Annotated in this window: 45 protein-coding genes, 1 tRNA gene and 1 pseudogene (2 of these 47 only partly in view); 20 read left to right on the forward strand and 27 right to left on the reverse strand. The window is 52.8% G+C overall.

Annotation, left to right across the window (positions count from 1 at the left end):
* On the forward strand, positions 1–506 hold the 3' portion of the coding sequence (gene licT, locus R9X49_RS02985) for a BglG family transcription antiterminator LicT (protein WP_319847151.1). 331 nt of this gene lie to the left of the window's left edge; the window shows 506 of its 837 coding nt (coding positions 332–837); its start codon lies beyond the left edge, outside the window; its stop codon occupies positions 504–506.
* Between the two features lie 227 nt (positions 507–733).
* The gene (gene adrA, locus R9X49_RS02990; RefSeq protein ID WP_319847152.1) at positions 734–1795 is read left to right on the forward strand and encodes a diguanylate cyclase AdrA; all 1062 of its coding nucleotides are present in this window, start codon (positions 734–736) and stop codon (positions 1793–1795) included.
* 155 nt (positions 1796–1950) lie between these two features.
* Here adrA and R9X49_RS02995 read toward each other — a convergent pair whose 3' ends face one another.
* The 3 genes from R9X49_RS02995 to R9X49_RS03005 form a co-directional block, all read right to left on the reverse strand.
* On the reverse strand, positions 1951–3054 hold the full coding sequence (locus tag R9X49_RS02995) for an ABC transporter substrate-binding protein (protein ID WP_319847153.1): 1104 nt from the start codon (positions 3052–3054) through the stop codon (positions 1951–1953).
* A 326-nt stretch (positions 3055–3380) separates the two neighbouring features.
* The gene (locus R9X49_RS03000; RefSeq protein ID WP_319847154.1) at positions 3381–3686 is read right to left on the reverse strand and encodes a putative quinol monooxygenase; all 306 of its coding nucleotides are present in this window, start codon (positions 3684–3686) and stop codon (positions 3381–3383) included.
* A gap of 47 nt (positions 3687–3733) precedes the next feature.
* Positions 3734–4591, reverse strand: coding sequence for a MurR/RpiR family transcriptional regulator (locus tag R9X49_RS03005; RefSeq protein WP_180742465.1), 858 nt, complete (start codon positions 4589–4591; stop codon positions 3734–3736).
* A gap of 451 nt (positions 4592–5042) precedes the next feature.
* Between R9X49_RS03005 and R9X49_RS03010 the strand changes: the two genes are divergently transcribed.
* The 10 genes from R9X49_RS03010 to iolB all read left to right on the forward strand — a co-directional run bounded on the left by R9X49_RS03010 (position 5043) and on the right by iolB (position 19249).
* Entirely contained in the window at positions 5043–6554 is a 1512-nt protein-coding gene (locus tag R9X49_RS03010) for a CoA-acylating methylmalonate-semialdehyde dehydrogenase (protein ID WP_319847155.1), read from the forward strand.
* A gap of 430 nt (positions 6555–6984) precedes the next feature.
* Positions 6985–8916, forward strand: a complete 1932-nt coding sequence (gene iolD / locus R9X49_RS03015) for a 3D-(3,5/4)-trihydroxycyclohexane-1,2-dione acylhydrolase (decyclizing) (RefSeq protein ID WP_319847156.1) — start codon at positions 6985–6987, stop codon at positions 8914–8916.
* 710 nt (positions 8917–9626) lie between these two features.
* Positions 9627–10613 (forward strand): inositol 2-dehydrogenase, encoded by a 987-nt coding sequence (gene iolG, locus R9X49_RS03020; RefSeq protein ID WP_225087472.1) that lies wholly within the window; start codon positions 9627–9629, stop codon positions 10611–10613.
* A 74-nt stretch (positions 10614–10687) separates the two neighbouring features.
* The gene (locus R9X49_RS03025) at positions 10688–11626 is read left to right on the forward strand and encodes a substrate-binding domain-containing protein (RefSeq protein ID WP_319847157.1); all 939 of its coding nucleotides are present in this window, start codon (positions 10688–10690) and stop codon (positions 11624–11626) included.
* A gap of 66 nt (positions 11627–11692) precedes the next feature.
* Complete coding sequence (locus R9X49_RS03030) at positions 11693–13240, forward strand: sugar ABC transporter ATP-binding protein (RefSeq protein WP_319847158.1); 1548 nt, start codon at positions 11693–11695, stop codon at positions 13238–13240.
* A gap of 12 nt (positions 13241–13252) precedes the next feature.
* The gene (locus R9X49_RS03035) at positions 13253–14284 is read left to right on the forward strand and encodes an ABC transporter permease (protein WP_319847159.1); all 1032 of its coding nucleotides are present in this window, start codon (positions 13253–13255) and stop codon (positions 14282–14284) included.
* A gap of 40 nt (positions 14285–14324) precedes the next feature.
* On the forward strand, positions 14325–15458 hold the full coding sequence (locus tag R9X49_RS03040) for a Gfo/Idh/MocA family oxidoreductase (RefSeq protein WP_319847160.1): 1134 nt from the start codon (positions 14325–14327) through the stop codon (positions 15456–15458).
* 41 nt (positions 15459–15499) lie between these two features.
* Positions 15500–17404 carry a bifunctional 5-dehydro-2-deoxygluconokinase/5-dehydro-2-deoxyphosphogluconate aldolase gene (locus tag R9X49_RS03045; RefSeq protein ID WP_319847161.1) on the forward strand — a complete coding sequence of 635 codons (1905 nt, stop codon included), beginning with the start codon at positions 15500–15502 and terminating at the stop codon, positions 17402–17404.
* Positions 17405–17438: 34 nt separating this feature from the next.
* On the forward strand, positions 17439–18329 hold the full coding sequence (iolE, locus tag R9X49_RS03050; RefSeq protein ID WP_319847162.1) for a myo-inosose-2 dehydratase: 891 nt from the start codon (positions 17439–17441) through the stop codon (positions 18327–18329).
* 83 nt (positions 18330–18412) lie between these two features.
* Positions 18413–19249: a 5-deoxy-glucuronate isomerase gene (gene iolB / locus R9X49_RS03055; protein WP_319847163.1), complete on the forward strand. Its 837-nt coding sequence runs from the start codon at positions 18413–18415 to the stop codon at positions 19247–19249.
* An 83-nt stretch (positions 19250–19332) separates the two neighbouring features.
* Here iolB and R9X49_RS03060 read toward each other — a convergent pair whose 3' ends face one another.
* From R9X49_RS03060 to R9X49_RS03085, 6 genes are all read right to left on the reverse strand, one after another.
* Positions 19333–20007, reverse strand: a complete 675-nt coding sequence (locus R9X49_RS03060) for an ABC transporter ATP-binding protein (protein ID WP_319847164.1) — start codon at positions 20005–20007, stop codon at positions 19333–19335.
* A 21-nt stretch (positions 20008–20028) separates the two neighbouring features.
* Positions 20029–21726 carry an iron ABC transporter permease gene (locus R9X49_RS03065; protein WP_319847165.1) on the reverse strand — a complete coding sequence of 566 codons (1698 nt, stop codon included), beginning with the start codon at positions 21724–21726 and terminating at the stop codon, positions 20029–20031.
* Complete coding sequence (locus R9X49_RS03070) at positions 21710–22759, reverse strand: Fe(3+) ABC transporter substrate-binding protein (protein WP_319847166.1); 1050 nt, start codon at positions 22757–22759, stop codon at positions 21710–21712. The genes R9X49_RS03065 and R9X49_RS03070 overlap by 17 nt, the downstream gene beginning before the upstream one ends.
* Positions 22760–22992: 233 nt before the next feature.
* Positions 22993–23832 (reverse strand): PRD domain-containing protein, encoded by an 840-nt coding sequence (locus R9X49_RS03075; protein ID WP_319847167.1) that lies wholly within the window; start codon positions 23830–23832, stop codon positions 22993–22995.
* Between the two features lie 68 nt (positions 23833–23900).
* Entirely contained in the window at positions 23901–25364 is a 1464-nt protein-coding gene (locus R9X49_RS03080) for a glycoside hydrolase family 1 protein (RefSeq protein WP_319847168.1), read from the reverse strand.
* Positions 25364–27235 carry a beta-glucoside-specific PTS transporter subunit IIABC gene (locus tag R9X49_RS03085; RefSeq protein ID WP_319847169.1) on the reverse strand — a complete coding sequence of 624 codons (1872 nt, stop codon included), beginning with the start codon at positions 27233–27235 and terminating at the stop codon, positions 25364–25366. Before R9X49_RS03085 ends, R9X49_RS03080 begins: the two co-directional genes overlap by 1 nt.
* Before the next feature lie 566 nt (positions 27236–27801).
* Here R9X49_RS03085 and R9X49_RS03090 point away from each other — a divergent pair.
* Positions 27802–28866: a sensor domain-containing diguanylate cyclase gene (locus tag R9X49_RS03090; RefSeq protein WP_319847170.1), complete on the forward strand. Its 1065-nt coding sequence runs from the start codon at positions 27802–27804 to the stop codon at positions 28864–28866.
* Positions 28867–28895: 29 nt separating this feature from the next.
* On the opposite strand, the gene R9X49_RS03095 is transcribed toward R9X49_RS03090, so the two are convergent.
* From R9X49_RS03095 to R9X49_RS03110, 4 genes are all read right to left on the reverse strand, one after another.
* A complete protein-coding gene (locus R9X49_RS03095; RefSeq protein WP_319847172.1) occupies positions 28896–29702 on the reverse strand; it encodes a hypothetical protein in 807 nt (268 codons plus the stop codon).
* A 108-nt stretch (positions 29703–29810) separates the two neighbouring features.
* Positions 29811–30263, reverse strand: a complete 453-nt coding sequence (locus R9X49_RS03100) for a hypothetical protein (RefSeq protein WP_039473903.1) — start codon at positions 30261–30263, stop codon at positions 29811–29813.
* A 567-nt stretch (positions 30264–30830) separates the two neighbouring features.
* On the reverse strand, positions 30831–31169 hold the full coding sequence (locus R9X49_RS03105; protein WP_319847173.1) for a DUF1869 domain-containing protein: 339 nt from the start codon (positions 31167–31169) through the stop codon (positions 30831–30833).
* Positions 31170–31179: 10 nt separating this feature from the next.
* Positions 31180–31512 carry a DUF1971 domain-containing protein gene (locus tag R9X49_RS03110; protein ID WP_226293354.1) on the reverse strand — a complete coding sequence of 111 codons (333 nt, stop codon included), beginning with the start codon at positions 31510–31512 and terminating at the stop codon, positions 31180–31182.
* A gap of 379 nt (positions 31513–31891) precedes the next feature.
* On the opposite strand from R9X49_RS03110, the gene R9X49_RS03115 reads away from it, so the two are divergent.
* Complete coding sequence (locus R9X49_RS03115; RefSeq protein WP_319847174.1) at positions 31892–32482, forward strand: flavin reductase family protein; 591 nt, start codon at positions 31892–31894, stop codon at positions 32480–32482.
* Positions 32483–32765: 283 nt separating this feature from the next.
* Here the strand turns inward: R9X49_RS03115 and R9X49_RS03120 are convergent, their stop codons facing one another.
* Entirely contained in the window at positions 32766–33686 is a 921-nt protein-coding gene (locus R9X49_RS03120) for a LysR family transcriptional regulator (RefSeq protein WP_319847175.1), read from the reverse strand.
* A gap of 141 nt (positions 33687–33827) precedes the next feature.
* Here R9X49_RS03120 and R9X49_RS03125 point away from each other — a divergent pair, with 141 nt between their 5' ends.
* The 3 genes and pseudogenes from R9X49_RS03125 to R9X49_RS03135 form a co-directional block, all read left to right on the forward strand.
* Complete coding sequence (locus tag R9X49_RS03125) at positions 33828–34217, forward strand: RidA family protein (RefSeq protein WP_319847176.1); 390 nt, start codon at positions 33828–33830, stop codon at positions 34215–34217.
* A gap of 149 nt (positions 34218–34366) precedes the next feature.
* Positions 34367–35326 carry a zinc-binding alcohol dehydrogenase family protein gene (locus R9X49_RS03130; RefSeq protein ID WP_319847177.1) on the forward strand — a complete coding sequence of 320 codons (960 nt, stop codon included), beginning with the start codon at positions 34367–34369 and terminating at the stop codon, positions 35324–35326.
* A gap of 296 nt (positions 35327–35622) precedes the next feature.
* Positions 35623–35883, forward strand: a pseudogene (locus R9X49_RS03135) (integrase core domain-containing protein); the annotation flags it as partial.
* A 188-nt stretch (positions 35884–36071) separates the two neighbouring features.
* On the opposite strand, the gene R9X49_RS03140 reads toward R9X49_RS03135, so the two are convergent.
* From R9X49_RS03140 to R9X49_RS03185, 10 genes are all read right to left on the reverse strand, one after another.
* Positions 36072–36147: transfer RNA gene (locus tag R9X49_RS03140), tRNA-Asn, on the reverse strand.
* 142 nt (positions 36148–36289) lie between these two features.
* Entirely contained in the window at positions 36290–37552 is a 1263-nt protein-coding gene (locus tag R9X49_RS03145; protein WP_319847178.1) for an MFS transporter, read from the reverse strand.
* A gap of 258 nt (positions 37553–37810) precedes the next feature.
* Positions 37811–40942 (reverse strand): beta-galactosidase, encoded by a 3132-nt coding sequence (locus R9X49_RS03150; protein ID WP_319847179.1) that lies wholly within the window; start codon positions 40940–40942, stop codon positions 37811–37813.
* Positions 40943–41255: 313 nt separating this feature from the next.
* On the reverse strand, positions 41256–42332 hold the full coding sequence (locus R9X49_RS03155) for a LacI family DNA-binding transcriptional regulator (RefSeq protein WP_319847180.1): 1077 nt from the start codon (positions 42330–42332) through the stop codon (positions 41256–41258).
* A 202-nt stretch (positions 42333–42534) separates the two neighbouring features.
* On the reverse strand, positions 42535–43593 hold the full coding sequence (fbpC, locus tag R9X49_RS03160; RefSeq protein WP_011093075.1) for a ferric ABC transporter ATP-binding protein: 1059 nt from the start codon (positions 43591–43593) through the stop codon (positions 42535–42537).
* Between the two features lie 5 nt (positions 43594–43598).
* On the reverse strand, positions 43599–45677 hold the full coding sequence (locus R9X49_RS03165; RefSeq protein ID WP_319847181.1) for an iron ABC transporter permease: 2079 nt from the start codon (positions 45675–45677) through the stop codon (positions 43599–43601).
* A 193-nt stretch (positions 45678–45870) separates the two neighbouring features.
* Positions 45871–46905 (reverse strand): ABC transporter substrate-binding protein, encoded by a 1035-nt coding sequence (locus R9X49_RS03170; protein ID WP_039492791.1) that lies wholly within the window; start codon positions 46903–46905, stop codon positions 45871–45873.
* Between the two features lie 231 nt (positions 46906–47136).
* Positions 47137–48477, reverse strand: a complete 1341-nt coding sequence (uhpC, locus tag R9X49_RS03175; RefSeq protein ID WP_319847182.1) for an MFS transporter family glucose-6-phosphate receptor UhpC — start codon at positions 48475–48477, stop codon at positions 47137–47139.
* Between the two features lie 89 nt (positions 48478–48566).
* Entirely contained in the window at positions 48567–50144 is a 1578-nt protein-coding gene (locus R9X49_RS03180) for an MASE1 domain-containing protein (protein WP_319847183.1), read from the reverse strand.
* A gap of 3 nt (positions 50145–50147) precedes the next feature.
* Positions 50148–50777 carry a response regulator transcription factor gene (locus tag R9X49_RS03185; protein ID WP_319848568.1) on the reverse strand — a complete coding sequence of 210 codons (630 nt, stop codon included), beginning with the start codon at positions 50775–50777 and terminating at the stop codon, positions 50148–50150.
* Positions 50778–51020: 243 nt separating this feature from the next.
* Between R9X49_RS03185 and nlpA the strand changes: the two genes are divergently transcribed.
* Positions 51021–51836, forward strand: a complete 816-nt coding sequence (nlpA, locus tag R9X49_RS03190) for a lipoprotein NlpA (protein WP_319847184.1) — start codon at positions 51021–51023, stop codon at positions 51834–51836.
* Between the two features lie 224 nt (positions 51837–52060).
* Positions 52061–53005 (forward strand): pectate lyase, encoded by a 945-nt coding sequence (locus R9X49_RS03195; protein ID WP_319847185.1) that lies wholly within the window; start codon positions 52061–52063, stop codon positions 53003–53005.
* Between the two features lie 164 nt (positions 53006–53169).
* Here the strand turns inward: R9X49_RS03195 and R9X49_RS03200 are convergent, their stop codons facing one another.
* Positions 53170–53886, reverse strand: coding sequence for an aspartate/glutamate racemase family protein (locus tag R9X49_RS03200; protein ID WP_319847186.1), 717 nt, complete (start codon positions 53884–53886; stop codon positions 53170–53172).
* Between the two features lie 239 nt (positions 53887–54125).
* On the opposite strand from R9X49_RS03200, the gene hypT reads away from it, so the two are divergent.
* The gene (gene hypT, locus R9X49_RS03205; protein WP_319847187.1) at positions 54126–55025 is read left to right on the forward strand and encodes a hypochlorite stress DNA-binding transcriptional regulator HypT; all 900 of its coding nucleotides are present in this window, start codon (positions 54126–54128) and stop codon (positions 55023–55025) included.
* An 86-nt stretch (positions 55026–55111) separates the two neighbouring features.
* Here the strand turns inward: hypT and R9X49_RS03210 are convergent, their stop codons facing one another.
* Together R9X49_RS03210 and R9X49_RS03215 are read right to left on the reverse strand one after the other, a co-directional pair.
* A complete protein-coding gene (locus R9X49_RS03210) occupies positions 55112–56419 on the reverse strand; it encodes a dicarboxylate/amino acid:cation symporter (protein WP_319847188.1) in 1308 nt (435 codons plus the stop codon).
* Positions 56420–57079: 660 nt separating this feature from the next.
* On the reverse strand, positions 57080–57671 hold the 3' portion of the coding sequence (locus tag R9X49_RS03215; protein WP_319847189.1) for a GntR family transcriptional regulator. Its footprint extends 302 nt past the window's final position; the window shows 592 of its 894 coding nt (coding positions 303–894); its start codon lies off the right edge, out of view — the gene reads right to left on this strand; it ends in the stop codon at positions 57080–57082.

A 57671-nucleotide genomic window follows, 5' to 3' on the forward strand; every position in this document is an offset into this window, starting at 1 on the left:
GGCAGACGATCAAGAATCTGATGCTATGGGATATTCGCCAGTTCTATCACAGCGAATTTGCCGTTGGGTTGGAGGCGCTGGAGTTGATTCGCGCCAGACTGGATATCGATTTGCCGGAGGATGAAGCGGGATTTATTGCGCTGCATCTGGCAAATGCGACGAATAACAGCGATATGCAGAGCACGATGCAAAGTGCGAGCATCATTAAAGATATTCTGACCATTCTGAAATACGATCTCCACATCACGTTTGACGAACATTCTCTCAATTATCAGCGCTTGGTGACGCATCTGAAGTTCTTCGCCCTGCGCCTGTTAAATCGGGAAACCGTGAGTCACGGTGATGATTCCATCTATCAGGGAATTACCGAGTTGATGCCGCGGGCCTATGCCTGCGCAATGAAAGTGTATGAATATGTGGAAAAAAACTACGGCTGCCAGCTCACCACCGATGAGATCATGTTTCTGACCATTCACATCAACCGTTTGCAACCCTCTCCCTCTTAATCACACAGGTCATGATGACGGGTACGCCTGTGGCAATCATCAATGCGGAAAGACGGCCACGGGTAAGACCACCGCGAGTTAACATTTGTGTTACTCTGTTCTGCCTTTACGGTATCTGTTCGTTATGTAACAAAATAAATTAAAAAACTGCTCACTGTTGCTGACAGGCTTTCAGTCATAATGTTCTTTTTTCTCGCTATTCGTTAGTGAACCGCATGGGGGTCGTTATGTCAGCCTCGCCGCCGACGTTTTTGACGGTAGATGTACGTCGCTCAGGGCTACGCTTTTCCCAGCGAGTCTATATTCCACGCATTGTCGGTACGATACTGTGTTGCCTCTTCATTTCTTCCGTGCTGATAACCAAACCGACACCGGCGCTATTGTGGGTGTTGCTCTTTCTTAACGCCTTTGTCTGGCCTCACATTGCCTACATGCTATCCCTGCGGTCACGCGACCCTATGCGGTGCGAGAAACGTAATTTATTGTTTGATGTGGTGTTTGGCGGCATCTGGATAGGGTTTATGGGGGTAAATCTTCTGCCCAGCGCGGTGATTGTCGCGATGGTCGGGATGAATGGCACGGCTGGGGGCGGGATAAAGCTGTTTGTTCAGGGCATCGTATTACAGTGTGTTGCCTGTGTGCTGGTTCTTGTGTTGTTTGCAGTACCTGTATCGCTGGATACAACACCGATGCAGCTGTATGCCTGTTTGCCGATGTTGTTGATCTACCCAATTTCTCTGGGCTATGTCACCTATACCACCGCGCTGAAACTGGCGGAACACAAACGTATGCTGATGGAAGTCAGTATCCATGACGGGATGACCAGTCTCTATAACCGTCACCACTGGGAACGTTTGCTGAAGCACGAGTATGATAGTTGTCAGCGCTATAAGCGCACGGCGACGTTAGTCCTGTTTGATATCGACCATTTTAAAGCCTTTAACGATAACTTTGGGCATAACGTCGGCGATCAGGCGATATTGCTACTGGCGCGCGAGCTGACATCCGGGTTTCGTGAAACGGATGTGATTGGGCGATTCGGTGGAGACGAGTTTGCCGTTATTTTACCGCAAACGAGTGCGGGAGAGGCGCTGGATGCCGTGAGCCGCATTCGGGAGAGTTTGTCGCTGAAGTTCCTGAATCAGACGCCGCAGCTGGCGGTGTTTGTCAGCGTCGGTATCGCAGAGATTTCGCCGGAAATGGGCCAATATATTGACTGGTTAAAGTCAGCGGATATGGCGCTCTATCGGGCAAAAAATAAAGGTCGCCGCCGAACCGAAGTTGCCTGAATATCCCAGGCTACAGCCTGAGATTTTGTGTATTTACTGCTAATGAAAAAGAAGCCCCTATCGCCATCGGGTGGTGACAGGGGCTTTTTCTTTATTTATAAGAACCCAACTAGATTTATAAGCGCCAACTAGATTTATAAGAACCTAAGTCGCGATTAATGAGGCAGAGCTTCTTTGGGATGCAGCCCCAGATTACCCGGAGACGGCTCACCTTTCACTTCGCCGAGGTACAAACCGATCTGGGCACGGAATGACTCTACCGCCGCACGGTCGCTCATGAAATCGGCAAAAGCCTGCGGGCTGGTGTTCTTATATTCCCAGATAGGCTTATAGCCAGCGGGGGGCGTAACGTCAGTACGCACCGACCACATATACCAGACATTGCTCTGCGTCTCTTTATCCAGTAGCCAGCTTAGATACAGCTTGGCGCTTTCCGGGTGTTTAGCCTGTTTGAAAATGGCTGCACGCTGCGCCCAGGAAACAAACGGATCGTTTTTTGGCAGAACGAAACGCGAATTGGCGTTTTGATCGGGAGCCAGTGCGCCGTCGGTTGAGAAGGTCGCCGCTGACTTACCGCTTTCAACATCGTCTGCGGGAGCCTGCGTACCGCGCACATAAACTGGGTTCTGTTCTTTGAATTTAGCGACATAGTCCCAGCCGTATTTATCCACGACCTGCTTAAACCAGAACAGCACGGCGTCGTCATCATTCGGGTAGGTTAAGACAATGCTGCCTTTCAGGTCGGGACGTAAATAGTCATTGGCTTCTGTTGGCCAGGCATTTTCAGCAATCAGCTTGGTATTGACCACGTTGCTGAATGCATCGACAAATACGCCGGTCCAACTGCCGTCTTTATCTTTAAACGCGGGATACACTTTGTCCCAGCCGATAGGTTTATAGTTCAGCAGCACACCTTCTTTTTTCCAGCGCGGGTAATCCTGCAAAGTCTGGAGCTGTACAACATCCGGTACCAGCGTATTCGTTGCTAGTTGGTTATCAATACGGGCATCGTGGAATTTGCTGTAGTCCACAATGACGTTGAGTTTCATGCCCGGAAAGCGTTTTTCAAACGCCTGTTTGATGCCATCTTGCTGACCCGGTGTGTCACCGCCCGCGTAGACGGTCACGATACCGCCTTCCCGTAACGCATTTTGATAAAGCTCGTTAATCGGGCGTTTATCGGCCTCTACTGCCGCATAGCTGGTCGCTGCCGTCGCCATCAGCGCCGTAAATGCGACCACCTGTTTTAGTTTAAACATCGATTCCTCCTGAATGAGAGCCGTCTCTACCGACGCACTTTTTATCCTTTGTGGTTGTTGGTCAGGATAAGCGTGCATAGGCAGAATCATTGAATGACTATCAAATTATTTAATTTGTTTGATATTCATTACCCTGCTGAGATAACGGTTAATCTGCCTTCTATCAGCGGGTTTGCGTATGTTATCCGGTTGTGAATAATGTTAAATGAGAAAAAATTGAGATTTTAATTCAAAAAAAATGAATTAAAATTTGGCGTGAAAGGCAGCAGAATAACGGGGAATTGCGGCGATATTTAGGCCGCCCTGCGACCTAAAATCGAATGAGTTCAAACGACGGGTAGGGAACTGTCAAACGGATCCATCAGCAGGAAGGTGCACTCGGCACGCTGGTGGCTGTTGATCATGGGAACCAGTCGCTGGAAGTGCTCAGTCTGGCAGTGAATATCCAGCGCGGCTTTATCTGGCCAGGTTTCGATAAAGGTGAAATGCCCCGGATCTTTCTGGTTGATAAAAAGCTCATAGGAGATGCACAGCGGCTCCTGTCGGGTTTTCTCCACTAATTCGCGGTACAGCGGCATGACTGTCTCAATGTACTCCGGCTTAATAAAATCCTGTGCGATGACTTTAAGCATAAAACGGCTCTCCCTCTCTGTGAGTCTTGCTGATTAAACGATGCCAACTAGCCGCGCTGCTGTTTTTCGCTCTGCTCTGCGCCGTTTCCCTGTCGGTAAGCCAGCGATACCATCAGCGATTGCACCAGACACAGCGTGGCGGATTGTGAACGGAACGCATCAACCTGCGCCTCCTTCACCACAAAGCAGACGTCGCTGAGCGTCGCCAGCGGGCTGATCTGGCTGTCGGTAATGACAATTTGCCGCGCGCCGGCCTTTGCGGCCATTTCACTGACCATCACGGTTTCCTGCGAGTAAGGCGAGAAGCTGATGGAAACCACCACATCGCGTGAACTGACACGGCTGAGCTGTTCACGAAACATGCCTCCCAGGCCGTTAACCAGAATGGGGCTGCTTTCCAGATGGCTGAGCGCGTAGGTGAGGTAAGTGGCGACGCTGAACGAGCGCCGTAGCCCGACGATATAGATGGTCTCCGCCTGTGCCAGCAGATCGACGGCTTTTTGCAGATCCTCTTGTGGGGTACGTGCCGCGAGCTGCTGCATCGCCTGCGCGTTTGAACGGGCAAACTCATGCAGAATATCCAACGGCGTTTCTGGCACGGCGTCGGCTTCCATCGCCCGAAATAGCCGCGCTCGGTCGGTATAGCTGGCCGTCTCCTCCACCAGATTCATACGGAACAGCTGTTTCATTTCGTTGAAGCCGCTGAAATCAAAGGCGTTGGCGAAACGAATCAAGGTTGAGGGGGGCACGTCAGCGCGTTCGGCGATCACCGCGACGGTATCAAAAGCGATACTGTTAGTATTATCCAGCACATAGTGCGCCACCTGCTGTAACCGCTTGCTGAGCGAATCATAGCGCTCGCGGATCTGTTCCTGCAATTCTCTCAGGCTGGTTGCCATGGGCATATCGGGTTATCTCCCAAAGACGTATAAGAACCTATCCCATTAGGGCGATTTCATGACTGGCGCCTGAAACGGAACAGAAAATTCATTTCTGGATACGGTTGTTTTATCTGTACGACATTTTCGACGGCACGCCTGTTATCGATACGGCGATTTTCAGAGGCTGCTCGCCTAATACTGGTCACTTAAGCCCGTTATTAGGGGAAACACAGGGGGAGGTTCCCGCAGGGAGGCCTCACCCCTGTGGTAGCCCTGTGTATCTCGATACTTAAACGATCGACGTTAGGCTGCTCGCCTGTCTTTATGGACAACTGTCTTCAAGTTTACATAAAAATTCGCAGCGGATCACAATAATCAACATTTATTTTATTTTTACGTTAAATGGAATATTCATTTCATATACTGTAATCCGATATCAGCCGTTTGTCTCCTCAAAACCCACAAAGGTGTAAACATGGAAACCGTATCTAACTTCATTCAGGGGGCGATTGCCTCCAGCAACAGCCAACGCTACGCCGCGGTGTATAACCCCGCGACGGGCGAGCAGATTCGCCAGGTTGTGATGTCTGATAAGGCGGAAGTCGAGCAGGCGATTGCCAGTGCGGCGGCGGCATTCCCTGCGTGGTCAAAACACTCTCCGCTGCGTCGCGCGCGCGTGCTGTTTCGCTTCAAAGCGCTGCTGGAAGAACGAATGGATACGCTGGCCCGGCTGATTTCACAGGAGCACGGCAAGGTCTATTCCGATGCCGTGGGGGAAGTGACTCGCGGTCTGGAAGTCGTTGAATTTGCGTGCGGTATTCCACATCTGCAAAAAGGCGAACACTCGGCGAATGTCGGCACCGGGGTGGATAGCCATTCACTCATGCAGCCGCTCGGCGTGTGTGTCGGGATTACGCCGTTCAACTTCCCGGCGATGGTGCCAATGTGGATGTTCCCGATTGCGCTGGCGACCGGCAATACCTTTGTGCTTAAGCCGTCGGAAAAAGATCCGTCGCTCTCGCTGCTGCTAGCGCAACTGCTGAAAGAAGCGGGCCTGCCGGACGGCGTATTTAACGTCGTTCAGGGTGACAAAGAAGCGGTGGATGTACTGCTGACCGATCCACGCGTGCAGGCGGTGAGCTTTGTGGGCTCGACGCCGGTGGCGGAATACATTTATCAGACGGCATCGGCGCACGGCAAACGTTGTCAGGCGTTGGGTGGGGCGAAAAACCACTGCATTCTGATGCCGGATGCCGATATGGACATGGCAGTCAGTGCGATTATGGGCGCGGCGTTTGGCGCAGCGGGCGAACGCTGTATGGCGCTGTCGGTGGTGGTGGCCGTTGGTGATGACACGGCGGAAGCACTGAATCAGCGTCTAAATGCACAGATCAACGTGATGCGCGTCGGGCCGGGTCTGGTGGACGGGCAAGAAAATGAGATGGGGCCGGTGATCAGCGCGCCGCACCGGGCGAAGATTGCCGACTATATTCAAAGTGGCGTCGATCAGGGCGCGACGCTGCGTATCGATGGCCGCACGCTGTCTATTCAAGGCCACCAGCAAGGTTACTTTATTGGGCCGACGTTGTTCGATAACGTTACGCCAGAGATGAAGATCTATCAGGAAGAGATTTTTGGCCCGGTGCTGTCCGTGGTGCGCGTGCCGGATTACCAGACGGCGGTAACGCTGATCAACAACCATGAATACGGTAACGGCACCGCTATTTTTACCCGCGATGGTGAAACGGCGCGTCAGTTCTGCGAAGAGGTGCAGGCCGGTATGGTCGGCGTGAACGTACCGATTCCGGTGCCGATGGCGTTCCACAGCTTCGGCGGCTGGAAACGCTCCATTTTTGGGCCGCTTAACGTCCACGGCAACGACGGCGTGCGCTTCTACACCCGCATGAAAACCGTCACCAGCCGCTGGCCTGCCAGCGTCCGTCTGGAACATCACACCAGCAGCTTCGTCATGCCCACACTGGAGTGAGGATTTGACCGCTAACGGGCGATGAATGGAGTGCACTGGTTTTGCTCTTCCGGCGTCAAAAATTATGCTGAGGTAGGGGACACCGCCGAAAGAGCGACAGGGATGTCGCGAAAGCCAGTGCCGCGGAGGACAAAAACGTCAGAGACGTTTTTGAACAGCACTTGTGCTGGCCCGCAGGGCGAGCCCCGTTTATGGGGCGAGTAAGCACGTCACTGGCGGTTCGGATGACGGTGGCGCATATCGAAGGGCCCGCGTAGCGGCATAATTTATCGCCATAAGCCTGGGTTCTCAGGGCGGCGGCGATTGAGCGCCCTGAGTCGGGCGCGTGCTACGACGCAGCATAAAAATGGCTAAATTTTCGCGCACGAAATGCTCGCTGAATATACATAGTTCATTATAGAAATCAGATCCTTATTTAAGGAGTAGATCAATGGATACGTGTCGCATCACCATGGCGCAAGCGCTGGTCAGGTTTCTCAACCAGCAATACATCAGCGTAGACGGTGAAGAATCCCCCTTTGTGCAGGGCGTCATGACCATTTTCGGTCACGGCAATGTGCTGGGCATCGGCCAGGCGCTGGAGCAGGAGGCAAACCGTCTCACCGTGCATCAGGGGTGCAACGAACAGGGAATGGCGCACATTGCCGTCGGGTTTGCTAAACAGCACAAGCGGCGGAAAATCTATGCGGTGACCTCGTCGGTAGGGCCGGGGGCGGCAAACATGGTGACTGCCGCCGCGACCGCCACCGCCAACCGCATTCCAGTGCTGCTGCTGCCCGGCGATCTCTTCGCCTGCCGCCAGCCGGATCCGGTGTTACAGCAGGTTGAGCAATATCACGATCTGTCGATCAGCACCAATGACTGCTTTAAACCGGTGTCCCGCTACTGGGATCGTATTAATCGGCCTGAACAACTGATGAGCGCGCTGATTAACGCCATGCGCGTGCTGACCGATCCGGCCGATACCGGCGCGGTGACGCTGTGTTTACCGCAGGATGTGCAGGCAGAAGTCTGGGATTATCCGGCATCGTTTTTCCGCAAGCGCGTCCATCACCTCGAACGTCGTCCGCCGGATGCGGCACGGCTGGATGAAGCGGCGGCGCTGATTGCGAGCAAGCGTCGTCCGATGCTGATTTGCGGCGGTGGTGTTCGTTATTCCGGCGCGCATGATGCACTGGCGCAATTTGCCGAGCAGTTTGCGATTCCGTTTGGCGAAACGCAGGCGGGCAAGGGCGCGATTGTATCCTCACATCCGCTGAACTGTGGCGGCATCGGTGTGACGGGCGGGCTGGCGGCGAACCGACTGGCGCAAGAGGCGGATCTGGTGATCGGCGTCGGGACACGTTTAACCGATTTTACCACGGGTTCCAAGTCGCTATTTCAGAACCCGAACGTCGAATTTTTACTGCTCAACGTGGCCGAATTTGATGCGCTAAAACTGGATGCACTGCCTTTAATCGCCGACGCGCGCGTTGGGCTGGAAGCGCTGGCCGAACGGCTGGCGACGGCGTCGTATCGCAGCGGCTGGCAGCAGGCCGTTGAACAGGCTCGCACGGAATGGGAACGCGAGCTACAGCGGCTTTTTACCGTGCAGGACAAGGGCGAGCTGGTGCCGGAAGTGGTGGACGGTCTGGAAGACAAGCTGGATGAATATCGCCAGATGCTGAATACCCATCTGACGCAAACGCGCGTGCTGGGCATACTGAATGAAGAGTTGGAAGACAACGCGGTTGTGGTGGGCGCAGCGGGCTCGTTGCCGGGCGATCTACAGCGCGTGTGGCAGGTGAAGACGCCGGACAGCTACCATTTGGAATATGGCTATTCCTGCATGGGATACGAGATTGCGGCGGCGATTGGCGCACGCCTTGCGGCACCGCAACAGCCCGTCTATGCGATGGTCGGTGACGGTTCCTATCTGATGCTCCACACCGAACTGCAAACGGCGGTACAGGAAGGCATCAAAATCACTGTGCTGCTGTTCGACAACGCGGGCTTCGGTTGTATCAACAACCTGCAAATGAGTCAGGGAATGGGCAGCTTCTGTACGGAAAACCGCTACCGCGATACGGAATCGGGGCAACTGCGCGGGGCACTCATTCCGGTAGATTTCGCCAAGAACGCGGAAAGCTACGGCTGTAAAGCGTGGCGGGTACATGATGAAGCCTCGCTCAGGCAGGCGCTGGCGGAATCACGTCAGCATTCGGGCCCTGTGCTGCTCGACATCAAGGTGTTGCCGAAGACCATGACGCACGGCTACGAATCCTGGTGGCGTACCGGCACGGCGCAGGTTGCTGACAACCCAGAGATCGAGTCTGCCGCCAATAGCGTGAAAGCCGCGCTTTCCCGCGCCCGTCAGTATTAGATTATTTCTCTTGGCGGTGGTTTCTGAGTCACACTTTTTATGCCGACTAAGAGATAGTTTCGTGCGCTATGATAACGTTATTTTCATGCTACGTCGTAGCACGCGCCCGACATAGGGGGCTACGCCAGCCCCCTATGAACCCCGGCTTTTGGCGGGAATTATGCCGCTGACGCGGTGCCTTCGTCGGTATCACGCTTAACGGACCGCTTGCGACACGTTCCCTACGTGGCGCAAGCTTTCGCCGCGTCCTGCGGCTCATCCTAAGCCTGCTATCTCCTCAGCATAATTTTTTACGCCGAATAAAGGCAAAAACCGTGATAACTCCCTGTATTTTTGTCTCCGAGAGTGGGGAATGTGGAGGGAGATTAAATTGAAACATTCATTTCATTTTCAAACCACAGTTTCATTTTTCCTCCCGCAGTGCGCCAGTACCTGACCGATTCTCTGGTAGTCATGTATATCCCCACAAACGTTCTCAGGTGATGTGTGATTGGGGTTACAGAAAACAGCGAAGATGTCATGAAAATGTTAACTGACACGCAAAAACATAATTTTCAATTTATACAAAACTGAAATAAATGTTTTATTTTAGCTATCAGGATTTGCGGTAAAAAGCGGGTGATGGGGCTGGGGGAAGAATGCGACTAGCCGTTATCCCGTCACTTTTTCAGTCTGGCATTAAACGCCACTCAGGCAGCAAGGGAGCATCTATGTTCAACATCGCTTTACTGGGCGCAGGCCGCATCGGCCAGGTCCATGCAGTCAACATCGCGGCACACAAAGAGACCAACTTATACGCGGTCGTCGATCCCAACCCAACCAATGCCGCAGCGCTGGCCGAACGCTACCATACCAAAGTGCAAACCGTGGATGAAGTCATGAACGATCCGGCGGTGCATGCCGTTCTGATTGCCTCCGCGACTGACACACACGCCGACTTGATTGAGCTGGCCGCCAAACATGGCAAAGCCATTTTCTGTGAAAAACCGGTGCATCTGGATATTGCCCGCGTTCGCGATTGTCTGACCGTCGTCAAACAGCAGAACGTGCCTTTGTTTGTGGGCTTCAATCGCCGCTACGACCCGCAATTCCGCCGCGTCAAAACGCTGGCTGGCGAGGGGCGCATCGGTAAGCCGGAATCTCTGCTGATTATCTCCCGCGATCCGTCGCCGCCGCCTGCCGAATATGTTCGCGTTTCCGGCGGTATGTTCCGCGACATGACGATTCATGATTTCGATATGGCGCGCTTCATTATGGGCGAAGAGCCGGTGTCGGTCTTTGCGCAAGGGAGCAATCTGGTCGATCCGGCCATTGGCGAGGCGGGCGACATCGATACCGCGTTTATCGTGCTGAAGTTCGCCTCTGGTGCGATGGCGACCATCGTCAACAGCCGCCGCTCCGGCTACGGCTACGATCAGCGCCTTGAGCTGCATGGTGCGAAGGGTGTGCTCAGCGCGGGCAATATCCGCGAAAACGTGGTCGAGCAGTGGACCGACGACGGCTGTCTGGCGGCAAAACCCGAATACTTCTTCCTGCAACGCTATCACGCGGCCTACGCGGCAGAGTGGCAGCACTTCGTCGATGTGCTGAATGGCCGCACCCAGCCGGAATGCTCCGGACTGGACGGTGAGCGTGCGCTGAATCTGGCGGATAAAGCCTTTGAATCCCTGGCTCAAGGCAAGGAGGTCGCCGTGTAACCGTATCGGCACATCGCGTTTTACCTGCTTTCAACCCTACACCCATACTCATAACAGAAGCAGAGAAAAGACATATGAAAAAGATCATCAGCGTTTCCGCAATCGCCATCGCACTGGGTCTGTCTGGTTTTGCTCAGGCCCAAAACGAACAAATCGTTTTCAGCACGCCGAATCTCGCTATGCCGTTTGAAGTTCACATGCAGCGCACCGCCGTCAAAGCCGCCAAAGAACTGGGCGTGAATTTGCAGGTGCTGGATGGGCAGGGTAGCTCACCGAAGCAGACCGCCGATTTAGAAAATGCCATTACTCGCGGAGCGCAGGGCTTCGTGGTGTCACCGAATGACGTCAACGCCGTTTCCAGCGCCGTGACCGAAATTCAGGATGCCAAACTGCCGGTGGTGACGCTGGATCGTTCGGTGAAAACGGAAAAAGCGGTGCCGCACTTTGGGGCGAATAACTACAAAGGCGGTCAGGCGATTGCCGACTATGTCAAAACCAAATTCCCAGATGGCGCAGAGATCATTCTGCTGACCGGCCAGCCGGGCTCTTCTTCTAATATTGAGCGGACGCAGGGGATTCGCGACAGCCTGAAAGCGGGCGGCAGCAAGTACCACATTGTGGCTGACCAGACGGGGAACTGGATGCGTTCCGAAGGGATGCGCATCGTAGAAAGCGTCCTGCCGTCGCTGCCTAAGCGTCCACAGGTCATCCTCTCTGCGAATGACGACATGGCGCTGGGCGCGATTGAAGCATTGCAGGGGCAGGGTTTGAAACCGGGCGAAGTGATGGTAACCGGCTTTGACGCCGTGCCGGAAGCGCTGGCTCGCGTACGCGACGGCTGGCTGGCCGTGACTGCCGATCAGCGTCCGGGCTATGCGGTAACGACTGCATTGACGCAGTTGACCAATAACATCCGCAGTAAAGCGCCTATCACTGGGGCCGACTACCAACCGACCATGATTACCAAAGATAACCTGAACGATGCCGAACGCATTGGCGAAGCGGGTAAATAAGTCGCTCTCTACATAACAGGTATTCAGCAGGCCGCGTCCGCGCGGCCTTGCGGGAGGAAGGTAAACATGACGGAACCCCTACTGAACATTACCAATCTGGCAAAGAGCTTCTCCGGCGTTTGGGCGTTGAGCAACGCGCAACTGACCGTACAGCCGGGAGAGATTCATGCGCTATTGGGAGAAAACGGCGCGGGTAAATCGACGCTATTAAAAGCGCTGGCCGGGGCGCAACCGCAAACCAGCGGCGACATCTGGTTTGGCGGCGAGAAGTTGTTACCGCTCGAATCGCCGGTTGAGCGTCAAAAGCGGGGGATTATCACCATTTATCAGGAATTTAATCTGCTGCCCAATATGAGCGTAGCGGAGAACATGTTCCTGGGGCGCGAGCCGCAGCGCAGCGGCGTGTTCGTGGATGCGCTGGCGGTAAACCGCGAGGCGAAAGCGGTACTGGACTACCTGAAACTGAACATTGCGCCGACAACGCAGGTGGCGCGTTTGAGCGTGGCGCAGCAGCAAATGGTGGAAATCGCCAGAGCGCTGACGCTGAACGCCAAGCTGATTGTGATGGATGAACCGTCGGCGGCGCTGAGCGACAGCGAAGTCGATAGCCTGCACCGCGTGGTGCGTGAGCTTAAAGGGCGTGGCGTGAGCGTGGTGTATGTCACGCACCGACTGCATGAAGTCTTCCAATTGTGCGATCGGTTTACCGTGTTTCAGGACGGCCGCTACACCGGTTCCGGCGACGTCGCCAGCACGAATGTGCAGGAGATTATTCGCCTGATGGTTGGCCGTGACGTGGTATTTAACCGTCGCCCGCCTTCAGAAACGCATCATCAGGATAAGCCGGTACGGCTGGCAGTGAAGGGCTTAAGCCGGGAAAAACCGCCGTTGGATGCGCACGGCATTGCGCTAAAAGACATCAATTTCCAGGTGCATGCGGGCGAAGTGCTCGGTATTGCCGGGCTGGTAGGCGCGGGACGTACGGAAATCGCACGCTGCCTGTTTGGCGCCGATGCGTTCTCTACCGGTGAGTTTGTACTGGATGACGCCCCTTACCATCCGTCTACGCCGCTGCATGCGTTGTCGCAAGGTATCGCGCTGGTGCCGGAAGACCGTAAGAAAGAAGGCGCGGTGCTGGGGTTATCGATCAGGGAAAACATTTCGCTTTCCAACCTCTCGTCGCTCATGCGCTGGCGCTGGTTTGTGAACACCCGCAAGGAAGACGATCTCATTGACGCCTACCGTCAGGCGCTGCACATCAAGATGGTGAACAGCGAGCAGGAGGTACGCAAGCTGTCGGGCGGCAACCAGCAAAAGGTGATTCTTGCTCGCTGTATGGCGTTGAATCCCAAAGTATTGATTGTGGATGAGCCCACGCGCGGCATCGATGTCGGCACCAAGTCCGAAGTGCATCAGGTGCTGTTCGATATGGCGAAACGGGGCGTCGCCGTGATTGTGATTTCCTCTGATCTGCCGGAAATCATGGCAATTTCCGACCGCATTATCACGCTCAGTGAAGGGCGGATTAGCGGGGAAATTCATGGCGATGACGCCACAGAAGAAAAACTGATGACGATGATGGCCATTTGCCACGACGCATTACACGCAGCATAACGGAGGTGACGCATGTCCCAGCAGCCGCTTTCTAAGAGCATTACGCCGTCCAATACGCGTGGACGTTTTGACCCGATTGCCTTTTTTGAACGCTTTGGCGTATTTATTTTCATGATTTTGCTGCTGATTTTCTTTCAGTCGCAGAACAGCAACTTTCTGTCTGAACGCAACATCACCAACATTCTGACCGAAGTCTCCATCTACGGCATCATGGCCGTAGGGATGACGTTCGTCATTCTGACTGCCGGTATCGACCTGTCCGTTGGCTCGATTCTGGCGGTGTGTGCCATCACCGCCGCCTCGGTCATTAAAGGAGACAACTTCACCACCGTCGATCCCGATGCCTGGTACGGCTTGAGCTGGCTGGTTGCGTTGGGCGTCTGTCTGGCGATGGGCACCTTCATCGGTTTCCTGCATGGGTTGGGTGTCACCAAACTGCGTCTGCCGCCGTTCATTGTCACGCTGGGCGGGATGACGATCTGGCGTGGGTTAACGCTGGTGATGAACGACGGCGCACCGATTGCCGGCTTTGACCCCGGCTATCGCTGGTGGGGGCGAGGAGAGATTCTCGGTATTTCGGTGCCGATCTGGATCTTCGCGCTGGTCGCCTTGCTGGGCTATCTGGCGCTGCATAAGACCCGCTGGGGCCGCTTCGTGTACGCCATCGGCGGCAACACTGAAGCCGCGCGTCTGGCTGGGGTGAACGTGCAGCGTGTACTGGTCAGCGTCTACGTCGTGATTGGCTGTCTGGCCGGGCTGGCGGGCTTTATTCTCAGCGCGCGTCTCGGCAGTGCGGAAGCGGTCGCGGGGATCACCTTCGAGCTGCGCGTCATCGCCTCGGTGGTCATCGGCGGCACCTCGCTGATGGGCGGCTACGGCCGGATCAGCGGCACCATTATCGGCTCGATCATCATGGGGATCCTGATTAACGGACTGGTGTTGATGAACGTATCGGCTTACTACCAACAGATTATCACCGGGTTAATTATCGTGCTGGCCGTGGCGTTCGACACGTATGCCAAGAGCCGTCGCGGCGCGATCTGAGCCGCACCCGTACCGATTCTTTTTTTGCACCGAGGTGGATATGAAGGATGTACGCATTGGGTTAATCGGCACCGGCTATATCGGCCGTGCACATGCCATCGCCTACGCGCAGGCGCCGACGGTCTTCCTGCTGAAAGGCAACCTGGTGAAGGCAATGCTGGCAGAAGTATCGCCGGAGCTGGCAGCCCGACGGGCGCAGGAGTTTGGCTTCTTGCGCTCAACAGGGGACTGGCGTGCGCTGGTGGCGGACCCGGACATTGACGTGGTGGATATCTGCGCGCCGAACTTTCTGCATAAGACGATGGCGATGGCGGCCATCCAGCACGGTAAGCACGTTTATTCGGAAAAGCCGCTGGCGCTGAGCGCGCGTGATGCCCGAGAAATGGTCGATGCCGCACAGCGGGCAGGCGTGAAAACGCTGGTGGGTTTCAACTACATGAAGAACCCGACCTCGCAGTTGGCCAAAGAGATTATCGCCAGCGGCGAGATTGGCGAGGTGGTGCATTTTTACGGTACGCACAACGAGGATTATCTGGCCGATCCGAACAAACCCGCGGATTGGCACTGTTTCAAAGAAACCGCCGGGCTGGGGGCGCTGGGGGATCTGGCGGCGCATATTGTCAACATGGCGCAGTATCTGGTGGGGGATATCGCCAGCGTCTGCGGCGATCTGCAAACGGTGATTGCGCAGCGCCCGACAGCATCGGGCAGCAGCGAAGTAGTCCAGGTGGAGAATGAAGATCAGGCGCATGCGATGGTGCGTTTCGCCAGCGGCGCTCGCGGCGTGATTGAAACCTCGCGCATCGCCTGCGGTCGCAAAATGGGGCTGACCTACGTGGTGACCGGTACAAAAGGCACGCTGAGTTACACGCAGGAGCGCATGGCGGAGCTGAAACTCTATCGGCATGACGAACCGGAGAACCGGCAGGGATTCAAAACGCTGCTGACTGGGCCGCAACATCCTGACTATGCGGCCTTCTGCGCCAGCGCCGGACATGGCATTGGATTTAACGATCAGAAAACGGTTGAGGTACGCGATCTGATCGACGGTATTGCGGCTGACGTCCCCATGTGGCCGGACTTTGAAGAAGGCTGGAAAGTCTCGCGAGTTCTGGATGCGATCGTGCTGTCACACGAAACGGCACGCTGGGTGAATGTGGACGACGTGGGCTAATTACGATTTTTTTACGCGACTTTTTTACAGGATTGGCTGCTATGAGTAAGGAAAAGACGTTTGATGTGATTTGCATGGGGCGCGTTGCTGTCGATCTGTACGGGCAGCAAATCGGCGCGCGTCTGGAAGATATGGGTAGCTTTGCCAAGTATCTGGGCGGGTCGTCCGGCAATGTGGCTTACGGCACGGCGCGACAGGGGCTGCGTTCTTCTATGCTGGCGCGGGTGGGCGACGAGCATATGGGACGCTTCCTGCGTGAAGAGCTGAATCAGGTCGGCTGCGACACCAGCCATTTGATTACCGATAAGGAACGTCTGACGGCGTTGGTGCTGTTGGGCATCAAAGATCGCGATACCTTTCCACTGATTTTCTACCGCGATAACTGTGCCGATATGGCAATTTCGCCGGAGGATTTCACCGAAGACTACATCGCCTCATCACGCTGTCTGGCGATCACCGGCACGCATCTCTCGCACCCTAACACGCGTGAAGCGGTGCTGACGGCGCTGCAATACGCGCGGCGCAACGGCGTGAAAACGGCGTTGGATATTGATTATCGTCCGGTGCTGTGGGGGCTGACGTCGCTGGGCGATGGCGAAACCCGTTTTGTTGAAGCGCAGGCGGTCACGGAGCAGTTGCAGCAGGTGCTGTCGCTGTTCGACGTGATTGTCGGCACCGAAGAGGAGTTCCACATTGCGGGCGGCAGCACGGATACCTTGCAGGCGCTACGTACGGTGCGACAGCACACACAGGCGGAGCTGGTATGCAAACGCGGGGCGCTGGGCTGCTCAGTGTTTAGTGATGCCATCCCCGATCATCTGGATAAAGGCATCACGATCAAAGGTGTACGCGTGGATGTGCTGAACGTACTGGGCGCGGGCGATGCGTTTATGTCCGGTCTGCTGCGGGGCTACCTCAACGGCGAAGGCTGGGAGAAAGCCTGTGCGTACGCCAATGCTTGCGGCGCGCTGGTGGTGTCGCGCCACGGCTGTGCGCCAGCGATGCCAAGCAAGATCGAACTGGATAACTATTTAGCCCGCGCGGCAAGCGTGCCGCGTCCCGATTTGGACGAAGAACTTAATCACCTGCACCGCGTTACGACACGTCGTAAACAGTGGCATGAGCTGTGCGTGATCGCATTCGATCATCGCAGCCAACTGGAAGACATGGCGCTGAATTGTGGCTCAGAAATCAGCCGTATTCCGGCGCTGAAGAAACTGATTCTGCGTGCCAGCTATGATGCGGCGCAGCAGGCAGGACTGGAGGGCAAAGCGGGTCTGCTGTGTGACGGCACGTTCGGGCAGGATGCGCTGAATGACATCACCGGAAAAGGCTGGTGGATTGGCCGGCCGATTGAGCTGCCGGGATCGCGCCCGCTAATGATGGAGCACGGCAATATCGGTTCACAGCTGGTGAGCTGGCCGCTGGAGCACGTGGTGAAATGTCTGGTGTTCTTCCACCCGGAAGACGCTCACGCGCTGCGGCGCGAGCAGGAAATGAAGGTGATGGAGGTCTATCAGTCCTGCCGCCAGTCCGGTCATGAACTGCTGCTCGAAGTCATTCTGCCGGTGGGGATGCCGCACAGCGATGCGCTTTATCTGCGTGCGATTCAACGATTCTACAACCTCGGTGTGCGGCCAGACTGGTGGAAACTGCCGCCGCTGTCCTCCGAAGGCTGGGCGCAGCTTACGCCGCTGCTGGCAGAGCGCGATCCCTACTGTCGGGGCGTGGTCATTCTGGGGCTGGATGCGCCGCTGGAAACGCTGCAACAGGGGTTCAGCGCCGCCGTCGGTTTCCCGATTGTGAAAGGCTTTGCCGTCGGTCGCACTCTGTTTGCCCAGCCAGCGCAAAAGTGGCTGCGTAACGAGATCGATGACGCCGAATTGATTGAGCAAGTTAAGCATAACTACCTGCAACTGATCGCCGTCTGGCGGCAGCGCGGTTAACCCATTTCTATATGATCGAATAAAGGGACATAACATGACTGTTCAACTTGGTATTAATCCACTCACCTGGACCAATGACGATTTGCCTTCTCTGGGCGCGGAAACGCCGCTGGAAACCTGCCTGAGTGAAGGCCGGCAGGCAGGCTTCGCCGGTTTTGAATTAGGTAATAAATTCCCACGTCAGGCCAGCGTGCTGGGGCCTATTCTGCAAGCGCACGATCTGCGCTTAGTCTCCGGCTGGTATTCCGGCGAACTGCTCACCCGTTCAGTAGAAGAAGAGATTGAGGCGGTGCAAGGGCATCTGGCGTTGCTGCGTGACCTCGGCGCGACGGTGCTGGTGTTTGCCGAAGTGACGGGCGCGATTCACGGCGACCAACAGAAACCGGTCCATCTGCGCCCGCGTTTCCCGGAAGAGCGCTGGCCGGAATACGGCAAAAAGCTGACCGAGTTTGCGCGCTACACGCAAAGTCAGGGTGTGCAGATTGCCTATCATCACCATATGGGGACGGTGATTGAAAGCGCGCAGGACGTGGATAATCTGATGGAACATACCGGGCCGGAAGTGGGGCTGTTACTGGATACGGGTCACCTGACGTTTGCCGGTGCCGACCCGGTGGCGGTGGCGAAGCGCTGGATTAACCGCATCAATCACGTTCACTGCAAAGATATTCGCGCCGATGTGCTGAAAGACGTGAAAAACCGTAAGACCAGCTTTCTGGATGCGGTACTGAGCGGTGTATTTACCGTGCCGGGTGATGGTTGCGTCGACTATCCGGCGGTATTTAGTATCCTGAAAGCCCATCACTACAGCGGGTGGCTGGTGGTCGAAGCGGAGCAGGATCCGGCTGTCGCGCATCCGCTGACGTATGCGACGCTGGGCTACAATAATTTGCAGCGTTTCGCTCAACAGGCGGAATTGATCTGATTTGTGGCGATATTCCCTGAGTATTCACGCTGCCGGCTAACCAACAGGCAGCGTGAAATTGGGGTAGATATGGAGGCAAAAAGATGTCCCGACTCTTATCACGCCATCGTGCCCCTGACGAACAGGGCCGTACGCAGCACATCACGCCGGAAACGGCGGGCTGGCGATACGTGGGGTTCGATGTATATCAACTGGCACCAGAACAGGTGCTCTCGTTACCTGCCAGCGATAACGAACATTGTCTGGTGCTGGTGAGCGGCAAAGCGACGGTGGTCACGCCGGGCGAGCGCTTCGAGCAAATTGGCGACAGAATGAGCCCGTTTGAGCGCAGAAAGCCTTATGCGGTTTATGTCACGGCGGGAGAGGCGGTGACGGTCACGGCGCACACGGCGCTGGAACTGGCGGTTTGTGCCGCACCGGGATTCGGCACACATCCGACCCGGCTGATCGCCCCGCAGGATATCGACGCCGAGCAGCGTGGCGTCGGTAATAACCAGCGCTATGTGCATAATATTTTGCCGGAGAACAAAGCTGCCGACAGCCTGCTGGTAGTCGAAGTGTACACCGATGAAGGCTGTACCAGCTCTTATCCTAGCCACAAGCACGATGTCGATAATCCGCCGCAGGAAACCTATCTGGAAGAAACCTACTATCATCGTTTGAATCCAGGGCAGGGGTTCTGCCTGCAACGTGTCTATACCGATGACCGTTCATTAGATGAATGCATGGCGGTATACGATAAAGACGTGGTGCAGGTGCCACGTGGCTACCACCCGGTCGCCACCATCGCAGGCTATGACAGCTATTATCTGAATGTGATGGCAGGCCCGACGCGCCAGTGGCGTTTCACCTGGGAAGCAGATCACCAGTGGATCAACAGCCCCGACTATGCGGATAAACACCGACAGGGCAAAGTGTAGTCGCGTTCGTTGTTTGTGATAAGTAAAAGCAGGAAGCTCTGTGTATGCTTCCTGCTTTTACGATAATGTATCCGTCATTAGCGTCATTCCCGCCATTGCAGTTTACCTTCTTTCAAATAGCCAATATGGCTGGCCATTAGCTCGGCTTCCTGTTCACTGTGTGTGACCAGAAGCGCGGTTTGTCCGGCGTCGCGCAGGATGTCGCGCACTTCTTGCCCCAGTCGTTTGCGGCTGTCGGGGTCGAGGCTGGATAGCGGTTCGTCGAGCAGCAGCACGGCTGGCTGCGGGGCCAATGCCCGCGCAAGCGCGATACGCTGCTGTTGCCCGCCGGACATCTCATGCGGGTAGCGCTGTGCCAGCGAGGCAAGATCGACCAGTTCAAGCATGGCGCGGACGCGTGATTGCTGTAGGTCTTTCGACTGTTTTCTCAGGCCAAAGGCGATATTCTGCTCGGCGGTAAGGTGGGGAAACAGCGCGTAGTCCTGAAACACCATTCCGACGTTGCGCTGTTCCGGCGGCAGATGCACGTCTGGGCCAGCCACGCAGTGTCCGCCGACGTGAATCGTTCCCTGAGTCAGGTGCTCAAAACCTGCAATCGCGCGTAAAGCCGTGGTTTTACCGCATCCTGATGCACCCAGCAGGCAGGCCAGTTCACCGGCGGCAACCTGCATGGAAAAACCGTTCAGCACGTGATGAAAATTATGCTTGTGCCCGTAGGCGACGTGGACATTATTCAGAACGAGTGTAGCCTCAGACACCTTGACTCTTCCTCATGATTTTCATTGTTTCTCCACTGGCGTTTTTAACTGACTGCGTGCCAGCAGTACGACGGGAAGCGTGCCGGCCATGACAATCAGCAGTGCGGCAATCGCGCCTTCTTCATAGGTGCCTCTGGCGGCTTCGGCATAGAGAACGGTCGCCAGCGTTTCGAAATTGACCGGCCGCAGCAGTAGCGTGGCGGGGAGTTCTTTCATCGCGTCGGCAAACACCAGCAGCGCACTGGTCACCAGCGCCGGGCGCAGCAGGGGAAGGTGTACGCGGAAAAACGTGACGAATTCACTCTCGCCCAGCAGTCGCGACGCCTGCTCCATCACGGGAGGAATGCGTGTCAGCCCGGCATCAAGTGCACCAATGCCAATCGCCATAAAGCGAATAGCGCAGCAGATCACCAGCAGGATACCGGCGGAAAGCAGCGGCAATCCCTTATAGCCAATCAATCCAGCGAGGAAATTATCCGTCGCCATGCCGGGCGTCAGCAGGCCAATCGCCAGTACCGTACCGGGCACGGCATAGCCCAGCGAGGCGATTCTGAGTAGGGTGCGGCGACGTTCCGGTGAGCGGTCGGTGATGGCAGAATGACGGGCATACCACGCAATAATCAGGCTAACGAACGTCACGACTAGCGTGACGCCAACGGCCAGCAGGAGCGAGTTCTGTAGCGACTGTATCAGCCCGGCGGAGATCGTCACGCTATCGCCCAGCCGTTTGGCGCTTTCCCAGGCCAGAAAGAGGGCCGGGGCGATGAAGCCGAGCAGGATCGGTAATGCGGTCACGCAGGTTGCCAGCCAGGCGCGAACCCCTTTCAACGGCGCGGGCATGATGCCGCGCATTTGTCGGCTGGTGCCATAGCGCTGGTTTTTCCGGCCGTAATATTCCAGCGTCAGTAGCAGGATGACCACCGTCAGCATGGTGCAGGCAATTTGTGCCGCCGCAGGCAAATCCGAACGGGTGACCCAGGTGGTGTAAACCGTCACGGTCAGCGTATTCACCCCAAGGAACTCGGAGGCACCAATATCATTCAGCGTTTCCAGCAAGGCCAGACTGGTGCCAACGGCCAGCGCAGGGCGCGCCATCGGCAGGGCAACATGCAAAAAGGTCCCCGTTGCGCTTAAGCCCAGCGTACGAGCGGCTTCCAGCAAGTGTGCCGGCTGGCTGATAAACATCGCGCGCATGGTCAGATAAACGTACGGATAGAGCACCAGCCCGAGTAGCAGAATCGCGCCCGTCATGGAACGCAGGTCCGGCAGGCGGAACTGACGCGGGCTGTCGTAGCCCAGCACACTGCGAATCGCTTCCTGAATTGGTCCTATAGGATGCAGCAGATCGAGCCAGGCAAACGCGACGATGTAGGTTGGCATCGCCAGCGGCAACAGCAGCGCCCAGCTAACAAACTGCCTGCCGGGGAAATCAAACGCGGTCACCAACCAGGCACAGCCTGCGCCAATCACCATGACCAGCACGCCGACGCCGAGAAGGAGGATCAGCGTATTGAGCGCGGCATCGGGCAGCACGTAGCGCATCAGGTGATCCCAATGGCCGACGCCCGCGCCAGCGGCTAGCCAAAGCAGGGATACCAGCGGGGCCAGTACGCCGAGTGCAATGATAACAGCAGCGATGCGAAGCGGAGAAAAAAAGAGACGCGGTCGCCCGAAGGCGCCGCGCATGGTTGACGAACCGGTCTTATTGATCGAATCCAACTTTATCTACCAACTGACTGGCCTGTTTACGGAATTTAACGATGTCGGTCAGCGGAATGCTATCGACATCCACTTCGCCGATTGTGCTGCCAATGGTGGAATCCAGCGTGACGCCTTTGCGAACCGGATACTCATAGTTTGCCTGTGCGTAGAGCTGCTGAGCCGGCGCGGAAACCAGATATTCCATCAATTTCACCGCCTGATCTTTATGCGGTGCATGGCGGGCAACGGCTGCGCCAGTGATATTGACGTGCGTACCGCCGTTTTCAAATTTAGGCTGAACCACCTTGATGGCATCGCCCCATTTACGGGCGTCGGTGCCTTCTTTGGCATTCTTCATGTGGCCGACATAATAAGAGTTCGCCAGACCCACATCGCAGATGCCGCCGAGGATATCGCGCGCGACGTCGCGGTCACCACCGGTGGCTTTACGCGCCAGATTGTCTTTCACGCCGCGCAGCCAGGTTTCCGTCTTGGCTTCGCCGTGGTGCGCAATCATTGCGGCAACCAGCGCGGTATTGTAAGGGTGTTGACCTGCACGGATACACACTTTGCCTTTCCATTTCGGATCGGCCAGATTTTCGTAAGTAATGCCGGTCAGCGGCAGGGATTTTTCCGCATAGAGCACGCGCGAGCGCATCGACAGGCCGAACCACTGGTTGTCTTTATCGCGCAGCGCCGCAGGAATGACGTCGGTTAGCGTGCTGGACTGAATCGGCTGTGTGACACCGGCTTCTACCAGATCGATCAGGTTACCGGCATCAACGGTCATCAGCAGGTCAGCCGGTGAGTTCTGGCCTTCCGCCTTCACACGTTCCAGCATGCCGTCCTTGATGAACACGGTATTGACTTTAACCGACGTCTCTTTGGTGAACGCATCCAGCAGCGGCTGAATCAGGCCGGGCTCACGCGTGGTATAGAGGGTCAGAGAGTCATCTGCTGCGGCAGCAGGCAGGGCATAGGCAACCATCAGCGATGAAGCCAGCGTCAGCAGGCGCGCTTTTTTGCGCAGAACAGACAGCGTTTTTGACATGTTATTATCTTCTCCAGAGTGAATGTGGGGCTAAATTAATAAAATAAGGAGATATTTTCTGCAGGTGACAAAAACTATATATGATAATCACTCTTGTTTTCAATCTCATTAATCTACGCGATCTGCGATCGTGATGAGGGTCAACATACGGACTCATCGAGACGGTCTGTTGCCTTATTGGTCTGCGAGCGGGTAAAAACAGCGCCGGGTGATTATCTGCTGTGAGGCGAGTGCTATGGCGTCTGGCTTTCGGCCAGCCTGCTGATATGCATGGTCAGCCAGGTGAGCTCTTCTTTTGGCAAGGCCATCTGGTATTTTTCCTGCACGTAATCTCTGATAGCCCAGGATATTGCCATCGCTTCAGGGTAGTGTTTCAGCAGTTCCTGATAGAAATCGTCCGTGCGCCCCAGCGCGATTTTGCGGGCAATCACCCGTTCGGAGAAATACCGTAGATGGGTGATAAAACGGAGATAATCGACGGCGTTGACGTCAATATTCTTGTTTAATTTGTAGCGGACAATTTCCGCCAGACGGTTCACCAACTGAACCTGCTGATGGGCATCGGCGATTTCGGCGCTGCCGGCGGCATTAATGAGGTGAAACGCGATGTTGATGGCCTCGTCATCAGGCAGCGTGACGTTAAAACGCGCCGACACGCGATCTTTTGCCTGCACGCCGATGGCGTACTCTTTTTGGTAATAGCGTTTGACTTCCCAACTGAGCTTATTGATGAAATGGTTGCCCGTTTTGCTACGTTCAACCGCGAAATAGAGATGTTCCGCCAGCGTAAAGAACAGCACCGAATTCAGCTTTTCGGCGTACTGACCTTGCGCCAGCGTGACAATCTCATGGGTGATGTCAAAAAAAGCCGCAGGAATGGTGTCGGTCAATGAAAGAAAATGCCGTGATTTCAGGTTTTCCAGCGGAATGAAAACCTGCTCAACGTGTGTCACATCAATCAATGAACCGGGTCTGGCACCAAACCCGATGCCTTTACCCAACAGGATCATCTCCTGCTGCTCATGATCGACTAACAGCATGCTGTTATTTAACGCTTTTTTCACTTTAATCATGCTGGTTTCCTAATCACGGTGACTTCCCGATCGCGACAAATCTCTGCAACGGCACATATGGCTGCCTGTCAGGTGAGGTCGGCGCCATTCGTCGCAATGACTTTCTGATACCAGTAGAACGAATCCTTTTTCAGGCGCGCCAGAGAGCCGTGGCCTTCGTCATCCTGGTCGACATAGATAAAGCCATAGCGTTTGGACATTTGCGACGTGCCCGCGCTGATGATGTCAATTGTTCCCCAACTGGTGAACCCCATCAGTTCAACGCCTTCGCCAATCGCTTCACGCATTTGCTCGAAATGTGAACGGAAGTAGTCAACGCGGTAAGGATCGTGGATTTTACCGTTCTCGACAACGTCTTTCGCACCCAGACCATTTTCGACAATAAACAGCGGCTTCTGGTAGCGGTCGTAAAGCTCCAGCAGGGAGATTTTCAGCCCGATAGGGTCGATCTGCCATCCCCAGTCCGAAGCAGGCAGGTACGGGTTTTTCACGCCCAGAACGGTATTCCCCGGGATTCTCTCGGCGTCCGGCTGTGTGGATTCGGTGAGCGACATGTAATAGCTGAACGACACAAAATCAACGGTGTACTGCTTGAGAATAGCCAAATCGTCGGGCTGCATGGTGATGTGGATACCACGTCGTTCAAGGTCGCGCTTAATGAGCGGCGGATATTCACCGAACACCTGCACATCGGCATAAAAGTAGTTTTCGAGATTCTTTTTCAGCGCGGCTTCGACATCTTCCGGGCGGCAGGAGTGCGGGTAAGTCGTCAGCTTGGTCAGCATGCAACCGACCTGGCTGCCTGGGATTTTTTCATGGCAGTCGCGGGTGACGAGGGCAGAAGCAACAAACTGGTGGTGCAGCCCCTGATAAATATCTTGTTTAGCCTGCCCCGGCGCGCTTTTCTCTTCGCGAATACCCGCGGTGGTGAATGGGTGGCGATGGATACTGTCGATCTCGTTAAAGGTCAGCCAGTAGCGCACCAGATCCTTATAGCGATCGAAGCAAACATTGCTAAAGCGTACGAAGGCATCCAGCACGTTGCGGTGCACCCAACCATTGTATTTTTCACTCAGCGCCAGCGGCATTTCGTAGTGTGAAAGCGTCACCAGTGGTTCGATGCCGTGCTTGCGCATCTCGCGGAACAGATCGTCGTAAAACTGTAAGCCTGCTTCATTCGGCTCACGGTCTTCTCCAGTTGGAAAGATGCGTGACCAGGCAATGGAGACGCGCAGCACTTTAAAGCCCATTTCTGCAAACAGTGCCAAATCGCCTTGGTAGCGGTGATAGAAATCGATGCCGCGCCGTTTGGGGTAGAACGCATCGTTTTTGCCGTTGAGTGCATCAGCGATGTTTTCGTCCGTCAGCGCCATGTGGGCATGGTAATTCTTCAAATCGAGATTCGGTTTCCAGGTAATGGCGTCCGCGACCGACGGCCCCTTGCCGTCTTCATTCCATGCGCCTTCGGCCTGATTGGCGGCAATCGCGCCGCCCCATAAAAAGTGTTCCGGGAATGCGATGTTTTTATCCATTACACAGACTCCTTTAAGGTCATGATGATGGTGTGGGGATGGATGACGACGTCAGTGGCTTCCGGTATCACGCGAAAGCGCTCGCTGTTGGTGATAACCATCATGACGACGGGATCGTAACCCGCAGCGATGAGGCTATCGAGGTCAAATTCAACAAGGACATCGCCGGTATTAACCCGTTGACCGGCCGTGACCTTTGGCTGAAAGCCCTGACCATTGAGTTTGATGGTATCGATACCGATATGGAAAATCAGTTCGGCACCGCTGTCGGTGAGCATGCTGACGGCATGACCCGTTTCAAACACGTTCTCAATCGTGCCGTTCGCCGGAGCATAGAGCACGCCTTTCTCAGGGATGATGGCAATGCCGTCACCCATAATGCGTTTGGAGAAGATTTCATCGTTTACGCTTTCCAGCGGGATCACTTTTCCTTCAATCGGGCTAGCGAACTGGCATTCAGCGATAGCGTGATGGGCTTCTTCTGCTTCTACCTCAGCGGCGGGTTTTTCTTCCCGCCAGAGGAACAGCGCGGAGAGAAAGGCGATGGCAAAAGAGAGCGCCGCACCGGCAATGGCATAGACGATGTTCCAGCTATTTTCCGGCGAAACAAACATGGAGATACTGGCCAGGCCGGGGCCAACCAGCGCAAAGGCTTCGATCGCCATCCAGCCGATAAACGCGCCGCCGACCAGGCTACCCGCGATCACGCTGTAGAGCGCCTTTTTATTCAGCAGCGTAATCCCGTACAGCGCGGGTTCGGTGATACCAAACAGGGCGGAAATACCGGCGGAAAGCGCCGTCGATTTTAGCGTTTTGTCTTTGCTCTTGAGCGCTATCGCCATACAGGCACCCGATTCGGCGATGTTGTGTGCGAGCGACGCGGGCAGGTAAAGCATCTCCTTACCAAACTGACTCATGGAGGAAACGGCATAAGGCAGCATCGGTTTATGCATCCCCGACGCCACCATGAAGGGCAGCGCAGCGGCGAGTAATCCCGTCGCCACAAAGCCCAGTTTGCTGTACAGCCAGAGGATCACGCTAGCCAGCCCCGCACCGAGTTCATAACCCAACGGGCCAAGAACCAGCAGCGTGACAGGAACGGTGACCAGCAGCGAGAGCATCGGTGACAGAAAAATACGCAGGGCGCTCGGCGAGTAGCGGTTGAAGAGCTTTTCGGTTTGCGCATAGAAAATGACGCACAGAATTGCCGGGAAAACCTGCGAGGCATAAGCGACGTTTTTCAGGTCGAGTGAGAGAAACTCCGCGCCTTCCGCCAGCTGTTTAGACATGGCAGGCAACACCATGACAGAGACGGCGGAAACGGCGACCAGCACATTGACTTTCAGCTTCATTGCGGTGGTGATTCCCACCAGAATCGGCAGGAAATAGAGCGGGGCGGAACCGATGTTATCCAGCACCTTGTAGGTTGAACTGTCTTTGGTGAGCCAGCCGAGCAGGTCCAGCAGCAATAGCAGCGACTTGAGCACGCCGCCGCCGGCAATGGCAGGAACCAGCGGCTGAAAAACGCTGATGATAAAATCGATGACAAAAGCCGTGCGGTTGGTTTTTGCTGGCGCGGCGCGGCCTGTTTCTTTGCGGCCTGCGGCGAGGTTCTGCACCGCTTCGTACACCTGCATCACTTCGCTGCCGATGATCACCTGACACTGTACGTTGACCCGAACGCCCAGCACGCCTGGTACTTTTTCCAGCTCGCGCTGGTTCACCTGACTATTGTCGTAAAGGCTTAGCCGTAACCGCGTAGAGCAGTGCTCAATGTGCTCAATGTTGTTAATCCCACCGACTAATGTGATGATTTTTTCCGCGGTGGTGGCATAGGCTGTCGCGTTATTATCTTCTGCTGTGTGGCTCATACGACGGTTCCCCTGATCCAGAAACGAAAAAAGACCTGAAGCTCCTCCCATGATGTTGAGTGGGAGAGCTTCAGGTCTTGCCTAGAAAACTAGTTACACGCCTGTGCTGCTGTTGTAAGTCCTCGCACGCGGGAAAGTCAAACAGATCGTGCCGCCTTGATGGGTAAGTGTGATGGCAATGGCAGAATGGAAGGCTTAGCCTGACTAGGTCGATGCATTTCAGGCATGTTGAATAAAACATGGCGCTTTTTAGCCGATTATATACTCCAAATAATTCGAGTTTCAGGAAGGCGGCAAGGGAAGGAATCCCGATGAGCTTACTCAGGTAAGTGATTCGGGTGAGTGAGCGTAGCCAACGCACCTGCAACTTGAAGTATTACGGGTATAAACAGCATAGCGAGGTAGACTCGCAGAGTGCAAATGGGCAGGTGAAAGGCGAAAAACGCGTATGATTTCTATAGTATGAAGAGATCGTCTGTTTGCACCAATGATAGGTTGATGTACGCCACATATTAGTTAATTTATTGTTTTTTATTTAAAAATATGCACCGTTGGGATCTATTGCTATGACTGATAATTTGCTTTCTCACCTCTCGAACGCATTACGTTCAGAGGATTCCTTCGAGGGGCTCGTTCGCCAGTTATTGGTCATGCTGGAGCTGGTCACCGATCTGGAATCGACTTACCTGACGCAGGTTGACACCGAAGCAGGCTTTCAAAATATCCTGTTTGCTCACAACACGAAAACGCTCAATATTCCTGAAGGTGTCTCGGTTCCGTGGCATGACACGCTGTGCAAACGTGCGTTGGACGAAGGGCAAAGTTACACGCCTAATGTGGCCGAATGTTGGGGGGATTCGCAGGCAGCGAAAGCGCTGGGTATTATGACCTATGCCAGTACGCCGGTACGGATGGAAGACGGGCAGTTGTATGGCACTCTCTGTGCCGCGAGCTCCGACCATAAGCCGCTGACGACCAAAGGTGAACAAATCCTGAGCTTATTCGCACAGCTTATTGCTCAGCAGGTGCAGAAAGAGTGGCTGGTGCAGCAGTTAACGGCCGCAAACGCCGCGTTACATGAATATTCTTATACCGATTCACTGACCGGATTGCTTAACCGTCGAGGGGTGTTTTACTCGCTGGAAGCGTTGTTTTCTCAGGCAAAAAATGACCACCAGCAGGCGCTCATTGTGTTCATTGACCTCGATGGCTTTAAGAAAATTAACGATCAGTTCGGACATGAAGCCGGTGATATCTTCTTGCAAGACGTTGGTCGACGTTTGCTCATGTGGGGCAACCCAGGTGATGTTGTCGGGCGTCTCGGTGGTGATGAATTTGTTTTTGCCCGCATGGTAAACATTGCGCCGGGAGAGAATGAGCGTGTGATCGCTTCCTTCAGGGATGACATTACGCCTTTGTTACAGGGGAACTATTCTCTCGGTAAGGCCAGTTCGCTCGATACGGTCAGTATTGAATATTTGGGCGCAAGCATAGGGATCGTCACGGCAGATCCTTCCGTCGAGGAGCCCGATGGCGTGACTCGCCGGGCTGATGCTGCAATGTACGCCAATAAAATCACGCGAAAAAAAGATCAAACCCGCGCTTTTGAGGTCATCACAGCACAATCGTAAATGCCTATGCAGAGGTAATCATCTGCTCATCAGGCATCTTTGGTTGCATCCAGAGTGAGCTTGCCATCTTCTAAGTGAAGTTTGGTGGGGGAAAGGAGTTCAAACAGGCGGTTGAACGGATCGGCGTCTTTGCCTGATTCCCCAGTCATAAAGTTGAAGTCCATTTCTATCAGGTACTTCAGACGTGGTACATAGCCTTCCGGTGCCTGCGCTTGTTCGATTAATGGCAGACTCTCATGGTGATCTAACACCATTTTGAAAAATTCGGTTTGTTTAAACTCGCCGCGACTCCACTCCAGTTTGCTTTGCGCCATGGCCATCGTGCGCCACACTTGCTCCTGGTCATAAGCCTCGCTCCAGGCCGCACGCCGCTCATTCACCGTAAAGGTTCCGCTATCGTCATAGGTAATCAGCGCCAGCTGTTCACGAGACAGGCCTTTGAAGGGATTACTTCCTTGACCATTGGCATACGCTGTCGCTTGTTTCGCTCTGGCTAATCGCTCGGGGTCATCACTATCGGGGACTTCCGCATCGTGCGCTTTCTTACTACTGACATAGCCCATGCCGACCAGTTCATCATCCACGCTTCTGGCTCTGGTCGCCAATGTACTGCGGTCGCTTTTAGCATCTCTGGCTTCGGCCCTGACGGCGGCATCGCTGAGCTGTTTTGCCAGCGTTGTAATGCCGCTATTCTTTTTATTTGAATAACCATCAGACGCTGTAGACGCGAACTGTGTGCCCTCGGATACGTTTTCCTGCTTTTTTATCGAGCGACTGTCATTGGTGGACTGCGCATCTGCCACCGTACTTTTTGAAAGGCCATTGAAGTTAATCATTCGTTCTTCTCACTCGTTGTGATTCAGGGATAAGTAACGACTCATGCTGCTTATCCCTATTCATAAAAAATGCCTGAGCGGTTGCTCAGCTATTTTTCAGTACGGGTGTTATCTCATGGTAATTTCTACATCTGAGTCGTGAGTATTGACGTTGGCATAAGTCACTCTCAGGTCACAGCGTGCGCCGTTGCTAGGTGTTGTGCTCTTAGTCCATTGGGGAATTTTATTTCCCAGCACATATTTCACAGTATACGTCATATCAAACTGGCAAACTTTGGCTCCAACTTTGTAACGAACATGCATTGAACCAACGTCACTGATTGGATTGGAGATCGTATATTTGTCTGAATCCCCAGACTTGACGCTTTCTTTTGGCGTCGGTGAAGCGTTCGCCTGCGAGAAAACTTCTGCTGTTGTCGTCGGAGAAAAAACAGCGGCAGGGGCTGAAGATGCACCAAGATTCTTAAAGGTGACATTGAATTTCGGGCCCGCATTAGCAGCAGCTGATGCAAAAAGGGCTGTCATGAACAGTGAGGACAACAGAATATTGCTTGATTTCATTTGAAAAAACTCCATGTATTTTCATCTGCGACTACAGTCTTTTTATTCTTTCTATCCTGCTACGTGGAATACGACGCTGTGTGCTGTAGCCATAAACGCAGGCAGACCACGTGATTTGATAATAAATCGGCATTATATAAAAAATGTTTAAGTATTTATGGTTATTTTAATAACGCTTTATAGACTTTGAACGTATATTTTCTTCTCGTCCTTAATTTACTCACGCTAATAATAATCATGATAACTATTAAGTTACATGTTCTGCTCATCCAGAATGGGATGGTTGTGTTAGACGAACCGCTATAGACAGATTTCATTTACTGAATGAGATAATCAGCTAATACCCATGTGGCTATGCTTTCCTGATTAGTGATCGAGGCGGATAAACAAAGTGGTGAAATCGATGGTTGTGATAAGCCTGCATTACGGCATGAATGGCTATTTTTAATAATCGAAGGATAGGTAGGGTACAGGGGCGCTTTTAAGTCATAAGACATCCAGCGCCTTTTTTTAATGAGTAGGGTAATAAAGGTATATATTAAATAATCCGAGTACGGGTAGTCGATATTACCAGCCGCAGACGTTAGTCTCCTCATCCGCATCGTAACCACGTACGATATTAACCAGCTCTTTTACCGCTTCAGCCGAAATTGTCTTGTCTTTTAATTCTTCGACTGTAGAGAGATCTTTGTCAACGGACACGCCGTTATTATTGTTCGTAACCGTCAGCAGAAAACCTTTTTTATTTTCGCTGATTGAAGGCAGTTCGTTGAGTAATTCCAAAACTGCGCCTGCGGAGAAATCCGGCACATAAAAAGCCATCGGCTTGAGATAAACTTTCTCTGCCTTTTCCTTATTGTCGCGGTTCAATAGTGTTAATGAATACCCTTTATTTTCACTTGTCATTATGTTTACCTCAACCTTCTATCAGAATTTTTGGATCGACATAAAAATCTACGTTAAATAGCGTATCATCAGACAACGCTTCGATTCTGTGCCATTTTTCTGGCGGGAATACGCCAAATTGTCCGGCTTCAATAGTCAGCGTTTCGACGGGCTCAGGACTGGTCTCATCGGCGTAACCATAATAACGAATTGTCCCTTGCATCACGCACAAACGTGGGTAAACGCCTTGTCGTGTCCCTGCATCCAAATGACGCTGCCAGATAGACGCCGGTGCAGTTTCCTTTGTCCAAAAAGGCGTGGTACGGGTGTGAACATAATTCGCTGGTATAACAATTCGTTCCATGTTTAAACCTCATGCTTTACCCAGCCACATGACGGGGTGGGAAGGAAGAACCATATAGTGCATATCATATACCTCTTTTAATGTTTGTGAATTATTTTCTGCTAATTAATTTTTACAATGCCGCAACGCTTTGCGGAAAGACCGTATTATCAGGGATCAACGTTTTTCTCGTCGGTTATTTATCTCACCTGATTAGAGGAGATAAAAACTAACATCAAGGAATAGTTACATTAAGTTATTTTTTGATACTCCCCTTATTAGGGATGTTGGGTCTAAAAAATACCCTTATTGGTACTCAATTAGGGTTATTGTTAAAAATAAATCAAAAGAGTAAAAATGAAAAAATATAACGCCACTTGATGATGAGGTTTTAACTCAAATGAAAAAGAACGTAAAACTCAGTTCATTTTATTATGGTTTCCCGGTTTTCCTTGTTACGACGACGGATAATAGCAACGGAGGTATCAATGTTGCTTCTGTATCATCGTCAATTTCTCTCGGCGATAAAATTATTATCGGTGTCACTAAAGGAAGTAAGACCTGCAGTAATTTATTATCCGGATCTGATGTTGTGATTAATATTCCTGATTATAAACTTTGGGAGAAAGTTGAAGAGCTGGGTAAGTTGACCAGGAGTGATACGCTATCTGAGGGGCAGATAAAATGGGGCGTTCAGGTATGCCACGATAAATTCTCCAAAGTCGGCCTTCACACTGAATCTTCTCGCGATATTGCGCCGCCTCGGGTGATTGAATGCCCTATTCAGGCGGAATGTAAAACCGTCAGCACGACGGACAAAGGGCGCTTTATTCTCGTCGAGCTGGATATTATCAATGTCTGGGTGGATAGTGAGCTATTAGGAGAGGATGATGTTGTTGATTCGTCAAAATGGAAGCCTCTGATCTACAACTTCCGCGAATACGACACCACGGGTGACGCATTAGGCTTTAACTTTAAATACGGCCATTAATATTACGGAGACAACACAGCTGCATTATTTTCAGACGGAACCGTTGTCTCATGCTGTTGATGAATGGGCCTTTCCATGCTGATGTGATCATTCCGCACCCTTACGCAACAGAGTGCAGGTGTTCAAAAGATGCGCGTTTTGGCGGTTATATAGCAAAAATCCCGTTCCTATGACTGGGAGCACTTTTGCCAGTAACTAGCTAAGAAATAAGCTAAACCTGAACCTGAATCCCCTTTCTGTCAATACTACCAGAATGACCGCGAATCAGGGGGCTGGGATGTAGTTACTTATTGTTGGAATTGGGGACATGCTGCTGCATCAATTCAACGATCCAATCAATAAAAACTCGCAGCTTGGCGTTGACATGGCGGTTCGGCGGAAATGCCAGGTGCAGGGGCATTGGATTAATACGCCACTGTTCAAATAGCGGAATCAAGGCGCCACAAGCCTGATGTGCTGCCGCCATATAGACTGGCAGCGCAATCACGCCTAACCCAGCTAACCCAGCTTCGAGGTAAGCATTGCCATCATCCACGGCAAGCACATAGCTGCTCTTGATTTCAATATGTTCACTCTCACCGTGCAGTACCAGAGAATCAATCTTGCCGGTGCGTGAGGACAAGAATCCCACTATGCGATGGTCAGTGTTTTCCAGCTCTCGCGGATGTGCAGGGGCGCCAAGGCGTTCCACATAACTGGGGGCGACGTAGACGCCGATTTGCAAATCGCCGACATGACGTGCGATCAGGGACAGGTCGTTGATTTCGCCACCGCGCAGGACGCAATCCACGTTGTCGCCGATCAGATCCACCACCCGGTCACTCACGCCCATGTCGAACTGGATATCAGGGTAGCGTGCGTGGAAAGCCGGTAGTGCTGGCACGAGCACAAGGCGGGCCAGCGGACTGGGCACATCCACCCGCAGCCGCCCCCTGGGCGTAGTCGCTGCACTGGACAGGCTGTTTTCAGCATCTTCCATGTCCGCTAGCAGGCGGATGACGCGTTCATAGTAGACCGCGCCATCGGGAGTCACACCGAGCTTGCGGGTGGTGCGATGGAGTAACTTGACGCGCAGGCGCGCTTCCAACTGCTGAATGAGTTGCGTCACCGTGGTTTTGCTCATATGCAGCGTTTGGGCAGCCTTTGTGAAGCTACCTGCCTCCACCACGCGAGCAAAGGCGCGCATCGCATCGAAACGATCCATTCCTTCTCCTCTCTTTTTACCGATTGTTTGGATTTTACAAACAATGATGGACAAAGTCGCTTGTTTATCCGCCCGATCTAGCACCTGTAAAGTGTCTTTATGTTCACCGGGCAGATTTCGCCCCATTGCAAAGGTACAAACATGACAGCACGCGAAGCAGTTTTTCCCTTCGGTCGGCAGGCGCTCTATGAGCGCAATCGCTATTCACCAGCCATCAAATCCAACGGGTTCTTGTTCGTTTCGGGGCAGGTTGGTAGCAGAGAGGATGGTTCACCTGAACAGGATCTAAAAGCGCAGGTTAGGCTGGCATTCGATAACCTTAATGCTGTTCTCTCGGTCGCGGGCTGCACGTTCGGTGACGTGGTTGACGTTACCCTCTTTGTCGTCGATCCCGAGTCAAACCTCGACGCTATCTGGAGTATCCTGCCAGAATATTGGGGGGAAGCGCCTTACCCTACGTTGACCGGGATCGGTGTGACGTGGCTTTACGGATTCAAATTTGAGATTAAGGTGATTGCCAGGCTGCCCTAAGCATTACAGGCCTTTCCGCCAGTCGAAAATTCAATAGGGCAGCCCGCGCTGTCTGTTGAGGCAACAGAGAGATTTCTGACGTGCGATATGCCGGAGCGGGGTAGTTTGCCAGACTGGTCTGGATTTACTGGTGAGATAGAGGAAAATTTATGAAAGCAGCGGTTTATGACGTGGAAGGCGCTCCCAGCGTCCTGAAATATGTCGATATCCCTGATCCGGTCACAGGGCCTGACGACATCCTGATTTCTGTCGAGGCTATCTCGATTGAAGGTGGAGATCTGATCAACCGCCGTTCAACTCCGCCGCCTCTTCTTTCATGGATCCTCGGCTACGCGGCCGCGGGCACTGTTGTTGCAGTCGGATCGAACGTCCGTAGCCGTACGATTGGGGACAGAGTCGCTGCTTTTAACATGCAGGGATCACATGCGGAACGTTGGGCTGTGCCCGCAGAACGAACCTGGCTTATACCAGATGGGGTGGATACGGCAGAAGCGGCGGTGTTACCGATTTCTTTTGGAACCGCATATCATTGCCTCTTCACTCGAGGCATGCTCCGGCGCGGAGAAACTGTCCTTATTCAGGCAGCCGCTGGTGGCGTGGGGCTCGCGGCCGTTCAGCTTGCTTCACAAGTAGGCGCGACGGTCATCGCCGTGGCAAGTGGAACGCAGCGAAGAAGCCGGTTGCTTGAACTTGGTGCCGATCATGTCGTGGATCGTGCAGAGAATAACGTCGTGGACAGTGTCCGGCAGTACACCCATGGCGCCGGTGTTGACCTCGTCATCGATCCGGTGGGGACGACGTTGCCCGCTTCGCTTTCTGCGCTCGCTCCGGAAGGACGTCTCGTCTTCGTCGGTAATGCGGGCGGTGGTAGCCTGACTGTCGACTTGTGGCCGCCAATGCAGTCTAACCAGACACTCATGGGGGTATTCATGGGACCCCTTTTTGAAAGGCCCGAAGTTCGGGCAAGTGTGGACGACATGTTGCAGGCTGTAGCAGCAGGGCGCATCAGAGTTGTCATTGACCGCATCTTCCCCCTGGCCAATGCTGCCGCTGCGCACGAATTCGCCGAGACAGCGAAACCGCTTGGCCGCATCGTGATGAAGCCATGAGGCGCGTTTGACCAGTATGGGTGCGCTGGGCTAATTACTTGGTTCTGGTGTCAAGGCTAAGTTCAGATGCCAGGGGTAGGGCAAAGCTGAAATGTCCGCTCTGAGCCAAAAGCGATCATAATTTTCCATACCAACCACACTGTAACAGGCGAGACTCCGTACCCATTGCATAGAGTTTCGCCCGTCACCGCTCTCCCAACTCCGATTTGTTTCTCTGATAACTATACAGTTTCTTTCTCCCACGCATTCAAGACACTCAGCACGGAACGTTGTCTTATCGCTCATTCTATCCCCTAGTAGAACGGCATTTAATCCAGCCGGGTAAGCCAACATAGAACGGATTTATTGAGAGTTTTAACGGTCACTTTCGCGATGAATGCCTGAATGAGCACTGGTTCAGCGATATTGCCCACGCCAGAGAAATCATTAATGCCTGGCGGCAGGACTATAACGAGTGTCGGCCACATTCAGCACTGAATTATCAGACACCATCAGAGTTTGCAGCACGGTGGCGAAATGGGAAATTAGGCAGTAACAGAACAGATATTACTCACTGACAATGGTATCTAATACTGGGGTCACACCATTATCGAACCAAAAAAAACCTAAATCTGACCACCACATTCTCCCGATGATTAGTGAAAACGAAATGTACATCGGGAACGATTTTCAGGTGGAACATATTGAATACAGAGATAAAAGCAAAAATCCCGCTTAAGTTTCCTTAAGCGGGATTTTCTAAATATGGCTCCTCTGACTGGACTCGAACCAGTGACATACGGATTAACAGTCCGCCGTTCTACCGACTGAACTACAGAGGAATCGTGTGAACGGGGCGCATAATAACGGCGTGTGCCGCGCATGTCAAAGGCGTAAACCACAAAATTGCACTGTTCGGTGAGAGAATGTGCAATCTGCCGATATTTTTGGCAAATACCGGCATTTTATCGCGTCCAGCCATCGCTAGAGGGTATTCAGCGGCGCTTTCTGTTTATCAGAAAACGCATACAGCGGCCCTTTTCCTGACAGTGTAAATAGGGATATCGCTGTAAAGGAGAGGGCGATGCCGCCTAAAATCAGGTAAGTGCCATGAAAACCAATACTGTCATACATATTGCCAGCAAAGATGGACATGAAAATGATTGATATCTGTTTAAAGAAACAGAAGCACACCAGATAAATCGTCGCGGAAAAGCGGACTTCAAAGACCGTGGTGATGTATTTGAAGCAGCCTACAATCAGGAACGGCACTTCAAACATGTGCAGCGTTTTCAGCACAATCACTTCCAGTACGGAACTGGCAAAGGCGGATCCAATGATACGTACGGACATAATCGTCCCGGCGATGAGCAGGGCGTTTTTACCGCCGATACGGTTTACTATCAGCGGCGCAAAAAACATGATGGTGGCATTAAGCAATTCACCCAGCGTAGTGACGTAGCCAAATACTCTTGTGCCTTCCTGCCGAGTCTCGAAAAATGAGGTGAAGAAGTTGGCAAACTGCTGATCGAACACATCATAGGTACACGATACGCCGACGACATAGAGGGTCAGGAACCAGATCTTGCGTTCTTTTAATAGTTCGGCCGCCATTTTCAGGCTAAAGGGTTTCTGATTGGAGCCAACTTGATCGGCAACGATAGCGCTGGAAGAGACCTCCGGTTTCGCCAACAGCAGCAAGATGGCGAGGATGACGGCGCAAGCTGAGCCAAGCCAGAAAACAAACTGGTTATTGATGGTAAACATAATCCCGACGATAGACGCGCAGAGCGCCCAACCGAGGCAGCCGAACAGGCGTGCACGGCCAAATTCAAACTGGCTGCGGCGGCTGACTTTCTCGATATAGGCTTCAATGGCTGGTGCGCCGCCGTTGTTGATAAAGCCCAGATAAATTCCGCCGACGATAGAACCTAATACGATATTGTATTTTAGCAACGGGCCAAAAACATAAATAAAGAACGGGGCAAAAAACACGAGCATGATGGTAATAATCCACAGCAGGTGTTTTCTCAATCCTAATTTATCGGATAGCAAGCCAAATATAGGCTGAAATAGCAGGGCAAAAAAGGAAATGCAGGCGAAGATAATTCCCGTATCACTTTTACTTATTTGGTTGATATCGTGAAGCCAAATAGGGAAGAACGGAAAGTAAGCCCCCATGATGAAGAAGTAGAAAAAGAAAAACAGGCCGAATATCCAGAAATTCTTATTATGTAGGTAGTACATGGTGCTTTCTCCGATAGGCATTATACCCGCAACATTTATTTTGACGGCGATATATACTTGCTGGATATAAACAGGGTAGAAAGAGGCGGTATACCCGTCATACTTCAAGCTGCATGTGTGTTGGCTACGTTTAGTTACCCGGATCACTTATCTGAGTAAGCTCATCGGGATGCCTTCTCTTGCCGTCTGCCTGCAACTCGAATTATTTAGGGTAGATACCTGAGCTCTTTCGTTGTTTTTTAATACTGCTTTTTCATATCAATACGGTTGGTGATGTTGAAGAGCGACGCGATAGTGATAATGTGTCGCCGTGAGTAAATCATCGCGATGAACGCTAGGGCTCCAGGAATCATCGCCGCCAATTCCCATATGGAAGCCATCCAGATTGAGCCAAACGCCTTTTTCCTTTTCTAATAAATGATGGTGAGTACACGTCATTAACTGCGTTAACCCATAGCGGCTTAACCCGAAGTGGAAATTTCCAGTGATTGTCCATTTGCCGTACGTCAGCGTGCGAGTGTCGCAGCGCAGCCCGTTTTCTGACGGGAAAATGTAGGGCGTATGAAGGTCATCTAGCGGCAGGCTCCAGTGTCCATGCTGTGCAGCCAGCTGTCGGTCTGGGTAATTTTCATGTGGCCCAAGCCCGACCCAACTGACCTGAGGTGCCACGTCGGCTAGCTGGCAGCTCAAGCCCACTCTGGCTAATGACGGTAGTACGGTGGCGACATCGACATCGACATCAACGGTCACCGTGCCGTGTGCATCAATCCGCCAGCGTTTTTTACTCTGTAGCAGAACCTGTCCTGCATGGCGGAATACGTGCTCGGTGACAATGTGCACGGCATCGGCGAGTTGGTCAGCCTGAATGGTTACACACTGCGTCTGTAATTGATAAAGCCCGGCCGATTTCCAGCGTTCGGCCCAGGCACGCGGATCGATGCGATCCACTTCGCTGATACCGATGTCGTTATCCAGCGGTGCCCGGACAAACTGATCTTGCAACGGGGTTAACAGCGCTGGCGTGTCAGCTGTCCACCACTGTTCCAGCCAGCCGCTCTGGCGGTTAAAGCGCCAGTGTTGTTCGCCCTGAACGATATCGAAGTACGCATCGGACGATCTCAGAACGGGGGCGTTCTTCTGTCCGGAACAGGAGGCATCGGGAAGACGAAGTGGCACAGGAAGCTGCCATTGATCCCAGGCACAGCGGTGGTTTGCCTCTGACCAGGCGGTGGCTTTGGGCTGTACGACTTCAACATTGAGCCAAAGCTCCCCTGAACGTTCGACGGCGGGAAGCGCCTCCAGCAGCGTGAGAGTCTGGGTGGCCTGCGGCGCGAGCGTCAGCGGCAGCGAACCTTCTGCGAGCGTTTTATCGCCCAGCGTGATGCACCAGTTCAACTGCTCATTGTCCGTATGGCGAAACAGGTATTCGCTGGTGACACGCAGCTCATACGGTGATTCAGCCCGCCAGGCGAATTGAATGTATTGCTGCGCCCGCTGGGCTTCATACAGGCTGGGATGCGGGGTGCGATCGGGAAAAAGCAGACCATTCAGGCAGAACTGGCGATCGTTAGGCATGTCGCCAAAATCTCCGCCGTATGCCCAGTAGGCATTACCTTGTTCGTCGTAGCGGGTCAGCGCCTGATCGACCCAGTCCCAGATAAATCCACCCTGTAACCGAGGGTATTGACGGAATGCCTGCCAGTAGCGGGCGAATCCTCCCAAACTGTTGCCCATCGCGTGCGCATACTCGCAGAGGATAAGTGGGCGATGTTCGTCCGGCATGCTGATCCATTTGGTGATCGACCATTTGGGCACGCTGGGGAATGGCTGATCTTCATCAACGCGGGCGTACATGGGGCATACAATATCGGTCGCACGACTATTCGCGCCGCCGCCTTCGTAATGCACGGGACGCGTCGGATCGTGGCGTTTGATCCACTGGTAGAGTGCGTCATGATTTGCGCCGTAGCCGGATTCGTTACCCAATGACCAGATAATGATGCAGGGATGATTGCGGTCGCGCTGTACCATTCTCGATACGCGTTCGCTGTAGGCTGGCAGCCAGACAGGATCGTCAGACAGACGGTTCATTGGCTGCATGCCGTGTGTCTCAATGTTCGCTTCATCCACAACATACAAGCCGTAGCGATCGCACAGCCGATACCACAGCGGATGGTTGGGATAATGTGAGCAGCGTACGGCGTTAAAGTTATGCTGTTTCATCAGCATAATATCGCGCCGCATCGTGTCTTCATCCATGACCTGGCCGTGCTGCGGGTGATGCTCATGGCGGTTAACGCCGCGGATCAGCAGCGGTTGACCGTTCAGCAACAGCAGGCCGCTGCGGATTTCCACTTTTCTGAAACCGACATCATAGGCTTCTGCTTCTACGAGCTCGCCTTCCGCTGTTTCCAATGAGATGACGGCGCGATATAGGTGCGGCAGTTCGGCGCTCCACAGGTCAGGCTGTGGCACGTCAATACGGAGAAAGGCCTTATTGTGGTAGGCACCGCGTTCATCGACAATATCGCTGCCGAACGCCTGTCGTGTGTCGTCGATGAGTTTATTACCACGCCAAAGCTGTACGCGGGCGCGATGGTTATTGGATTCAGCGTCGGTGAGCGTTGCCCTCACTTGAACCTCTAGCGTGCCGTGGCGGAAATCGGCGCTGAGCGGGGTAGTCAGTTGGATATCGCTGAGGTGAACCGTCGGTTTATGCAGAAGTGTGACATCGCGGAAAATACCGCTCATACGCCACATATCCTGATCTTCCAGGTAGCTGCCGTCAGACCAGCGTAACACCATGACGGCCAGCCGATTCTCTCCGGTCGTCAGATAGCGGCCGATATCAAACTCCGCAGGCAGGCGGCTATCCTGCGAATATCCCACCCAGTGACCGTTACACCACAGATAAAACGCGGAGTTAACACCATCAAAGATAATCCGGGTTTGCCCGCTGCTGATCCAGTCGTGATTGATCTTAAAAGTGAGCGAGTAACAACCGGTGGGGTTGTCTTTTGGCACATAAGGCGGATTGACGGGGATCGGGTATTTTACGTTGGTATAAATCGGAGCGTCATAGCCCTGTAACTGCCAGTTCGAAGGAACCGGAATGGTATCGGAATCAGGCAGATCCTGCTGTAACCAGCTTTCCGGCACGGCTTCTGGGCGAGTGAAATAGCTAAACGTCCATTCGCCATTCAGGCGACGCAGCCGCTGAGAAGGTTCATCCTGCTGTGCGGCAGCCACGCTGCGCCAGCTGTTAAACGGCGGATGCGCAGGAAGCCTCTGATAGTGAGTGCAGGCTGGGTTTTCCCAATCGCGTCGGGCAAGGATGTCTTGCAGCGTGGCGCTATGGCGTACTGGATACGGTAAAACGGTATCGCTCATGATGGCTTGGCTCCTGAACGTTTTGAGTCTGTTACTGTGATGAGATTTTTAAATTGTTATCCGCTCACAATTTGTCTTGCTCATAACATATCGACTCGTCAGGGCGAGTAAAGTGGAATGTGACGATAAAGTGGAAGCGATCACAAAGATCGTTTGTAAAAAGAATGAGGGAACATCGAATTTGGAAAGCGCTACGCAATAAACCAACAAAGAATGATAAATAACTTATTGTTTATCATCTTATTTTGTTAGGTTTTGGTATCGGCAGTGAAAAAGAACCTGATGTGTAAAGGGTTACAAATAATGTAAAGGGTTACAGCCTCTGGAGCTGGCGTGTAATGTCCAACAGGTTTTTGGTGAGCTCTTGCAAGGAGGCATGTGTTGATGAATGCACAGCGGTGCTATGGCGCACGATCAGTTCGGTGGGCAACAGCAGTGACGTACTCTGGGTAGGATCGCGCAGCGTAGCGAGCAAGCGGGTGACGCCTTCTTTACCTAATTGTCTGAAATCCTGGCGAATGGTTGTCAGTGGCGGGGTGTAATACGCGCTGTCCTGAGTATCGTCAAAGCCGATGACTGACATCTGCTCCGGCACGCGAAGGCCATACTCGTGTAGTGCGCGCAGAACGCCAAGCGCCATTTGATCGTTCGCCACAACAATGGCGGATACGTGCAGAGATTGCCCCAGCAGGGCCAGCGTCTGGTGGTAACCGGAAGCGGCGCTCCAATCTCCGTGCAGCACCGAAGCAGGGGAGAGTTGCTGTTTTTCCAGCTCGGCGATCCAACCTTCATAACGCAGGCGGGCGGAAATCGAGGTCATCGGCCCCGTCAGCAGAGCGATATGTTGGTGCCCCAACTGTACCAGATGCGCGATGGCCAAGCGTGCACCGTGATCGGGATCGAACATGACGTTGAGTATGTTGGTATGCGGATCGGCATCCATAAACAGGACGGGCGTATCGGCACAGGTCTGGCTAATGTGGGCAACTTCATCCGATGAGAGCGGGACATTCACGATAACACCGCTGACCCGCTGAGAAAGCAGGTCGTTAACGGCGTTATTGCAGGTGTTGACATCCGGGCGGCTCAGCATGGACATCACGATGTTAATACCTAACTGGCTGGCGGTACTCTTGATCGCTGCGGCAATTTGGGAAGGCGCGTGCAGTGAAAGATCGGTGGTAACGAGTCCCAGCGTAGTGATGGTTTTCCCTGCCAGCTGCTGTGCGACGCGGTTAGGTGTGTAGCTAAGCGCCGCCATCGCCTCTTCGACTTTACTGCGAGTGCGGGATGAAACATGAGGTGCCTGATTCAGCACGCGGGAAACCGTCTGATAGGAAACCCCTGCGTACTCGGCGACATCATTTAGTGTTATGGGTTTCTGTTTCATAGCGGCTATTCCGAGCGTGATTCCATGCGTGAAAGAGCATCATCATAACAAATCGCGTGGGTAATCCGTAACAGGTGTATGTATTCCGGCGCAATCAAAGCAGTCCGAAGAGAAACTGACGTTTGTAGGCGTTTTTAGATGTTTATAAAAAGTAAAACCGGGAACAAGGGTTCCCGGTTTGTAGTGGATAGCTACCCGATGTTTACTGCTCGGACAACACAAACATGCCGTAAGGGTGGATTTGCAGATAGTAGCTGTCGCCCGGATTCGGCTGAAGCTGGGTCGCGTTAACCTGCAACAGCATCGACTGACCGTGCCAGTCCACCTGCACTTCGTACTGCGGCCCCATGTAAGCGACCTGCGTGATGGTGCAGCGCTGGCTTTCTTCGCCCTGATGGCTGAGCGTAATGGCTTCCGGGCGAATACCAACGGTCGATTCGCTTAATCCAGCGGCAAAGCCCTGCGGACGCGGAATGAGATAGCCATAGATGTTCACGCTGTCTGCCGTGAAGGTGGCAGGGAAGATATTGGCATCCCCCATGAAGCTGGCCATGAAACGGGAGGCTGGCTGGCGGTAGAGCTCCTGCGGTGCGCCCAACTGCATGATTTTGCCTTTGTTCATTACCAGAACCATGTCGGATACCGCAAAGGCTTCGCTCTGATCGTGTGTAACATACAGCGAAGTGATATTGAACTGTTGCTGAAGCTCGCGGATTTTCTCACGCATACTGCGGCGCAGGTTGGCGTCAAGGTTACTCAGCGGCTCATCGAACAGCAGGACTTTAGGTTTGAGAATCAGCGCACGCGCCAGCGCGACACGCTGTTGCTGTCCGCCGGAAATCTGGTCGACGTAGCGATCTTCAAATCCTTCCAGATCGACCAGCGCCAGCGCTTCTTTTACGCGTTGATTGATTTCTGCCTTCGGGCGACCGAGCATTTTCAGCCCGTAGCCGATGTTTTCCCCCAGCGACATGTGTGGGAAGAGGGCGTAAGACTGGAACACCATGCAGATATCGCGCTGCTGAATGGAGCGCTCGGTGACGTCTTCACCATCGATGAAAATCTGGCCTTCTGTCGGCTTTTCCAGACCGGCAACGGCCCGGAGTACCGTGGTTTTACCGCAGCCAGACGGCCCCAGCAGCGTGACCATTTTTCCCTGAGGGATCGCCAGATTCAAATCATCAATGACGGTGTTGTTGCCGAAGCGTTTAGTGATGTGCTTCAGTTCGACAAAGCTTTTTTCAGTATTCAAGGTAATCACTCCGCTTAGGCATTATTCTTGGCTTTGGTGCGGGAAACCCGCGCTTCACCGACCAGATAATCGAACAGGAAAATAATGGCCAGCATGACCACAATCAGGATGGAACCGTAGGCAATCGCCATACCGTATTCACCGTCTTCCACGCGGTTAAGAATGTAAGACGTGGCGACGCGAGTATCTGGTGTAACCAGGAAGATAATGGCGCTGACGGTAGTAATGGCGCGCACGAAACTGTAAATCAGCGCAGACAAAATGGCCGGACGCAGCAGCGGGAGCAGAATATAGAACACCGTGCGCATCGAACCCGCACGCAGGCTGAGCGACGCCTCATCGAGCGATTTATCCAACTGTCCCAGTCCGGCAATACCCGCACGGATACCAACCGGCACGTTACGCATCACCATCGACATGATGACGATCACCGCCGTTCCCGTTAAGTAAACCGGCGCGCTGTTAAAGGCCAGGATGTAAGACACACCGGCAACCGTGCCCGGCACCGCAAAGCACAGCATAGTGGTGAACTCGATAGCCTTCTTGCCGTAGAACTGCTGACGCACCACGATGTAGGCGATAAGTAGCCCGAACAGTGCCGTAATCGGTGCTGCGATGCCCGCGAACAACAGCGTATCCAGCAGGGAAGGCCAGGCACCGTCGCTAAAGCCTTGCCCGAACAGCTTGCTGAAGTTTGCCAGCGTCAGGGTGTAATCCACGCCCCAGTTAACGGTAAAGCTGCCGTAGAAAATGCTGCCGTACAGCAGGACGTTAAAGGCAATCCAGACATAGAGCAGGATGCTGACGATCCACACCAGCGAAACGGGTAGCGGCTGTACATCACCCCGAGAGGATTTACCAGAAATCGTCACGTAGGAGCGTTTACCGATCCACAGATATTGCACGCAGAACACGGCCAGTGAGAATACCAGCAGGACAACGCCGAGCGTACTGGCTGACTGGTAATCCAGCTGTGCCCCGGTGATGTAGAAGTAAATCTGGGTGGCGAGTACGTCGAAGTTACCGCCCAGCACCAGCGGGTTACTGAAGTCGGCCAGCGACTGGACGATCACGATCAGGAACGAGTTAGCGAGCGCCGGTTTCAGCAAGGGCAGGAAAACCCGCTGAAAGGTTTGGTAGCGGTTAGCACGCAGGGTGTACGACGCTTCTTCCAGCGACGGATGAATGGTCTTCATCGCGCCTTCCAGAATCATAAACGACATTGGCGTGAAGGCGAGCACCTGCGCCAGCCAGATGCCGGTAAAACCGTACAGCCAGTTGGTGTTCGTCAGTCCGAACCAATCCACCATTAGCTCGGTCATGTAACCGGAACGGCCCATCATCAGCGTCACGCCTAACCCGACGACAAACGGCGGCGTAACGATAGGCAGAATGGAGAAAATACGGCCGATAATCGCGGAGCGGCGGGCGATGCGCGAGGTGTAGATCGCCAGCACCATACCGAAAAAAGTACAGCCGATACCGACGGCAACCGACAGCAGGAATGAGTTCCAGATCACCCGTAAAATGTGCGTCTGACCCAAAATCTGCATAAATGCCAGCGGTGCGAATTCACCGCTGTCGTTGGTGAACATCGGGATGAAGATAGCGATGCTGGGATAAAGAATAAAGACGCCAATCAGCGCGATGATGCTAATGAGCGAGCCGATGACGAAGCGATCGCCACCCAGCCAGTCAAGCCTAGAGAGCGCCAGCGTAATAATCGCACTCAGCGCGACAAACAGCGCGATGGTGCCATAGCCCATTCCGCGACCTTCAACCGTGGCACTGATGACCACGAAAAGGGCACAGAACAACGCGTAAGCCGCATCAAAACGGTGGCGACCACGCTGTTCCCGGCCGGGCGTAAGCAGTGGACGTGCCAGCAACCCTACTGGGAGCAGGAACCACAGCAGGCTGATATTCAGGCTTGACCAGCTGTAGGCTGCCAGCAGTTCATCGCGTGAGGCATCCAGCAGGCCGTAATCCAGGCTCCACGCTGGCAGCAGCAAAAAGGTTGCCGCAATCAGCGCCAGCCACAGGAAAACGGGATCCCGCTTAGGCGTCGGTGAAAGAGTTAGTGTGTGTGACATAGGGTTCCCTGGTGCTTTATAGCGTTGTTTTATAAGATTGAATCGTCACAGGTATTAGGTGGTGAATAATATTGAGTAATGGTTAATCAGCGATGCTGAGAACACGGCGTTAAGCGAAACGCGAGCTTACCGCTGTGTTCCCGGTGTTTTTGCAATCAATAAAGGTCAATGAATCAAGGGCAATGAATCGAGATTATTGGCCCATTTTGACTTCGTTAACCCACTTGGAAATCAGCTCTTTACGCACGTCTGCCGCGCCGTATTTGTCCATGTCGTAGTTGATCAGTTTCAGATCCTGCAACTTCAGCGACAGTGGAGAGGCTTCGGCGGTGGTGTTGGTCAGAATCTGGTAGGACTGACCTTTCTTCCAGGAGAGTTCCTGTGCTTCTTTTGACAGCGCCCAGTCAACGAACAGCTTGGCGTTATCCATATTGCGTGCGCCTTTCAGGATGCTGACGCCGCCAATTTCATAACCGGTACCTTCACAGGGGGAGATCAGCGTCAGCGGGGCGCCTTTCTCTTTTTCCAGTGAGTAGTCATGCAGGAAGCCGATGCCGATAGCGGTTTCGCCACGTGCAGCGTTGCGTGCCGGGGCAATACCCGATTTGGTGTACTGCGATACGTTGGTATTCAGTTTCTTCAGGTAATCAAAGGCCTGATCCTGACCCCAAAGCTGGGAGAAGGTCGCCAGTGCGGTATAGGCCGTACCGGAGCTTTGTGGATCGGCAATCTGGATTTCGCCTTTGTAGACTGGGTTGGTCAGATCTTTCCAGCACTGTGGTACTGGCAGGTTTTTCTCTTTCAGGCGATCGGTGTTGACGCCAAAGCCGAGGATGCCGACGTAAACGGCAGACGAGTAGTTGCCTTTACGTTTAGCGGGATCGCGGAACTGCGGCATGATCTGATCGAGGTTTTTAGACTGGTAGGGTTCCAGTAGATCCATTTCGCCCGCTTGGGACTGCGGATCCAGCGTGCCGCCGTACCAGACGTCAGCCTGCGGGTTTTTCTTCTCCGCATCGACTTTCGCCAGCGTACTGCCGGAACCGTTGCGGATAAAGGAGGTTTTAACGTCGTATTTTTCACCGAAGGCCTTGGCTTCTTCCTCGCAGAAGGCGTTGGTGGCGCTACAATAAATCACTAAGCGCCCTTCAGCACGTGCGGTGGTAGTGGTAACGGCAGCAACGGTCAGTCCAGCGGCGATGAGGGTAGTTAAGGTACTTAGTTTCATGATGTTTTCCTTAGTATATCCCCGTCATACTTCAAGTTGCATGTGCGTTGGCAATACTCGGCTCATCTCTGAGCCTCGCCCTCACGGGCCACCGCAAGCGGCGTTCAAATCGGCTAGCCGATTTGTCCTCGCTCACCCCAGTCACTTACCTGAGTAAGCTCCTGGGGATTCGCTGTGTCGCCGCCTTCCTGAAACTCGAATTATTTAGGGTATAATTATCGATTGTTATCGCTATTTTGATGTCATCAAACGTTCCCGGCGGCTGACACCTGCCATCAGCAGCGGCATCAATAACAGTCCGATGCAGGCTGAAGCCAACGCCAGCAGAGTAAAAAATCCCGACCATCCGTAGTGTTGCAGCACCTGTGCCAGCGGCCAGCCCGCCAGCGCCGCCCCCAGATAGGCAAACAACGCCAGAAAACCTGTCACCGTGCCAGCGGCATCCTTATGGCTGTATTCCGTCGCAGCCAGACCGATCAACATCTGTGGTCCAAAAACAAAAAAACCGATACTGAAGAAACAGGCCGCGAGCAGCGAATAGTGGTGAATCGGTGCCAGCCACAGCGCGGTCATGGTTAAAAACAGCCCTAATGCAAACAGCAAAATCATCGGTGCGCGTTGACCACGAAACAGCAGGTCCGAACCCCAACCGGCAAACAGCGCCCCCAGCAATCCACCGAGTTCAAACAGCGACAGCGTGGCGTTCGCGCTGAGGAGGTTGAAGCCGTGGCTCTCCGACAGCCAGATGTTTCCCCAGTCATTCAGTGCGATACGAATCAGGTACACCAGAATGTAGGAGAACCCGAGCAGCCAGATGGTGCGGTTACGCAGAATCGCATCGCGCAGAATCTGACGCATCGGCATCGGTGGGCTCTGCTGCTCCTGACGAATCTCCAGCGCATCGCGTCGCCACTGACCGACGCTGGGCAATCCCTGCTGCTGCGGCTTGTCGCACAGTTGCCAGCACAGCCACAGCCCAATCACAATGCCGATGATGCCCGGCACCAGCAGCGCCGCCTGCCATCCCCATTCGGAGGCCAGATAGCCCGCGAGCAGGGGAACCGCCGCGCCGCCGATGTTGATCGACGTATTCCAGCATCCCCACCAGAGGCCGCGTTCATTGCGCGAATACCAACTGCTCAGCAGTCTGGCGCAAGGGGGCCAACCCCAGCCCTGAAAGAACCCGTTCAGCGCCCAGACAATCAGTAACCCCGTGAGCGACTGGCAGTACATGAACAGAATGTTCAGTACGCCGGTAATCATCAACCCGACGCCCATAAACCAGCGCACCTGACTGCGATCGCACACGATGCCGGAAATAAACTTGGACGCGCCGTAGCAGAGATAAAACAGCGTCCCCAGCAGGCCGATATCGCCTTTGCTTAACCCTAATTCCAACTGCATCACCGGCATGACGAAGTTGATGCTTTTGCGCGTCAGGTAAAACGTGGCGTACCCGATGACCATGGAAATCAGCAACCGCGGTCGCCAGTAGCGATAACGCTGGCTGATCTGTGTTGGTGAAAGCTGTCCCGGTGGAAACTGTCTCGTTGGAAACATGGGTGCCTGCATGGGGTTCTCCGTCGCGTTGAGAGAAGAGTAGGGGGATGTGAATCAAAAAGGATGAGACAAGGTTTTAGGTGACTAGGAATAATTCCTAGCTAATCGTCTTTTTGTTTAAATTTTGTGGGCAGGTTAACAATTATGTGTGTGCCATGCGGCGTGGTGGATTCACCGCTGGTCGCAGTCTTCACCAGCCAGTGACCGCCCAGCGCCTGAACGCGCTCCTCGATGCCCCGCAGGCCGAAGCCGCCACTTGTGGGATTTGTCCTGTCTTTTTGTGCAATGCCCACGCCGTTATCAATGACGTCAAGCGTAATCAGGTCATCCTGCTGAGAAAGCCGAACCGTAATCTGCGTGGCGCTGGCGTGTTTGTTGATGTTATTCAGCAGTTCCTGCACCAGTCGGTAAAGGGTGAAAACCACCACGTCATCGTGCGGGGGCGTGGGAAGCTGATAGTCCAGATGAAACTGGATGCCGCGCGCTGTGAAGGCGAATTCATCCGCCAGATGATGCAGCGCTTTATCCAGCACCATCTCATCCAGCACCGGCGGGCGCAGCTGGCGTAGAAGCTGGCGCGTGGTGTGGTGGATGCGCCGCGACAGCTCGCTGATTTGTCCGGCAGCATGCTGGGCCGCATCGGCAGGTGCGCTGTGTTTTACCAGCATGGCCTGAATCTGAATGGCGGTGATGTTTTGGCCGATGTCATCATGCAGCTCGCGCGCGATGTCTTTGCGCACGGCCTCTTCGGTATGGATGATGCGCTCCATGAGCCGCCGCCGGGTTTTCAGCTCCTGTTCCAACTGCTGACGATAGCGCTGGAGCCGCTGCGCCAACTGTTGCTGGCGACTGATGGCGATCCCCAGCCCAATACCGAGCAATGCCTGCGTGGACAGGAATAGCTCCAACTCGCGCAGATCGTCGAAGGCCCCGCTCACCTGACGCGTGACGGCAATCATCAGGCTGCCGAGTACGGCGGAGAGTACGCCGCCTTGCCAACCGAATTTATACGCCATCACCACGTTGGGCAGAAAAACGAAGATCAGCAGCAGCCGTTCCATTTCGGGCGTGAACGCCATTTGCAGGCAAACGCCGATAGAAAAAAACAGCGAGCACCAAATCAGCAGCGAGGTACGCAGCGGCGGATCGGGGATCTCCTGCGCCAGCAGTGTCTGCAAGTGCTGCTGCTTGATGTATTCGTACAGCAGATAGATGAACGGAATCAGCAGGACGCCGCCGGTAAACGTGGCCAGCAGCGTCTGCGTCAGTTGCGAATGCAACCAGGGGCCAATGGCGATGCCGTGCAGAATCGTGTTGAGCGTCAGCGCTGCCAGCAACAGCAGGAGGCGTTGCCAATAAAGCGTATGGCGATGCCAGATTTTATGCGTGATGATGGCCGGAATCAGGCTGAGGAACGGGGAAAGCAGTAGCAGCGAACGCGTCATGAGCTGCTCGCTGATAAGCCAACTCTGGATAGCGATTTCTGAGAGTAGCAAGGTCGGCCAATATTTGCGCGGCAGCAAAATCATCAGCGCCAGCCGTAGCCCTTGCGGTAACAGCAGCAGCGCCTGTTGGCCGTTGTTGCTTAAATAGAAACTGATGGTCCACAGCGCCAGCCAAATCAGACTATAGAAAAAGGCCAGAAACAGCGTCATTCCGATGACGTGCAGGCGGCGCATGGTCTATTTCCCGGCCAGAAGTTGGTGCTGTAGCGCAAAGTGCACCAGTTCTACCGTAGATTCACACTGCAATTTGCTGAGAATGTTGGCGCGGTGTACGTGGACGGTTTTATGGCTGAGTTCGAGCTGTTCAGCGATGCTTTTCACACTAATCCCGTTGATCAGCAGGCTGAATATCTCCCGCTCGCGTGGCGTAAGCGCCAGCAGCTCTTTCGGTGGCTGCTGCTGATGGCGGATGGCGTGCAGGGCATCGGCACACAGATAAATACCGCCGCTGCCGACCACGCGAACCGCCTGCACTAATTCTTCCGGGCCGCAGCGCTTTGTGAGATAGCCGCCAGCCCCCGCATCCAGCGCGCTTTGTACAAATGCAGTGGTATCGTAAATGCTCAGAATAATGGCGCGAAACTGAGGACGCTGCTGACGCAGGCGGGTTAATAACGACAGGCCGCTTTCATCCGGCATGGCGATATCAATCACGGCAACATCAATCGGCTGTTTGAGTAGATGGGGCCACGCCTGCGCCGCCGAGGCATATTGTTCCACTACCTGAATGTCATTTTCTAATGCCAGAAGCTGTGCAAAGCCAGACCGTACAACGATGTGATCGTCAACCAAAGCCACATTAATCATGGTTTCGCCGTGTGAATCAGAAGTCATCAAAGTGTCATAATGCGGGGGAATCAAGAGGTGAGCAATAGCAGATAATTAAAATGGAATCGGCTTAACAAATTCACCACACTTATTGAAAGCATGGTGAAAAGCATATTGATAGAACGCGGAGTTATTTGACTCGCTTAATCGAGGGACATACTGTTTTTTTCTTTAAATCAATATATTGAGAAATCAATGTATTTACGATATCAGGGAATCAGAATGATGAAGACATGGCGTGTAGCGCTGGTGGCGGGAATGGTCACGGCGGCGATGGCGTTGACCGCATGCGATAACGCAAGCAATTCTGCCAACCACATTAAAGTCGGTGTGATTAACGGCGCAGAACAGGATGTCGCCGACGTGGCGAAGAAAGTGGCAAAAGAAAAATATGGCCTTGATGTTGAACTGGTCGGGTTTAGCGGTTCGCTATTGCCTAACGAAGCGACGGATAAAAGCGATCTGGACGCAAACGTCTTTCAACATCGCCCCTTTCTGGAACAGCAAAATCGCGAACACGGTTATAAACTGGTGGCGGTAGGAAATACCTTCGTTTTCCCGATGGCGGGTTATTCGAAAAAGATAAAAAATATCAACGATCTGAAAGATGGCGATACTATCGCGATTCCTTTCGATCCGACTAATCTGGGGCGAGCGCTGTTATTACTGGAAAAAACCGGATTAATTACCCTGAAACCTGATACGGGTTTATTGCCGACGGTGCTGGATATTACGACCAACACGCACAACCTGCGTATTATGGAAGTAGAAGGGGCACAGCTGCCACGTTTATTAGACGACCCGAAAGTAACGGTGGCGATCATTAGCACCACCTATATTCAACAAACGGGCTTAACGCCAACGAAAGACGGTATTTTTATTGAGGATAAGGAATCTCCGTATGTGAATATCATTGTGACCCGTGAGGATAATAAGGAGGCGGAGAACGTGAAGAAATTTATTCAAGCCTACCAGTCCGATGAGGTTGAACAGGCTGCTAACCGTATTTTTAATGGCGGTGCAGTAAAAGGATGGTAGCGATAATAATTTAATGGCTATGATGCAGTCACCTTTATTAATAAGGTGGCTGCGAATTAATTAAATAAGAAACTATTCGCAAGGTTCTTTTTTTATTAAACTCGATTAATAAGCATAATAAATTCTCTTATATACACTCTGTAATTGTCGAAGGCGTGTTATTTATTTTGTTAATTAACACCTCAAATGACATTACTATTCACTAATTGTAAAAAGGAAAATTTATGGCTTATCCAACAACGAATCTTACTGGGATTATTGGTTTTGCAAAAGCAGCAAATGTTACCGGAGGAACAGGCGGTAAAGTTGTTACGGTAAATTCTCTGGCCGATTTTAAATCAGCCGTCAGCGGTTCCACAAAAACGATTGTGGTGCTGGGTGCATCGCTGAAAACATCTGCGTTGACCAAAGTGGTATTTGGCAGCAATAAAACCATCGTCGGTTCTTTCGGTGGCGCTAATGTACTGACCAATATCCACCTGCGTGCTGAGAGCAATTCATCTAACGTCATTTTCCAGAATCTGGTTTTTAAACATGATGTTGCCATCAAAGATAATGACGATATCCAGCTGTATTTGAACTACGGTAAGGGATATTGGGTGGATCACTGTTCATGGCCTGGGCATACGTGGAGCGATAACGATGGTAGCCTCGATAAACTGATTTATATCGGCGAGAAGGCGGATTACATCACGATCAGTAACTGCTTATTCTCAAACCATAAATATGGTTGCATCTTCGGTCATCCGGCTGATGACAATAATAGCGCCTACAATGGCTATCCACGTTTGACTATTTGTCATAACTATTACGAAAATATTCAGGTGCGTGCGCCCGGCCTGATGCGTTATGGTTATTTCCACGTCTTCAACAACTACGTCAATAAATTCAACCTGGCCTTTACGGTCGCGCAGAATGCCAATGTTATCTCTGAACGCAACGTATTCGGTACCGGTGCGGAAAAGAAAGGGATGGTTGACGATAAAGGCAATGGTTCAACCTTTACGGATAATGGCAGTTCACCGGCTGCCGTGGCGAGTAAATCGCCTGCGGCTAAATGGACGGCGTCATCTAACTATTCATACAGTCTGATGACCACGTCAGCGGCGAAATCCTGGGTGGTTTCTAATTCGGGTGCACAAAATAGTGCGTTGAAATTCCCGTCATAATCACGGTGCGTTTATTTATTTGCGTGTCTGTATAGGCTGTATTGTGAATTGATACTCATTAAATAGTGAGTATATAACACTATGCCACTCGGCGTGAATGTATTCGCCGAGTGGCATAATTATATTGTATTAAATAGTGTAATGTTGAAAAACGTAAAATTGAATCAGGCGGCGATATCGTTTCTCGGACTGTGAGTAAAATACCACTCGACCGTTTTCTTAATTAACTCTTCCGTCGCATCGACATAATGCTGTGGTGACGTTCTGACTTCCTGCTCCAGAATCAAGGGAAGCTCGGTACAACCCAGAATAATTTTCTCAACGCCAGCCTGCAACAGACGATCTTTAACAGGTGACAGCATGCTATAGGCGCCGGCGATATCACCGGATTTATACGCGTAGATGCTTTCCATTACCTGGTGTTGGTCTGCATCATCCGGCGTATAGCACTCAATATTATCGGTAATCAGGTTATCCTGATAAATTCTCGCTTTGACCGTCGCTGTCGTCGCTAACAGGCCGACGCGTGTGGTGTTGGCATTCTTAATCGCCTGGCAGGTCACATCAATAATGCTGATCATTTCCGCACGGCACTGCTGTTTTAATTCATTAAACCAATAGTGCGCGGTATTACACGGGATAATGATGCATTCAGCGCCTGCATTTTCGAGAATTTTCATATATTGCAGCATTTTTTCCAGCGGTGAGGCGCTGTGTTGGAGAATGCATTGTGTTCTGTCAGGGATATCAGGAATAGACACCGCAATCATGGGGATATGGTCTTGATCCCGATACGCTGGCGTGTTTTTGATCAGTTTTTGCATCGCATCGACGGTAGCACCCGGCCCCATACCGCCAAGAATTCCCACGAGACTGTTCATGCTGTTAACCCTGTAGCATTATGAAATTAAAAGGATAATCGCACACTGGCGGGCAATGTGAATTGCTAAATTCCCATTTGCTATGTGTGATTTGCATAACTATTGGCATCCCTATGCTTTTATTGGTTTTAACGGTGTATAGTGGGAAGTATCTTTATTGGCGATGTAGGTCGTTGGCAGATATAGAACGTTGGCATAGGGAACGAAAATATGACGCTGCGCGTTTTGAGTGAGGGGTGATGCTGAACAATATCGAAACCAAGTGGCTCTATGATTTTATCGTGCTGGAAGAGCACCGGAGTTTTACGCTGGCGGCCGAGAAGCGAAATATCTCTCAATCCTCATTTAGCCGGCGTATTCAGGCATTGGAAGCGGCAGTTGGGTTTGACATTTTTGACCGTAGCGCGCTGCCGCTGCAGCTCACCGAACAGGGCCGCGTGTTCCACGCCTATATCCGTAATACGCTGGACGATTTGGAATACCAGCTCAACAAGCTGCACGGCGGGGATAACTACAAAAACAAGATCACCATTGCGGCGGCGCATTCGCTGTCGGTCTTCATCATGCCGGAGCTGTTAAAAGACGTGCCGGATCCGCAGGAAAAAATCTTCTATGTAGAGTCGATCGATGTCGATGAAGCGGTGCTGAATCTCAAAGAAGGGCGCAGCGACTTCATTTTCTCATTCTACAATGAGGATCTGATGGGGGAGCCCTTTATGCACGAGAAGATACTGGAATCCCGGCTTTATCCGGTCTGCGCGTGTGATAGCGCAGGGAAGCCACTGTTTGATGTAAGCGCCTCATCGGTGCCGTTACTCAACTATACCGAGGCGAGCTACATGGGGCGTCAGGTCAGCCGTTACTTATCCAGCGTTGAGAGTGATAAGTTTACGGTCAACTTCGTCTCTTCGATGAGCGACTTGCTCAAACGCATGACGAAGAAAGGTTATGGTATTGCCTGGCTGCCGGACTATTCCATTCAGGAAGAGCTGAAAAACAAAGAGCTGACGATCCTGAGCATGGAAAATGCGGTGATCCGCATGGGGGTTTATCTGTATCGCCTTGATGCACGGCTGAATGTGGCTTCTGAGAAATTCTGGCGCTACATGAAAGGGCTGTCATCATCATCTGGACTATAAACGTCGTCACAGCGTTGGCAGTGCAACGAGAGATAAAAAAATAGCGGCCCGCAGGCCGCTATGATCACATATTCACTTACCCAGCATTAGCTATTTTGCGTGGCCTGCTGAGGTTCCTGATAGGCGACGATTTCGTCGGTAGCCTCTTCCTCATCATCATCGTGGATGTCTTTTTCCAGACTGGCCACAACGGCAGTAGAGATACTGTTACCGATGACGTTAGTTGCAGTACGGCCCATATCCAGGAACTGGTCGATACCGATAATCAGCAGGATACCGGCTTCCGGCAGGCTGAACATTGGCAGCGTTGCAGCAACCACCACGATAGAAGCACGCGCTACACCGGCCATCCCTTTACTGGTGATCATCAGCGTCAGCAGAATCAGGATTTGCTGGGTAATGCTCAGATCGATGTTGTAAGCCTGTGCGATAAACAGAATCGCAAAGGACTGGTACATCATGGAACCGTCAAGGTTGAACGAATAACCGAGTGGCAGCACAAAGCTGGTGACTTTTTTCGGCACGCCGAATTTGGTCAGCGCTTCCATGGTTTTCGGGTAAGCAGACTCACTGCTCGCCGTGGCGAAAGCCAGCATGGTCGGTTCACGAATCAGCTTCGCCAGTGTAACGATGGCTTTGCCCAGGAACAGGTAGCCAACCAGGAACAGAACGCCCCACAGTACGGCCAGGCCGAGGTAGAACTCACCGATCAGTTTACCGAAGTCGTAAAGCAGGCCCAGGCCTTGCGTGGTAATCGCGGAAGCGATTGCGGCAAAGACAGCAATAGGAGCCAGCGCCATCACGTAGTCGGTCACACGGAACATCACTTTGGTCAGTTCTTCGATCATGGAAATGATCGTGGTCGCGTGCTTGTTTTTGCCTTTGACATAAGCCAGAGCAGAACCGAAGAACAGTGAGAACACCAGAATTTGCAGAATTTCATTGTTCGCCATCGCTTCTACGATACTTTTCGGGAAGATATGGCTGATGAAGCTCTTAAGCGTAAATCCGTCCGTGTTCAGACCCGTAGCAACCTGTTGTACAGGAATCGGCAGATTCATGCCTGCGCCGGGCTGGAACAGGTTAGCGAAGACCATACCGATGAGCAGAGAGATGAACGATGCGCTGACAAACCAGATCATCGCTTTCATACCGATACGACCAACGGCAGAAGAATTTCCTCCCATGCTTGCCAGACCGGAAACCAGCGTAGCGAAGACCAGTGGCGCGATGATCATTTTAATCAGGCGCAGGAAGATATCGGTAACCATGTTGAAATAGGATGCAACTTCTTTTGCTCGACCGCCATCAAGATATTGATGGCAGGCCCAGCCGATTAATATCCCCAGGACGATAGCCAAGACTATCTGTACAAGTAACTTCTGCCTTTGCATATAAACCTCATGTTGATGAATTGATTCAGACAACACAATATTATTGCCGCGTGATGGCTGATGCTTTCCCTGAATACACCAAGCCCTCACCCGAATCTGTTATTGGGGTGTTGTGTCTGCCCGCCGATATTACAACGATTCTTGCTTTTTACATTTTTTTTCTGCGGATTGTTATGTAATTGTGATCTTTGTCATGCGAAAAATGCATATCCATGTCGCGTGTAATGATAAATGGGGATGTGACACACCGATCGTGTAAAACAAACACTTTCCGTTAATTCATTAATAAACAATGGCTTGTATTGGTTTTTTTGCCGGCGGAGTGGGAGCGTAATGTGTTGAATTAGTGTTGCTAATGATCTGTGGCTATATATCAATAAAACATATGGTGAATTACTTAAAGATTAAGTAAAAATAAAAGAACAATTAACGAAAAGTTTATATACATGCCATTTTATAAAGAAATTAATTTTTTAATTATTAAAATCGTGACTTTTTCTTTGTGATTTAATCTTCATTTTTGTGTTGCTGATTTAAAGTTCAATTATTGCTCTATGTGTTTCTGTTTGTAACTATCTGCGCGTTTAGTGTGTTTAAAATGGTGTTTTCTATTTTTTAAACATATGTTACTGATGATTTGAGACCTCGTTGTTGGTTATTTCAGCGAAAAAGCTCGATGCTGACTTTATCGTGGCAGGCTTTTTCCAGATGTTTTTTCATCCGCTCTGCCGCCGTTTCGCGTTCTCCCCGCTGTAAACAATCAAGAATGTCCAGATGCTCTGTAATCTGTTCCAGCCGTTTGGGATTGAAGGTTGGGCTGCTTTGCCGATATTCCACCAGACGCCGTAATTGATTGACTCGTTGCAGACTATGGTGGGCGAAACGGTTGCCGCTACAGGCGAGTAGCGTCTCATGAAAATGCGTATTGGCATCGAACATTTCATGGGGAGTGAGCGTCAGGTAACCACCATTAAGAATGTCTTCCTGCTGCTTACGGCAGGCGTCCAGCGTGTGCTGATCGATATGAAACTGCGGCGACAGCAGGCTGATCGGCTCGACCAGCAGACGGAAGGTAAAACTTTCCTCATAGGCGGCGACGGAATCGATAATCGGCGTGGTTCGCCAACCCTGGCCGGTGCGAAACTCCAGCCAGCCTTCCTGCTGAATACGCGTCAGAACGTTACGCAGCACGGAACGGGACACCTGACATTCCCGCATCAGATCCACTTCTGAAAACTGCTCCGGCAACCGG

It is taken from the genome of Pectobacterium carotovorum (genome assembly GCF_033898505.1).
In the GTDB taxonomy this organism is placed as follows: Bacteria; Pseudomonadota; Gammaproteobacteria; order Enterobacterales; family Enterobacteriaceae; genus Pectobacterium; species Pectobacterium carotovorum_J.

Coding starts and splice junctions, on each gene's coding strand:
- adrA (WP_319847152.1), top strand. CDS start 734: ATGTCAGCCTCGCCGCCGACGTTTTTGACGGTAGATGTACGTCGCTCA.
- R9X49_RS02995 (WP_319847153.1), bottom strand. CDS start 3,054: ATGTTTAAACTAAAACAGGTGGTCGCATTTACGGCGCTGATGGCGACG.
- R9X49_RS03000 (WP_319847154.1), bottom strand. CDS start 3,686: ATGCTTAAAGTCATCGCACAGGATTTTATTAAGCCGGAGTACATTGAG.
- R9X49_RS03005 (WP_180742465.1), bottom strand. CDS start 4,591: ATGCCCATGGCAACCAGCCTGAGAGAATTGCAGGAACAGATCCGCGAG.
- R9X49_RS03010 (WP_319847155.1), top strand. CDS start 5,043: ATGGAAACCGTATCTAACTTCATTCAGGGGGCGATTGCCTCCAGCAAC.
- iolD (WP_319847156.1), top strand. CDS start 6,985: ATGGATACGTGTCGCATCACCATGGCGCAAGCGCTGGTCAGGTTTCTC.
- iolG (WP_225087472.1), top strand. CDS start 9,627: ATGTTCAACATCGCTTTACTGGGCGCAGGCCGCATCGGCCAGGTCCAT.
- R9X49_RS03025 (WP_319847157.1), top strand. CDS start 10,688: ATGAAAAAGATCATCAGCGTTTCCGCAATCGCCATCGCACTGGGTCTG.
- R9X49_RS03030 (WP_319847158.1), top strand. CDS start 11,693: ATGACGGAACCCCTACTGAACATTACCAATCTGGCAAAGAGCTTCTCC.
- R9X49_RS03035 (WP_319847159.1), top strand. CDS start 13,253: ATGTCCCAGCAGCCGCTTTCTAAGAGCATTACGCCGTCCAATACGCGT.
- R9X49_RS03040 (WP_319847160.1), top strand. CDS start 14,325: ATGAAGGATGTACGCATTGGGTTAATCGGCACCGGCTATATCGGCCGT.
- R9X49_RS03045 (WP_319847161.1), top strand. CDS start 15,500: ATGAGTAAGGAAAAGACGTTTGATGTGATTTGCATGGGGCGCGTTGCT.
- iolE (WP_319847162.1), top strand. CDS start 17,439: ATGACTGTTCAACTTGGTATTAATCCACTCACCTGGACCAATGACGAT.
- iolB (WP_319847163.1), top strand. CDS start 18,413: ATGTCCCGACTCTTATCACGCCATCGTGCCCCTGACGAACAGGGCCGT.
- R9X49_RS03070 (WP_319847166.1), bottom strand. CDS start 22,759: ATGTCAAAAACGCTGTCTGTTCTGCGCAAAAAAGCGCGCCTGCTGACG.
- R9X49_RS03075 (WP_319847167.1), bottom strand. CDS start 23,832: ATGATTAAAGTGAAAAAAGCGTTAAATAACAGCATGCTGTTAGTCGAT.
- R9X49_RS03080 (WP_319847168.1), bottom strand. CDS start 25,364: ATGGATAAAAACATCGCATTCCCGGAACACTTTTTATGGGGCGGCGCG.
- R9X49_RS03085 (WP_319847169.1), bottom strand. CDS start 27,235: ATGAGCCACACAGCAGAAGATAATAACGCGACAGCCTATGCCACCACC.
- R9X49_RS03090 (WP_319847170.1), top strand. CDS start 27,802: ATGACTGATAATTTGCTTTCTCACCTCTCGAACGCATTACGTTCAGAG.
- R9X49_RS03095 (WP_319847172.1), bottom strand. CDS start 29,702: ATGATTAACTTCAATGGCCTTTCAAAAAGTACGGTGGCAGATGCGCAG.
- R9X49_RS03100 (WP_039473903.1), bottom strand. CDS start 30,263: ATGAAATCAAGCAATATTCTGTTGTCCTCACTGTTCATGACAGCCCTT.
- R9X49_RS03105 (WP_319847173.1), bottom strand. CDS start 31,169: ATGACAAGTGAAAATAAAGGGTATTCATTAACACTATTGAACCGCGAC.
- R9X49_RS03110 (WP_226293354.1), bottom strand. CDS start 31,512: ATGGAACGAATTGTTATACCAGCGAATTATGTTCACACCCGTACCACG.
- R9X49_RS03115 (WP_319847174.1), top strand. CDS start 31,892: ATGAAAAAGAACGTAAAACTCAGTTCATTTTATTATGGTTTCCCGGTT.
- R9X49_RS03120 (WP_319847175.1), bottom strand. CDS start 33,686: ATGGATCGTTTCGATGCGATGCGCGCCTTTGCTCGCGTGGTGGAGGCA.
- R9X49_RS03125 (WP_319847176.1), top strand. CDS start 33,828: ATGACAGCACGCGAAGCAGTTTTTCCCTTCGGTCGGCAGGCGCTCTAT.
- R9X49_RS03130 (WP_319847177.1), top strand. CDS start 34,367: ATGAAAGCAGCGGTTTATGACGTGGAAGGCGCTCCCAGCGTCCTGAAA.
- R9X49_RS03145 (WP_319847178.1), bottom strand. CDS start 37,552: ATGTACTACCTACATAATAAGAATTTCTGGATATTCGGCCTGTTTTTC.
- R9X49_RS03150 (WP_319847179.1), bottom strand. CDS start 40,942: ATGAGCGATACCGTTTTACCGTATCCAGTACGCCATAGCGCCACGCTG.
- R9X49_RS03155 (WP_319847180.1), bottom strand. CDS start 42,332: ATGAAACAGAAACCCATAACACTAAATGATGTCGCCGAGTACGCAGGG.
- R9X49_RS03165 (WP_319847181.1), bottom strand. CDS start 45,677: ATGTCACACACACTAACTCTTTCACCGACGCCTAAGCGGGATCCCGTT.
- R9X49_RS03170 (WP_039492791.1), bottom strand. CDS start 46,905: ATGAAACTAAGTACCTTAACTACCCTCATCGCCGCTGGACTGACCGTT.
- uhpC (WP_319847182.1), bottom strand. CDS start 48,477: ATGCAGGCACCCATGTTTCCAACGAGACAGTTTCCACCGGGACAGCTT.
- R9X49_RS03180 (WP_319847183.1), bottom strand. CDS start 50,144: ATGCGCCGCCTGCACGTCATCGGAATGACGCTGTTTCTGGCCTTTTTC.
- R9X49_RS03185 (WP_319848568.1), bottom strand. CDS start 50,777: ATGATTAATGTGGCTTTGGTTGACGATCACATCGTTGTACGGTCTGGC.
- nlpA (WP_319847184.1), top strand. CDS start 51,021: ATGATGAAGACATGGCGTGTAGCGCTGGTGGCGGGAATGGTCACGGCG.
- R9X49_RS03195 (WP_319847185.1), top strand. CDS start 52,061: ATGGCTTATCCAACAACGAATCTTACTGGGATTATTGGTTTTGCAAAA.
- R9X49_RS03200 (WP_319847186.1), bottom strand. CDS start 53,886: ATGAACAGTCTCGTGGGAATTCTTGGCGGTATGGGGCCGGGTGCTACC.
- hypT (WP_319847187.1), top strand. CDS start 54,126: ATGCTGAACAATATCGAAACCAAGTGGCTCTATGATTTTATCGTGCTG.
- R9X49_RS03210 (WP_319847188.1), bottom strand. CDS start 56,419: ATGCAAAGGCAGAAGTTACTTGTACAGATAGTCTTGGCTATCGTCCTG.